A 57,671-nucleotide genomic window follows, 5' to 3' on the forward strand; every position below is an offset into this window, starting at 1 on the left:
CATGTACAGGATCATGGCAGCCTTGCTGGCTGCAACGTCGTGCGCCGTCGTCGCGCAGGCGCAAGAGATTGCAGCGCCGGCTGCGGCTCAGCCCGCTGCACTATTTACGCTGGAGGATGCGGTTGCAGCGGCCGGGGGCAGCGCGCCTGCCCTGGATGCCGCGCATGCCGGCATCGACGCTGCCGCTGCGGCGCGCAAGGTTGCGGGGCTACGCCCCAACCCGACCATGCAGACGCAGGTCGAGAACGTGGTCGGCACCGGGCCTTATTCCGGTTTCGATCAGGCAGAGACAACGGTCGGCCTCAGCCTTCCCATCGAACTGGGTGGCAAGCGTGGGGCCCGGGTCGCGGTCGCCAAGGCGCAACTGGATCGGGCCGCGCTGGAAGCCGCGATCGCACAAGTCGATGTGCGGTTGCAGGTCACGCAGCTCTATGTCGAGGCCGTTGCCGCTGAGCGACGGGTGGCAACCCAGCGCAATCAGGTGCAGATCGCCCGCGATGCCTTGAAAGCCGCGCAAGTGCGGGTCCTGGCCGGACGGGCATCGCCCATAGAGGAACAACGCGCCGACGTTGCCCGGGTCAATGCCGAGGCCGGCCTGGAGCGTGCATCGCGCCTCGCTGACGCAGCGCGGGTCAATTTGGCCAGACGGATAGGCGGGCCGATTGCCAGATCGTTGGACAGGGGCCTGCTCGATCGTCTTCCTGCCGCTGGCGACTATGGCCCTCGCGAAGCTGCGAGTGCGGGAACGCTGGCGCTCGCCGCCGCCGACGCGAATCTGGCGGTTGCCGATGCCGATATCCGGCTCGCCCGCTCGCAGCGCGTGCCCGACCTTCAGGTGGGGCCGGGCCTGCGCCGATTGGAAGCCACCAATGACTTCGCGGCGGTCTTCTCGATCTCGATACCGATCCCGGTGTTCAATTCCGGGAAGGCTGCCGTTGCGCAGGCTGTGGCGGAGCGATCGCGGGTCGAGGCGCAGCGCCGGGTGACGGCGCTCGATGTCGAGCAGGCGATTACAGACGCGCAAGTCCAGGTCGACAATGCCGCCACGACCGCGCGTGCCGCCAATGGGCCGGCGCTCGCTGCCGCGCAGGAAGCCGCCAGGATCGCCCGCATCGGCTACCGCGAAGGCAAGTTCGGGCAGCTCGACCTGCTCGATGCCGAACGCACGCTTGCCGAGACCCGCATGGCCGCCATCGATGCACTCGCAGCTTACCAGAATGCCCGCGCACAGCTGGAGCGCCTGACCGCGCCCGTCGTCGCGCCTCAGGGGGAAAACTGATCCATGAATCGCAATACGTTCATTTACGCCGTCCTCCCGCTGTCGCTCGCGCTTGCCGCCTGCGGCAACTCGCAGGATGGGGCGTCCAAGGAAGAAAAGGCGGCGGGCGAAGCCGCTCACGCCGATGAAGGCAAGATCACGCTGTCGCAGGAGCAGATTGCTTCAGCCGGTATCCAGATCGGACGGCCGACCATGGGCGGCTCCGGCACTCTCGAACTCCCGGCCACCATCGAAGGCGATCCGCAGGGCACGCAGGTCGTCTCCGCGGCAATCGGCGGGCGCGTGGTGGCGCTTCCCTATAACCTTGGCCAATCGGTCGGACGCGGGCAGACGCTGGCAGTGATCGAGAGCCGGGAAGCAGCGATGCTGAAGGGCGAAGTCGAAGCGAGCCGCGCGCGTCTGGCACTTGCGAACTCGAACCTGGTGCGCGAGCAGCGCCTGTTCGCCCAGCGGGTCTCGCCCGAACAGGACCTGATCGCCGCCCGCACGGCTGCGACGGAAGCGCGCATCGCCTACAACCAGGCGCAGGGACAAGTCTCGGCAGCTGGCGTTGGCGGCGGCGGCCTCAACCGCCTCGGCATCACCGCGCCGATCTCCGGGCAAGTCATCGCGCGCAGTGTCGTGTTGGGCCAGACTGTCGATGCCAATGCCGAACTCTATCGGGTCGCCGACCTGTCGAGCGTGTCGCTCGCGCTGAATCTGCAGCCGGCTGATGCCGGGCGCGTACGTGCGGGCAATACCGTGACCGTTACCGCGCCGGGGCGTACCGCCACCGCCACGGTGACGTTCGTATCGCCCGCGCTCGATGCGCAGACCCGCCTCGTGCCCGTTATTGCCTCGCTCGACAATCGCGCCGGTCAATGGCGCGTGGGAGAGCCGGTGACGGCTTCCGTCCAGCTTTCGGGCGAAGGCGAAGACGGCGTAGTGCGTGTGCCGAGCACCGCGGTTCAGACCGTGGAAGGCAAGAGCGTCGTCTTCGTGCGCACCAAGGCGGGCTTCCAGGTCGTTCCCGTAACGCTTGGCGACAATGTCGGGGATTCCGGGGCCGGCGGCTCCGTGATCGTTCGCTCGGGTCTCACGGGCACCGAGCAGATCGCCACTTCCAACAGCTTCACGCTCAAGGCCGAACTCGGCAAGGGCGAAGCGGCGCACGAGGACTGAGCCGATGATCGCCCCTATCGTCAACTGGGCGGTCCACAAGCGCTGGCTCGTCCTGCTGCTGACTGCCATTGTCGCCGTAATCGGCGGCGCTGCCTTATCTCGCCTGCCGATCGACGCGGTGCCGGACATCACCAACAATCAGGTCCAGATCAACGTCCGCGCGCCCGCGCTTTCGCCCGAACTGGTCGAGAAGCAGGTCTCGTTCCCGATCGAGACCGCGCTCGCCGGCATCCCGGGCCTGGAATACACCCGCTCGCTCAGCCGGAACGGTTTCTCGCAGATCACTGCGGTGTTCGACGAGAGCACGGATATCTACTTCGCGCGCCAGCAGGTGGGTGAGCGCTTGATTGGTGTGAAGGAAAGCCTGCCCCAAGGCGTCAATCCCGAGATGGGTCCGATCGCCACGGGACTGGGTGAGGTCTACATGTGGACCGTCCGCCTTGAGCATCGCAAGGACGACAAGCACGTCCCCGGTGAGCCCGGCATGCAGCCGGACGGGAGCTACATCACCCCCGAGGGCGAACGCCTGACCAACGACACCGACAAGGCGACGTACCTGCGTACCGCGCAGGACTGGATCGTCGCCCCGCTGCTCAAGAATACCAAGGGGCTTGCGGGCGTCGATTCCATCGGCGGCTATACCAAGCAGTTCCTTGTCGTGCCCGACGTTCAGCGCCTCGCCGCGATGAACCTGACCCTGACCGACCTTGCCACTGCGCTGGAGCGCAACAACACCAGCGTTGGCGGCGGGTTCGTCAACCGCAACGGCGAAGGCCTTGCCGTGCGCTCCGATGCGTTGGTGCGCAACGCGAACGAGCTGGAGAAGATCGTCGTTGCTGCGCGCGTGGGCGTGCCGATCACGCTGGGGCAAGTCGCCACGGTCAAGACCGGACAGGCAATACGCATGGGTTCGGCTTCCGAAAACGGCACAGAAGTCGTCGTCGGCACCGCAGTGATGCGCATTGGCGAGAATAGCCGCACGGTCGCGACGGCCGTGTCCGATCGTCTGCAGGAGATCAACGCCTCGCTACCGCCGGATGTCGTGGTGCAGCCGGTGCTGGATCGCACGGACCTCGTCAACTCGACGATCAAGACCGTCGCCAGGAACTTGGGCGAAGGTGCGTTGCTCGTCATTATCGTGTTGTTCGCGTTGTTGGGGAACTTCCGCGCGGCCCTGATTGCGGCGATGGTGATCCCCGTCACCATGCTGCTTACCAGCTTCGGCATGCTGAAGACCGGCGTTTCGGCCAATCTCATGAGTCTTGGCGCGTTGGACTTCGGCCTCATCGTCGACGGCGCTGTCATCATTGTCGAGAACGCCTTGCGACGTATCGCCGAGGAACAGCACTACAATCGCCGCCTGCTTTCCGTGCAGGAGCGGCTCGCCACCGTTGCTGCCGCCGCGCGCGAGATGATCCGACCTTCGGTCTATGGCCAGGCGATCATCATCCTCGTCTACGTGCCGCTGCTGACGCTCACCGGTGTCGAGGGCAAGACTTTCGTGCCGATGGCGCTGACGGTTATCATGGCGCTCGCTTTCGCCTTTGTGCTTTCGCTGACGGCGGTGCCGGCGGCGATCGCGATCTGGCTCTCCAACCGCGTGGAGGAGAAGGAGGGCCGTATCATGACCTGGCTCAAGGCGCGCTACGAGCCAGGTCTCGACAAGGCGATGGAGCGGCCGGCAATCACGGTCGGCGCGGGCGTCGTCGGTTTCCTGGTTGCCATCGCTGCGTTTCTCTCGCTGGGACAGGTGTTCCTGCCCCAACTCGACGAAGGAAACGTGCTGATCCAGGCGCTGCGCATTCCGGCCACTTCGGTCCAACAGAGCCAGGCGATGCAAGTACCGCTTGAACGGATGATGTCCAAGCAGCCGGAAGTGCAGTTCGTTTTCTCGAAGACGGGCACCGCCGAACTCGCGGCCGATCCGATGCCCCCAAACGCCACCGACATGTTCGTGATCCTGAAGCCCCGCGACCAATGGCCGAACAGCAGTCTGACCAAGGACGAACTCGTCGAGCGTTTCGAAAAGGATCTGAACAACTTCCCGGGCAACGCCTACGAGATCACGCAGCCCATCCAGATGCGCTTCAACGAACTGATCGCGGGCGTGCGCGGCGACATTGCGGTGAAGGTCTTCGGTGACGACTTCAACGCCATGAATGCCACGGCCGAAAAGATCGCCGGAGTGCTGCGCCGCACCGAAGGCGCGACGGACGTGAAGGTGGAACAGACCACGGGCCTGCCCATGCTCGACATTCGCGTCAACCGCGATGCCATGTCGCGTCTGGGCGTGACTGCGCAGGACGTGCAGGACGTCGTCACCGCCACGCTGGGCGGGCGCGAGGCCGGCACGATCTACGAGGGCGATCGCCGTTTCCCGGTGGTGATCCGCCTGTCCGAAGCACAGCGCGCCGACATCGGCCTGCTCCGGCAAGTGCAGGTGCCGATCGCCGGAGGCGGGTTCGTCCCGCTCGCGGGCGTCGCGGATATCAGCATCGTCGATGGTCCCAACCAGATCAGCCGCGAGAACGGCAAGCGCCGCGTGGTGGTCCAGGCCAATGTGCGCGGCCGCGATGTCGGCAGCGTGGTCGAGGACGCTCAGGCGGCTATTGCCAGCGAAGTCCGTCTGCCGCCGGGCAGCTACCTGGAATGGGGCGGGCAGTTCGAGAACCTCGCTTCGGCGCGGGACCGCCTTCAACTGGTGATCCCGGCCTGTTTCGTGCTGATCCTGCTGCTGCTCTATGGCGCACTGGGATCGGTCAAGGAGGCTGCGATCGTCTTTACAGGCGTGCCCCTGGCACTGGTTGGCGGCGTCCTGGCGTTGTTCCTGCGCGGCATGGACTTCTCGATCTCCGCCGCCGTCGGCTTCATCGCGCTCTCTGGGATCGCGGTGCTCAACGGGCTGGTCATGGTGTCCTCGATCCAGGACCTCATGCGCAAGGGCATGGAACGGGCCGAGGCTGCTCGTACCGGCGCCATCCAGCGCCTGCGCCCGGTGGTGATGACGGCGCTGGTCGCAAGCCTTGGCTTCGTGCCGATGGCGCTGGGCACTGGCGCAGGTGCGGAAGTGCAGAAGCCGCTGGCGACTGTGGTAATCGGCGGCCTGATCTCGGCCACGCTGCTGACGCTGTTCGTCTTGCCGACGCTCTATGCCCGCTATGGGCGGGAGCAACTGCCGGGCCAGGAAAACCTCGACGAGCCGCAGCATCCGATCGACAGTGACGGTGAGCCTAAAACACAGCACTGAAGTACCGGGGAAGGCTGTGCCACAGCCTTCCCCCATCGGACGTACGTGGGAAATGACGGATGATATGGTAAGTGAAGTACTTCCACAGATAACAGCAATCACTGCATTCAGTGCGCGTCCTGCAGCGCTTCTCGGCCCCGTCCTATGGCTTGCGAACTGTTCTGGTCCGACCGGACCGCTGCTTGACTTTGATTTTCCGGCCGAGGGGCCACGCTTCAACTGTCTCAAGTCCCCGGCGGCTCTATAGAGCGTAGCACATTCTCTTCAGAAACCAGCAGATCGTGAGTTTTGGGCGAGATAGTCCGGGATATGGAAAGTCACTAATTGATGACTATCGATGTCTCGTGCGTCATTTCGCGAATGCTATGTGCCGCAAAGGCAAATCGAAACTGAACGAGAGCCGGGAAATGTGCCGGCCTAGTTCCAGAAAAGTGACTTCCTGCCTGATCTTGCCCGTTTTTTCCAAAGTTCGAGATACATCCACAATCCCGAAACGGACAGGAAGATGAGCGACAGTCCTGCCAAGAGGTCGAGCAAACGCGCGGGCAGGCCGAACAATTCGCCGGAATGGAAATGCTTCATCCACTCGTGGACATCGGTTCCGAACGGAAAGGCGGATTTGGGATAGAGCGGGGAGCTTAGGCCTTGTTCCTGCCCAGTCGCGGCATTGTAGACGCGCTGGCGGGTCGGCACGGTCGCGGCGACGACGGCACCTTCGGCTTGTCCATACCACACACGGGCCCGAATTGCGCGGATCTGCGTTCCCGGTTCGTCCGCCCTGAAGGCTCGTATTGTGCTTCGGGCCACGCCGAGTGCCTGGGCATCCGTGATCGCCAGTGTTTCACGCGGCGGCTTATGGCGATTGAAGGTGGCGTACGTGCTTTCGAAGCCGATCCATGTACCGCTGAAGGCGACCAGAATGAGCAGCACTGAAGCTGCGACGGAGACGCCGCGATGCAATGATCGCCAAGTGTCGGAATTCATCCAGAACAGGTTTGGTCGCTTGATCTTGCGACGCTGCTTGAGAAGACGAAAGTACATCGTCAGCCCGGTGACGATAAGAACCCACATTGCGATGCCGGAGAGAAGTTCAAGGTAGACGCCCGGGATATCGCGCAGGCCAAAGAAACCCGGACCCCAGAAGCGGTGCCACTGTTTCAGAGTCTGGCGCAGCGACTGGGCGGGATAGGCCCCGCGCACATCGCTGCCCTCGATCTGCTGCCCGTTACTGATATCGAACGCCAACGCCGAGAGCGGCGTACCCTGCCGACGCGGGTCAGCCGGCGCATTCGGATCGGCATAGGCGACCTGACCGGCAACTTTGCCCCCGATCACGCGCAATTCCACGAACGCGGCTGTCGCTTCCGGCCGAACTTTATGAAACCGGGCCAGGGCGACCGAAAAGCCCTTCGTCACGTCAACATTGTCGGGCAGCGCGGCAGCGTTCCAGTCCGCGACCGTGACGGCCGAATAGAAGCCGTTCCCAAACCTCCCTTCGTTCACGGACTGCATTGTCGGGTCGCTTTCCGCCTTGCCAGTCAGGATCGCGGTCATGTCGAGCGTCTGGATCAGAGTACCCGTTACGCCGATGTAAAGCAGGAACAGGCAGGCGATGAGTGAGAGCACGCGGTGAACGGTCCGCATTTCGAGCGGTCGGCTCTTGCGCTTGGCTGCGGCGGCTGGGCGATTCTGGCTGGGTACTTCGGAACCAGCGTGGTTTACGTCAGGCACAGGCCTTACTCCCCTTTCACGATGCGCGGCGCCGCGAGAAGGCTGCGCCGCGCAAAGCTGGTTTGTCGTGCTATTGATGGGTGGTTGTGCAGTCGATGGACGTGGCCGTTGCGGTGCACCACCTCATATAGCCCGGCTTGTAGAACTTGGCGCCGGGCCAGTTTTCAAGCGCGGCAGGGGCGGGGTGGGCCGCGCCCTTTACGTAATTGGCGTCGCTTCTGATGTCGCCTTTGCCGGTATAGCGGGCAAGATAGGGGTACGGGTAAATGGGGCGGGTCAGATCAGGCGTCCTGGCAGCGGCTTCGGCTGGATCGGCGCCCTGCGCCATGCCGGACCCGCGAGAAACATGCGCACCCGCCAGTGCCCCCGGTGCAATACCACGTTCCACCCAAAGCATTAACGGTTCCAGCAGGTTGCTGATGACGGGGCCGTCACCGCCACCGCAATGATAGACCCCCGGAAGGACGTAGAAACGCGCGAAGCCCTCAACCGCCTTGGGACCCATCTGACGCTGGAGCGCCTCGTAATAGAGTACCGATTGGTGGACCATAACATTGGTATCGGCCAGTGCCATCCAGAGGATCAGCTTGTGGCCGGACTTTGCAAAGCCGGAAAGGTCGGGGTTGGTCCCGTCATGTAGATAGCTGTATTTTGTGGTTGCCTCGAAAGTTGCGTGATCGAATGTCAGATCCTTCAGCTTCCAAGATACCGGTAGAGCGGGGAGGCTGTAGTGCGAGCGAATTGCCTTTTCCGTGCCTTTACGGGCCTCCTCCTGTCCATTGAAGCGACCGCCGCCGGGAACGATCGTGGCGGTCCACGCAAGCTCCGATCCCGGCAGAACACCGCCGGGCGTCAGCTTGTTACCCTCCTTATCGTGCGCTCCGCGATAGATTTCCTCGACAACGTGGATCTGAGGTGGGGTCAAGCATGTCGTCGGATCCTGTCCGGGATTGCATTTCAGGGCGGTGACGTCGGGATGGCAGGCATAGGGGAGCGAGACTATATCGTCCTTCACGCCGTCAGCCGCGTCGCACTGATCCAGCACTGCCTTGTGCAGGATCGGCAGTTTGTCGGCAGTCAGGATTGCTTGCCCATCGGCTCCCGTGTTGGCCATGACGTTCCAGGCCGTGAACAGTCCGTTGTTGACCGTCGTGTTGATGGGCGGGCAGCCAGCGCCGATGCCGTCGAAGTCCTGCGGGAAGCGCTCGGCCTCGATCATGCCCTCTCGGCCAGGGTTCGAGCAGGCATTATAGTACGAAAAGCGTGCCGCCTGGCCGTAGAACCGGCCAATCAATGCCTTGGCTGCCAGGACCTGAAGGTGCATGCCGCGGTACCCGGCATTGACCTGACCGCGATAGTCATTCGCCAGCAGGTCTTCGTTTTCCCGGCGTCCCAGATCCTCCCACGACACAGTGGCGAAGCGATCCAGCTTCATTCCGGTCGCGGTTTGCGCGCCGGGGCCACCGCCGAATAGAAGCCGCTGGTTCCATGCTGTCGTGGGGAGGTGAAGCTCGAAATGCGCATAGTTGTCGATGGACACTTTGACCGCGCAATAAGGGCTCGCGGCATGATCGTCGACGACCTCCGCCGAAACGACATGCGTGGGCGCCCCGGCTGCGCGCGAGACGTCTGCCGACAGAAGCGAGCCGCATTCAGACCTGGGCGCGATCGTTTGAAGGTTCAACGGCTGAACCATCGACGCCGCCTTACCGGAGGGCGCGGCCTGATCCGCATATGTGACCTGAGTGGAAAGCAGTATCAGAGGCACGACCCCCAGCACCGCGCCAAGACTGAAAGCCTGGCGAAACTTCATCATCTTTCTCCCATCGATGGTTTATCGTGCGGCGCTTGCCGGGGTGAATGTGTATTGCCAGGACCAGCGCTGCTCAGCGCCTGGAGCGACATGGATGGCGGTAAATGGCTCCACTGCGACAGCGCGGCGGATGGACCACAGGACTGTCCGAACGAGCGGCGTATCCGTTTGCATGGTGATGGTTGCGCCGTTGGCGCCGGTTATTCGAAACGGGCCCGGAATTTTGTCCGCCGCGCCTTGCTGGGCCGGGAGTTGGAGGCGATCGCCGGGTGCCAAAATTGCGCCATAGCGAAGTGTATCTCCATCGATGCGTGCAAGGTCGGGAGCGGATACGGCCCCGGTTATGGAGAACGGGAAACGCACGCTTACACCTGGACCGATGTCGGCATCGTCGAACCGGGCGAGATTGTGGTTGTAGATTTGCGTATCGATCGGTCGGCGGCCGATATTGCGCAAGCGGTGCGCAATCGTCATGATGCCGCCGGGCGAGAGAGCTATGGTCTTTTCGTATTCGTAGCCGAATCCTGTCGCATCGGCCCGAAGACGATGGATGAAGGTGATCCGGTTCTTAGAGTGCTGGACGCTCCAGTGCCCACCGTCCACGATCGTATAGGCCCGGAAATGATCGTACGGCTCGAGATCGTCCTTTCGCAGGCGTCCCACCCCAATCTTGATGAAGGTTCCGCCGACAGGGGCAGCATTGTAGCCGGGAACGGTTTCGCCATCGCGGTTTGCGAACTCCTCGGCAGGGCCCGTCGCAGCGTTGGACGGATTGACCACAACGCCGCCCGGTAAGTCGATGAAATCATGGATCGTAGGTGATACAGCGTTGTACCAGGGACCGTAGAAACGGGATCCGCTCATCGTGACGCTTGTGATCATCCCGGACCAATCAAATCGAGTTCCACGATAGAAGCCGTTCTTGGCATCGGGCAGGGCGATCCGAGCCCGCAATTCACCACTTTCAATGGTAACGCCGGGAGCCGCCTCGGGACGCGAAGCGATCGCCATGTCTGCAGGCAGTACCGGATGAGTATCCTGAGCATCGGCCGCCGAGGCGAGGAGCAACGTGACGGCGAAGGGGCCGCACAATCGCAGCGTGCGCCATTGGCGTCGTGATTTTGGCTGTGACAGGAAGATACCCATCATTTTCCTCTATTCCCTACGGACTCTCTGACGCTGCCCTTCTTCAGGTCGAGTTGGGGAGCGTACCGGGGCTGCGTTTGAGAAGCTGGGTAGGCGGGTTGCCCAAACCGAAAATGAACCGCACATCGTGAAAGGGCTGGGGCAGCAGCTCGAAACCTGCCGGCTTTTGCACGGAGCCTGAATTTTGCCCTGATCTTTTTCCTGCTGGCCGAGCATGATTGAGCGATGCCGAAACACTCGCCGGCTAGGGGCAGGAACCTTTCTCGGTGGCTAAGAGAGGGGATGTGTTTTCGATGGAGGTGTTGGGGGATTGGCAGAAATGTCCTGCAAAGCCAGTTTACCGAGCGCTGTGCCAAGCCTTGCTAGTGACACTCTTCCGATCACATCGCACGCACATCGAAGCTTGTGCGCGGCGAAAATGTTCAGGCAAACTGGACCAATAAAACATGTCGAATCGGGAGAGACGAATGCGTGTCCTGTTGGCCGAGGATGATCATGTTCTGTCGGGCAAGCTCGCTGACGTCCTGCGCTCCGAGAAATTTGCGGTCGATTTGGCGGTCAATGGTGAAGATGCCGCTCACTTGGGGGACACGGAGAGCTATGATGCCGCCGTGCTGGACCTTGGCCTGCCGGGGATCGACGGGTTGCGTGTGCTGGAGGAATGGCGCGCCGCGGGGCGTGGTTTTCCGGTGCTGATCCTGACGGCGCGCGATACCTGGACGGACAAAGTGGCGGGGTTCAAGGCCGGCGCCGATGACTATCTCACCAAGCCGTTCATCGCACACGAAGTGGTGCTGCGCCTGCGTGCCCTGATTCGCCGCTCGGCCGGGCACGCAACCACCGTGGTGCGCTGCGGACCGCTGACGCACGACACTCAATCCGGCAGCTTCGCTCTCGATAATGAGCCGCTCAAGCTGACCGCTTTCGAATGGCGCATTCTTTCCGCGCTTATCCTGCGCAAAGGCGTGGTCGTTCCTCGAGCCTCATTGTTCGAGCATGTCTACGAATATCACAACGATGTGGAATCGAACTCCGTGGAGGTCATCATTGGCCGGCTGCGACGGAAGATCGGGGCGTCGATGATTGAGACGGTGCGCGGGCATGGATATCGGCTGGTAGCAACCACGCAATGATGGGGCGCCTGTCGCTCCATGCCAGGATCGGCGTGATCGCGATGCTTTCGGCCCTGCTCACGCTGGCCGCCTGCGGCTATCTGCTGAAGTTCTGGGTCAGCCATGTCGTCAGCGAAAACGTCAACGATATGTTGGACGCGCAGGTCATGATGCTGCGCCGGGCGATCGGTCCGGACGGCACGCTCAGGCACGAAAAACTGCACTTCGTTCCCGAACTCTACAAGCCGCATACGCAATGGGGATGGTCGTTTTCCACGCCCGGCCATAGCGAAGGCGGGGGCACGCCGATCCGCGAGGTCACGCGGTTTCCCGGCTTGAACCAGTATGAGGACGGTATCTACAGCGCTCATGCGCAAAGTCCGTCCGGCCATCGACTGCACGCACGCCTGATGCCGCTCGACCTGGAACGCAACGGGCAGCGGGTTCCGGCCACGATCATGATCGCCGCGCCGGACGAACTTATCCAGGATCCGGAAAGCGAGGGTTTGCGCCTCGTCATCGGTTCGCTGGCGATCCTGGCGCTGTTCCTTGCCGGATCGAGCTTGCTGCTGGTTCATTTCGGCCTTCGTCCCGTGCGAACGCTTGGGCGCGATGTCGCCCGCGTGCGTGATGGTGATCTCGACCGCTTGCCGGAGGACGGTCAGCCGCGCGAGCTGTTGCCGCTGGTCAGCGAAGTGAACGCCCTGGTCGCCCAGAATGGTGAGCAATTGCGTCAGACCCGCCTGCATGTCGCCAATCTGGCCCACGGTTTGAAGGCACCGCTGGCGACGCTGGCCTTGGAATTGGAGACGGAAGGCGCGGGGATGACCAGCCGTGCCCTTGTCGCCCAGTTGGACAAGCGCATCGTTCATCACTTGCGCCGTGCGCGGGTTGCCGCCGCGGGCGTGGGCGACCGTGCGCGGGCGGACCTTGTGCCGGTTGGCCGCGACCTGGCCTTCACCATGGGGCGGCTTCACGGTGCGCGCGGCCTTGAGGTTGCGGTGGAGGCGCCGGACAGTTGCGAGGTGCCAATCGACCCAGAGGATTTGGACGAGATGCTTGGCAACCTGCTCGACAATGCCTGCCGTCTGGCTGGATCGATCGTACGCCTTTCCATCGCGGCGGAGGGTGCGATGGCGCGCGTTGCTGTAGAGGACGATGGGCCGGGCATCGCCCCACGCGACGTACCGGTGGCGCTCACCCCCGGCGTGCGGCTCGACGAGACCGGACAGGGCTTCGGCTTCGGGCTCGCCATCGTGCGCGAACTGGTGGAGCTTTATGGCGGAAGCCTGCAGCTTGGGCACTCCACCGAACTTGGCGGGCTTTGTGCGGTTTTACTGCTCCCACGGCGGGTATGAGAGGTGATGATTCAGGTTCGGTTTGGGTTGGCCTCGTAATCACCGCAATGAGGATCGGATCAGAGGGAAAATCTTTCGGTCCGGGCCAAAGAAAGAGCACAACGGGAGAGGCTCACATGACAGAGGAATGTACCGTAGGCGCCCGCTAGGCACCGTCGCCACGAAATCAGAAAACTGAGAGGGGCTACGAACACGTCGGTCATGGCCGGGCGTGCGCGGATACCTGCGCGTGGCAACCGAAAATCGACTGATTTGCGTACGCCTCGGCACGACCGGGGCCAGGCGGCGCCCACGATCGGGAGGCGCCGTCGCATTGGCGCATCCGATCGACACGCCCAAGAAAACCGGGCAAGCGATACAGGAGGGGAAATGAAGAACAGGCTATTCCATTCGGCAGCCGGCGGTGCATTGGCAATTGCACTGGCGCTGCCTGGTGCCGCCCACGCGCAGGACGCGGCGGCCAGCGATCAGGCGATCCAAGAGATCATCGTCACCGCCACCAAGACCGCGACCTCTGCCAACGATACGCCTATTGCGTTGAGCGTGATCGGCGCCAATCAGCTTGCAGAGCAGGGTGTCCACGGCGCAGCGGATCTTCAGAACATTGCGCCTTCGCTGAATGTCGGTAGCGCGGCGCACGGCGCCAGCATCACCATTCGCGGCGTCGGATCCACGGATACGACCAGCAAGGGCACGCAAGGCGTCAGCTTCAATATCGACGGCGTGCCTATCGGCCGCCCGCAGTTGATGAGCCTGGCGTTCCTCGACCTCGAACGCGTCGAAGTGCTGCGCGGTCCGCAAGGCACGCTCTACGGCAAAAGCAGCACCGGCGGCGCGATCAACCTGATCACCGCCAAGCCGAAGGACGAACTGGAAGCATCGGCCAGCTTCGAACTGGGCAACTACAACACCCGCCGCGGCGAGGCGATGATCAACGTGCCGGTCACGGATTTCTTCGCGATCCGCGCAGCGGCGGCCTTCAACAGCCGCGATGGCTTCATCAAGCCGGTGCTGGGCAACCCCGGAACGCTGAAGCCCGCGCGCGATCTGGACGATGAAGACAACTGGACCGCTCGCATCACCGGAAAGGTGGATTTCGGCGGCGGGTCCGATTTCATCCTGGCGGGCACCTTCGGCCATATTGGCGGTAACAACGCCACTAGCAGTGCGCTGTGGTTCCGGGTGAAGAACATGAGCACCAAGGACGCGCTCAAAGTCTTCTACAATCCCTACATCGGCAGTTCGGACGACAACTTTTACAATATTACCGGCATCCTCCATGTCGACGTCGGCCCGGTGCTGATGACCTACGAAGGATCGCACATCAAGTTCGATGCGCAGGACGTCTACAACCCCTCCGTCATCGATCCTTACGGCTCTACCGGCAACCCGTCGTACCTGTGGACCGACTATCGCGCCAATATCCGCAGCGATTCCCACGAGATCCGCTTCTCGAACTCCGCGCCAGGCCGCCTGACCTGGGTGGCGGGGATCAATTACTATGCCGAAAACATTCCCGAAAAGGACATGAACTGGCAGGTGCTGATCAAGGACGGCTGCCCGCAGCCCACGCTCGATCCGGCCTGCTACGTGCCCAATCCCGGCATCGTCGGCACCACCAAGCATGAAAGCATGGGCGTGTTCGGCCAGGCGAGCTTCGACCTGACCGACCAGATCCGTCTTACCGCTGGCGGCCGCTTTTCGGACGATTCCGTTTCGCGCACTTACACCATTGCGGCGGGCGATGCCCCTCCCGGCGGCTGGCTGGACCAGAACGGCAACCTCTGCGGCCCGCCGAACTACTGCGTCAACGGCACGGACAATTACGGCAAGCAATCCAGCAGCAAGTTCACCTGGCGGCTGGGCGTCGATTTCCGCCCCGCCCCGGACCAGTTGATCTACGCTTCGATCGCGACAGGCTACAAGCAAGGCGGCTTCAACGATGTCGATCCCGTGAACGGCGGCGTCGGCAAGTACGGGCCGGAATCGCTGACTGCCTATGAAATCGGCTACAAGGGCCGCATCGCGTCGAACCTGCAATACAACACGGCGGTCTATTATTACGATTACGCCAAGTATCAGCTCACCGGATCGACCTTCCTGACGCCCAGCGTCACTGGCGGCGCCCCGGTCGTGCTGATCTACACCACCAATCCGCCCGCCAAGTTCTACGGTTGGGAAAACGAGATCGAATGGCGGCCAACGCGCAACGACGATTTGAACCTGACTTTCGCTCTGGCGAATGGTGAGTTCGGCAAGGGCGCCAATGTCGGCTTCATCTATTCGAACCGGATCGACTGGTCGGGTAAACGACCGGACAGTCTGGCGACTTTCTCCGGCACCGCGTCCTGGGAGCACCGCTTCCCGCTGGCCAGTGGCGGCAATATCAAGGCCCGTGTAGGCACCAAGTTCTCCAACGGATACTACCTTTCCGACTTGGGCGGGCAGGGTAATCCGTTCACCGGCGAATACACCACTCTGCCCCAGCAGTACCGGCAAGGCGGCTTCACCCGCACGGACCTGACGCTGGGTTACACCTCCGAAAACGGGAAGCTGGATGTCACCGCCTTCGTGCGCAACGTGGAGAACAAGCTCCAGCTTGTCGGCGCGCCCAATGGCATGGGCACCGGTAACGACGATCAGGTCTTTGCCCGCATCGCCGATCCCCGCACGTACGGCGTGCGCCTCGGCGTGCGTTTCTAAACGCTCCGCACCTTCCCAGTTGGAGCGAACTCCCCGCCGGCCAGCACCTCTCTTGCCGGCGGGGCTTCTTATTCAAGGTCTGTCGGCCTTTCGAGCCTTAATGAGCAAGGGGGAGTTTTTATGTCTCATCGATTTTCGCGCAGCATTCGGCCGATGACTGCGGCGATACTGGGCATCTCTTTCGTGCTCGTCGCCAGCGGCGCGCAGGGGCAGGATGCTCCGATCAGGCGCAATACCACGCCGCCCAGCCCCCAGTCGATGCCGGGCGACTATTTCGATATTCCTCAAAGTGCGCAGCTCAAGGTTCCGCTTGGTCCACCCCCGGGCCCTAACCCGCAGGAACATCATGAGCCCGCCCGGCCGATATCAGGCATCGGCTTTAAGCTGGCCGCGATCGCTGCGCAGGCCGCCGAACAATCCTGCGCGCGCGACGGTTATGCGATTACAGTCGCGGTTGCCGACGCATCGGGCAATTTGAAGGCGGCACTTGCTGCCGATGGCACGCGCGACAACGGCATCTACATGGCGATGCACAAGACGGCGACGGTAGTTGCCTTCAAAATCCCTACCCTGGAACTTCGCGAGAGAATCGCAAAGGATCCTCGGCTGATCGAGCAGGTGACGCCCGCCATGTCCTTGCTTCCAGGTGGCGTGCCGATCATCAAGGATGGCCGATTTCTGGGCGCGATCGCTACCAGTGGCGCAAGCGCGCACGAAGAGGAAAAATGCGCGCGCGACGGAATCGCTGCGATCTTTGGCCAGTTGTGAGAGCGGGCCGCAGCGGTATCGGAGAAGGATGGAGACTGTGATGACTTTCCAAACGCCCAGACTGCCTTGTCGTCTGCCCACGACCGCACTGCTTCCGTGGGCCATGTGGGGTCTGTGACCCGCGCATGGCCGGGTCCTGCAGCTGGCGGCCGGGCGTGCAATACGCCGGACTTCCTGTGCCGTTGCCGGTCCATGACTGCCGCCGCCCATCCCAGCAAGAGCCGCCTGACATGAACCATTCTTCCACCCCACCGCCAATCGCCAGCGAAAGCCAGGCGGCGCCTGCACCTGCCCGAAAGAAGGGTAAGCGCATCGATATGCGCACCGTGCATCGAGCCGTCTCGCTCGTGGCAGTGCTGGTGATGCTGTATTTGGGCGTGACGGGCACATTGATCCAGGGACTGGATCTTGCCAGCATTCTGGCTGGCGCGCCCGAAACCAATCCGACGATGCAGTCGATCAATGAGGGGAAGTTCGGGAACGGCGATTTTTCGGCAGTGCTCCAAAGCGATTGGGGTGCCGGAGCGATGCCGGACAACATTGATGTTCAAGGCGCGCTGGGTAGGGCTCTGGCCTCGTTCCACCGCACTGTTCCGGGGCAGAAGCCGGCCTACGTGGAACTGCGTGTTGCGGGTCGACGGGCTATCGCACAAGTCGGTTACGTCGCCCCCTCAGAGGCGCCCGATCCGCACCAGATGGGGCCGCAGATCTTGGTTGCGGCCTTCGATCCCGTTACGGGCGCCTCGATGCCGAGCCTGTCGCCCAGGAGCGCAATACCCGGGCCATCGGCCCGGCAGTCGCTGAAGGAATGGCACCGATTATGGACGCGCCACGATGTGCCTGGCGTATATGTCGAATTCGCGGCGGGCTTGGCCATGTGCGTGCTCATCTACACCGGGCTGGTGATGTATTTCCGCCTGCTGCGGCAGCGCCGGAAGATGGGCCGGAACCAGCTCTTCTGGATGGCGGGCGAGACGATGCGGTCGCTGCATCGGGTTGTCTCTGTCGCTGCCGCGGTGCTGCTGATCCTTGTAGCGGCGAGCGGCACCTGGCTGGGGTTTGAGAGCAGCTGGCACACTTTCGTTACCCGTGCGGCACCCGTGGCACCCACGCCTCTTGTCGATTCCCAGGCTGAGCGCATAGCGCTGGCAGGTCTCGCCAGTTTCCGCGCAAGCGAACCTTCGACGCCGATCCGTGCCATCCGCGCCCGCATCTATGCCGGGCATGAGCAGGGCGTCATCGTCACTGCCGGTCCGGTTACGCGTCAGCGCGTGTTCGATACGGCTACGGGCAACGAAGTGGGCCTGAGTGAGAGCTATTATCCGGCCAGCGGCTTCCCGCTTGGGATGGACGTGCATGAATGGGTGAAGCACTTCCACTCGGGCTACCTCTTCGGCTTGCCTGCCCGGCTGCTGGATTTCGTTGCCGGCCTCGCCCTGGTGTTTCTGAGTGTCTCGGGACTGCTCATGTACATTGAGATGTACGGCCGTCGTGCTCGCTCGGGCCGCAAGGGAGTGTTCTGGAAATGAGCGGCGCCATGAAGCAACGGCTTCTTGCCGCTTGTGCAGGTCTTGCCGCTTTGGCTCTGCCGATGGCCGGCGCGCTGGCTCAGGATCGGATTGTCGCGGCGTCGCCCAATGGATCTGCGGCTGAACCGTCTTGTCCGCAAAACGACTGTCTTGCCCCGCAACTGGTCTATGTCGGAAAAGAAGGCGCCGGCGGGATCGACGCGGCGCGCTTCGACCCGAGGAGCGGCACGATTTCGGCGCTCGGCAGTGTAGCGGACATAGGGCGCCCAACCTGGCTGATGCCCAGTCCGCACCGGCAGGTGCTTTACGCGGCAAACGAAAGCGCAAACGGCGGCGACGGGCAAGGCGAAGTGCTCAGCTTTACTGCCGATCCAGCAGATGGGCATCTTTCGCTGCTCAGCCGCGTCGGTTCAGGAGGCGGATCGCCCCGGCATCTCGCGCTTGCCGGTATGCCGCCTACGATCTTCGTCGCCAATTTCGCCGCCGCGCAGGTGGCCGCGATCCCACTGCAAAAAGGCGGCGCGTTGCTTCCGCCAACCTCCGTCGTGACGGATAGCGGATCGGGCTCGCGTCTGTCTGAGCCTCATGCTCAGGCCGTTCTGGCCGATCGAGAGGGAAAGCATCTCTTCGTCGCAGACTTCGGCGCCGACCGGATATTCGTCTACCATATCGATGCCGACAGCCATTCGCTTAGCCCCTCCGCCCATCCCTTTGCCGCACTGCCGACGGGCTCGGGACCGCGCCGGCTCGCTTTCTCGGCAGATGGGCGCTTCGTCTATGTACTGACCGAGAAAGCCGCGCAGCTGGTGACCTTGGCCTGGGATGCGGTTCGGGAGGAACTGCGCGTGATCGGCTCTATCCCGATTGTGCACAGTGGCAAGCAAGCAGGTATCCACGCCGCCGAACTGGTGCTCGATCGAGACGGGCGCTTTGCCTATGTAACCAATCGCGGTGACGGCACCCTCGTCGTCTATGCGTTGGACCGGGGGACGGGAACGCCCCGCGAGATCCAACGGCTTGGATCCGCAGGGCGCGAACCCACCGCGTTGGCCATCGATACCACCGGTCGCTGGCTGCTGGTGGCAAGTGCTGCACCGGGATCGGTTTCTGTCTTCGCGCGCAATTCCGACACGGGATTGATCGAGCCCACTCCATCGCGGATCGCCGCGCCCCGTGCCGCCAGTCTGGCGATGCTGGTGCCGTGACCCACCCTGCCAAAGAGGGGAATTTCGCCATGAATTCGCGTTTCTTGCGCGTCGCGACGGGTCTTTCATCACGCTACCATCATGACGCCTTCGTCTATCCGGCTACCACTGCACGGGTGGGTGGTGACCTGATGGTCGCCTGCAGCCAGTTCAACCGTCGCGATGCAGGACAGGCCACCACGGCCTTCGAACTTTTGCGCATCCCCTTCGCGGCCATTGCGCGCGGCAACTGAACCGCGACGCGTCGCCATTCCCGCCTTTGCACAGGATCCGACCGACACCATGATTCCCTCTCGCATTTCCCGCCCGCTGGGCGCTCTCGCTCTCGCGCTGGCCCTCACCGGGACCTTGTCATTCACCAATTCAGCAGGCGCCCAAGGCATGTTCGACGGTCCTGTCGGCCAAGTGCAGATCGAGGGCGTGAAGACCAGCTATGTCAAATTGAGCGGCGGTTCGCCTGGCGTGCTCTACGAGCCGCTCAACCCAGGCCCTAAGGCGGCGATCGCTTTGTTCGTTATGCATGCCAGCGGTGACTATTTGACTTTCTCCGCATGCGGAGAACTGTCGAAACGTGGTTACAGGGTGCTCTGCGCCAACAATTCGTCGAGCAAGTCCGGCACGTTCGACGATGGCATCATGGACCGGGTGCTGCTGGAGATGAAGGCGGGCGTCGGGTTCCTCAAAAGCTATCCGGGTGTCAGCAAGGTCGTCCTGTTCGGTCATAGCGGCGGCGCCACGTTGATGACGGCTTATCAGATGATTGCTGAAGGCGGGGTGACTGCGTGCCAGGGGGGGCAGATGATCCACAAGTGTCCCTCCACACTGGCCGGCTTGCCCAAAGCTGATGGGGTGGTGTTGGCAGACGCCAATTGGGGGCAAGCCGAAATGACGCTGCTCAGCGTCGATCCGGCCGTGGTTTCGGACGACGACGGGATGAAACTCAATCCCGCGCTGGATATGTACAATCCGGCCAATGGCTACGACCCCAAAGGCTCACACTATTCCGAGGCGTTTCGCCGCAAGTTCCTTGCTGCCGAAGGCGCGCGCAACAATGCCCTGATCGACAGGGCGCAGGCACGTCTGGCGTTAATAGAGGCGGGCAAGGGGCACTACACCGATGACGAACCCTTTATCGTCGCCGGTGCGAGTTTCATCGGCAACCGATTGTTTTCCGAAGATAATGCGTTACTCGCTCGTTCACGGAAGGCTTGGCCGCTGGTTCATGCCGATGGGGCGATAACGACCGAAATTATCCATTCGGAGCGTGTTCCGGAAGGCCGCGGCGATCCCACCCGTACGATGGGGATGGGCGCGCTCAAGACGACGGTGAGGAACTTCTTGTCGAGCTATGCCGTCCGCGCGGGACAGGATTTCGACTATGATGCATCGGGCATACGCGGCGTCGAATGGCGCTCGACTTATGCAAGCCCCCCGGGGAACGTGGAAGGGATTTCGGTGCCGCTGCTGGCGCTTGGCATGACGGGCCACTGGGAAGGATTGGCCGCCGAAACGATCTATGAACACGCTGCCAGCAAGGACAAGGCCATCGCTTTCATCGAAGGCGCGACACATGTCTACACGCCTTGCGACAAGTGCATCAAACCGGCCGGCGCTTACGGTGATACTGTCAAGCTGACGTACGACTACGTGGACAACTGGATTTCCAAAGCGGGCAGGTTTGCAAACACCAATTGAGATCGCGCATGCCGTGCTGAGGTGTTTGGGCTCACAATGCGCAGCACCTTTAGGTCGTCTCTCGCTCGATCAGCTATTCGCCAGCGGCCGGAAGAGCTTCACATAAGCCAACCCGCCTTGAGCCGAAGCACGGCGACGATCGAGCGCGTCGTCGACTTCGCGATATCCAAGCGGCTTGGGCACGGAGCCGTGTCGACCGGAGCCGGGCCACAGATGATCGCTGCGGCTCGGTCCCCGTCTCTTCACTTGGTAGGCGTCCGAGGCTCGCCAGCGCGCCCAGGATCACCGACATCGCCGACGAAAAGGGCGGCCCTTGCAAAGACCGGATTTAATGATACGTTATATCATAACAAATCTCATCAAGGACCTCGCGTGAGCCAGATCGACGCCGCAACCGCTTCCTCAAAGCGTCTTCCCGTCACCGTCCTGTCGGGCTTCCTCGGCGCGGGCAAGACGACGCTGCTCAATCATGTCCTGTCCAACCGCGCGGGTATGCGCGTGGCGGTGATCGTCAACGACATGTCCGAAGTGAACATCGATGCCGATCTCGTGCGCGGCGGGGATGCGGCGCTTTCGCGCAGCGAGGAGAGCCTGGTGGAAATGACCAATGGCTGCATCTGCTGCACGCTACGGGACGATCTTCTGATCGAAGTGCGAAAACTGGCGGAGGAGGGCCGCTTCGACTATCTGCTGATCGAGAGCACCGGCATTTCCGAACCGCTTCCTGTGGCCAGCACTTTCACGTTTCGCGACGAAGCGGGCGTCTCGCTGTCCGATGTGGCCCGATTGGATACGATGGTGACCGTGGTGGACGCGGTGAACCTGTTGAAGGACTATTCCAGCCAGGATTTCCTGGCTGACCGGGGCGAGACGCTGGGCGACGACGACAGGCGCAGCCTGGTCGGCCTGCTCGTGGAGCAGGTCGAATTTGCCGATGTCGTGGTCGTCAACAAGGCCTCTTCGGTTGGCGCCGATCAGTTGGCCGTGGTAAAGAAGCTGATCGCCAGCCTGAACGCCGATGCCCGCATCATTGCCTGCGATCGGGGGCAGGTGCCGCTGGAGGCGATACTGGGCACGGGCCTCTATGACGAGGAGAAGTCCGCCCGCCATCCGCTCTGGGCCAAGGAACTCTACGGTTATGCCGATCACCGCCCGGAAAGCGAGGAATACGGGATCGAGAGCTTCGTCTATCGCGCCCGCGCGCCCTTCGAGCCGGCGCGGCTGCATCGTCTGCTGACGGGAGACGGGCTGGACCGCGTCGTTCGCGCCAAGGGGCATTTCTGGCTGGCGACAAGGCCAGATTGGGTCGGCGAACTGGCGGTTGCGGGCAGCGAAACGCAGACGGCGCGGATGGGCCGCTGGTGGGCCAGCGTGCCCAAGCATCTGTGGCCGGATGATGAACGCTTCGAGAATTTCGTGATGCAGCACTGGGACGAGACCTGGGGAGACCGGCGACAGGAACTGGTCTTCATCGGCATCGGCATGAACGAGGCGCGCATTCGCTCTGCGCTGGACGCGTGCCTGCTGCCGGCGCGCGAATTCGTGCCGGCAACATGGTCGCACCTTGCCGACCCCTTTCCGCACTGGGGCGAGCCGGCGCTGGCAGAGGCGGCGCAGTGACCGTTCCGCCAACGCTGACGCATGGCGTCGCCATGGCCCGCGGACCCGATGTGCTTGCGGAAATCCTCGACGCGCCGATACATCTGGCGCTCTGGCAAACGCGGCGCCCTCCTGAACTTGCCTGGTTGGATGCCCTCGATTGGGATTCGCTGGACGACGTTGCCGTCGCGATGGATTGTGATGCGCCGCGGGACGGCTGGCTCGAAGCGTTGACCGAGGCCGGCTATCCGGCCGGTGTTCGCACAGCCATCCTCGCGGGAGAGATCGCCGCACTCGCCATTCGCTTCGCAGCCATCATGGCTTGCAGGCAAGTTCGGATCCGGTTGGAAGTCGTCGAAACCGATGCCTGCCGCAAGTTCCACGCCGATCATGTGACCGCGCGCCTGCTGACGACGCTGCACGGGCAGGGCACGCAGTGGATCGAGACTATCTGCCCGGATCGGATCAGGCAGATGGAAGTGGGCGAGGTCGCCATCTTCAAGGGCCGCATCTGGGCGGAGGAGCCGGCCGTGCTCCATCGTTCACCGCCGATCGGGCAGACGGGCGAGACGCGCTTGCTGCTGGTGATCGATCCGCATCCGAACGATGGAGGCGGGGCATGAGCGCTGTGTTGAGCGGGGCGGCAGGGCTGATCCCGGTCTCGGTGCTCACCGGATTTCTCGGCAGCGGCAAGACGACGGTGGTGAACCGGCTAGTCCGCGCGCCCGAAATGCGCCGTGCGCTGGTGATCATCAACGAATTCGGCGCAGTTGGCCTCGATCACGACCTCATCGCGCGCTCCAGCGAGGATCTGGTGGTGGAGATGATGGGCGGCTGCCTGTGCTGCACGATCCGGGGCGATCTTTTGGCCACGCTGCGTGACGCGCCGTGGCGCTTCGCGCGTGAGGGCACCTGCTGGTTCGACCGCGTGGTGATCGAGACGACCGGGCTGGCCGATCCGGCGCCGATCCTGCACACGCTGATGACCGATCCGATGCTCGCCACCGTCTATCGGCTGGACAGCGTGATCGCGACGGTTGACGCCGCCAATGGCATGGCGACGCTCGACCGGCAGGAGGAAGCAGTGAAGCAGGCAGCGGTCGCGGACCAAATCCTGCTGACCAAGATCGATCTGGTTGGCGACGGCGAGCGCTCCGCCATTGAGGCGCGACTGCGCGCGCTGAACCCGGCCGCGACGATCGTGCCGACGCGCGACGGGGCCGTGGACCCCGGCGACCTTTTCGGCGCAGGGCTGTTCGATCCGGCCGCCAAGAGCGCGGACGTACGCCGCTGGCTCAATGCCGAAGCCTACGATAGTCATGGTCATAGTCACGGGCACGGGCATCATCATGACGTGAACCGCCACGACGACCGCATCCGCGCGACTTGCCTGACAATCGACGCGCCGTTGCCAGCCGCTGCTTTCGAACGCTGGATCGACATCCTGACGATGTTCAAGGGCCCCGACATCTTGCGGGTCAAAGGGATCCTGCATGTCGAAGGAGAACCGCATCCGGTGGCGATCCACGGCGTGCAGCACATCTTCCATCCGCCGGTGGTGCTGGCCGAATGGCCCGGACATGACCGGCGCACGCGGCTGGTCTTCATTACCCGCGATATCGATGCCGATGAACTGCGCTCCACGTTGGCCCTGATGACCGATGGGTTCGATCGTTTCGTGCTCGACGGCGCGGAGCAGGATGGCCCCTTCGGCAATTCGCTGGCTCAGGGCGGAAGCCTGCTTTCGGCGATCTGAAGTCTTCGGACCATGAGGCCCGGCATCATTACTGAACGGACATTTCCCCGTGAATTTTCTCTTTCCCCTCGCCCTTGCTGTCGCTGCCGGATTGGCCACCGGCTTCGGGGGCTTGCTGACATTGCGCATCGGCGCGCGGCGCGATCTGGTGTTCGGCCTGACCGGGGGGCTGGTGATCGGGCTTGCCCTGCTCGATCTCGTTCCCGCCGCGCTTGAAAGCGGCAGTGGCCATCGTCATGCCGGCCTCGTCTTCGCGATGGTCGCGTCCGGTTTTGCCGGTTACCTGCTGCTGCACCGCTTGCCTGGCGCCGCCAGTCTTGGGCGCATAACCTTGCTGGTGCACAGCATGATGGACGGGTTGATCATCGGTCTTGCCTTCGCGGTGTCCAGCGCGACCGGGTGGTTGGTGGCGCTGGCGGTGCTGGCGCACGACATGGCGGATGGGGCGAACATGGTGGGGCTCAGCCTGTCGGCAGCGCCCCTGCAAAACCCATGGCGCTGGCTGCTCGCCAACGCGCTTGCGCCTGTGGCGGGGTTGATGCTTGGCTACCTTGTCCCTGTCGAGCCCGGCGCGTTTTCATTGGTTCTGGCGGTCTTTGCGGGCGGGTTCCTCTATATCGGCACGGTGGAATTGCTGCCGCGCAGCGCGGGAGCCGAACGCGGGCTGCATGGCGCGTTAGCCTGCATGGCCGGGCTGGGAGCGATGGCGCTGGTCACTCATCTCGCCCATTGACCGCCTTCATCCCCGTCCAACCGATCCATCGTCGATCAGTCGCCTCTCAAACCCGACGAACCGTTGGTCGACCGTCTTTTCAAATGCGATGTTATTACATTACCAATCATCGCGGGTCGCAAGGGAGGTTTTGTGACGAATGCGGGGGTTGCGTCGGTTTCCGGCACAGGGGAAGTATTTGCCAAATCATCACGCCTTATCAGCCGATTGGCGCTACATCGGGCATTTGCGCGAAAGGCGCTATGGGCAGCGATAGGCTTGATGCTGGCCACTGGCCTGGCCGGGCAGGTCATGGCCGCGCCGCTGCAATGCGTGCCCTATGCGCGCGATCGATCGGGCATTCAGATCCACGGTAATGCCTGGACCTGGTGGGGCCAGGCCGCCGGTGTCTACGCGCGGGGCACCGAGCCGCGCGTGGGTGCGGTGGTTGCGATGGCGCCTTCGCGCGCGATGCCGCTGGGTCATGTCGCGGTGGTCGAAAAGATCGTCGATGACCGGCACATCCTGCTCGATCACGCCAACTGGTCTTCGCCCGGACAGGTCGAAATCGGCGCGCTGGCGGAGGATGTTTCGGCCAAGGGGGACTGGAGCGAAGTGCGTGTGTGGTACGCGCCAAGCGGCGCGCTGGGTATGCGCACGAACCCCGTCTTCGGTTTCATCTATGCGGAGGGCGTTGGGAATCCGGTCGAACTTGCCGTAGCCAATCCCAATAGTGACAGAGATCGTGAGTTGTAAGGGAGTAACATAACATTTCATTCGGTAATAGGATGGCGCCGGCCAAAACTGGTGATCGAAACGCTGGGATTGCGCTTCATTGGACGCCTGATCCCTTCCGAATTAGATCCCTAGGAAATCTACTTATCCCAGGTTAAGCGGCGTGAAATTAAGCGCCGATATTCTTTGCAGATTACGGATATCGATCTCGAAGGCGCGTACGATGGACGCCACCCCATTCCGGACCACATCCTGGTATGTATCGGCGATGGAAGGACTTGTCGCCGCCGTGCAGGAACTTTCCCACGCGCGCGACCTCAACGCGGTAACCGCAGTCATTCGAGATGCCGCGCGAAACCTGACCGGGGCGGATGGCGCCACTTTCGTCCTGCGGGACGGCGACCAGTGCTACTACGCCGAGGAGAATGCGATTGCCCCCTTGTGGAAGGGCAAACGCTTTCCGATGAGTGCCTGCGTCAGCGGTTGGGTCATGCTGAACGCCCAGAGCGCGGTGATCGAAGATATCTATAACGATCCGCGCGTGCCCGTCGAAGCCTATCGTCCCACTTTCGTAAAGAGTCTGGCAATGGTGCCGATCCGGCGTGCGTCGCCGATCGGCGCTATCGGCAATTACTGGTCCAGCCAGCGCGTGCCTTCGGCAGAGGAATTGGCGATACTTCAGGCGCTGGCCGACACCACCTCGGTCGCGCTGGAGAATGCAGACCTCTATATGCGACTGCACGCCATGGTGGTTGCCTTGCAGGAACAGCAGGCGCGCATCAGCAAGCAGCACGCCAGTCTCAGCGTGTTCACACGGGCATTGGCGCACGATCTTCGCGAGCCGGTGCGAACCCTAATGTCTTTCTCGGAATTGCTGCGCGATGGAGTGGGGGATGGGGCCAAGCAGGATACCTATTTGCGCTTCATCGGCGAATCCGCGTCACGCATGGGCAAGCTGATCGATTCCGTTTCGCAGTATACCCGGTTGGATGCCCCCGAAGTTATCGAACGAACGTCGTGCAATCTGGCGGAGATCATTGATGAAGTGCGCCAGAACCTGGCCTTCATCATTGAGGACCGCCGCGCGACGGTGATGCACGGACCTTTGCCTGATCTGATCGCGCATCCGGTCCATTTACGGCAATTGTTCCAGAACCTGGTCGCCAATGCGATCTCCCACAATGCGCCGGGGATCACGGTGACGATCGGCCACTCGGTCGCTGACGGGCACGGCATCTTCACGGTGGCGGACGACGGGATCGGTATCCCGCAGGACGAATTGGAGCACGTGTTCCGGCCGTTCCATCGGCTGGTGCACAACAACGAATCCAGCGGGCTGGGCCTTGCCATCTGCCAGCGCATCGTCGCGACATACGGGGGCGAAATCGGCTGTGTCCCCAGCAAGGGCGCGACCTTTCGCTTCACCCTGCCGGAAGCGGAGCAGCCGACTTTGCCCGGCGGCGATGATGAAGGCACATCGTCGCCCATCGCCAATGTGCTGATTGTGGACGATCGCGAGGCCGACCTGGAACTGACCGAACTCGCCCTGTTCACGCGGCCCAAGCTGCGCTGCAACCTGCTCAGCGTGCGCGATGGACGCGAAGCCTATCGCCTGCTCACCGCGCCGGAAAGCGTGGTCGACCTGATCCTTTTGGATATCAACATGCCCGATGTGGACGGGTTCCGCCTGCTTGAGCAAATCCGGGGTGATGATGACTTGCACGACATGAATGTCATCATGTGCAGCGGTTCGGACTATGAGCCGGACCAGAAGCGGTCCTTCGAACTTGGCGCCGTTGGATATCTGCTGAAACCACCCCGGCTCGCGAACTTCAGGGATATCCTATCAGGGTTACCGGGCCTGCGGCTCGTCGATGAAGAGGCTGGCATGGCGCTGGTCCGGGGAAATCCTAGGCAGGGCTAACCGGGGCGAAGCCTTACTGGATGCCCCAGTGGCCGACGATGAACGAGCATCACCACTGGCCGCGTCAGGACCAGTCCTGAGCTTCAATCGGAACTGAGCGTTAGTAGATTCGGAGAAGGTACGGGGTTAACAATATAATCGTAGGCAGTTTTATTATTGGTATTGCACACAAGCAGGTGTCTGCGCGGTTCAATAGATGGCCGAATTATTTGCAATCGGCTATTCGCAGTATTGGGCGCGGCTGCTGGCAAATTCTTACGATCCGTCGTTCAAGCCCGCCGTTGGATTGATGAATGTATGGCGGGTTTGGAGGGACTAAAACGAACGCGAGAATGTCAGCTATGTCGGCGAATCCTGCATAAGGGCAGAGTGTTATCGGCAAGTCGCGCCGAAGGGGCGATCAATGACCTACCGGGAAGGTCTGGCCAGTTTCGATTCCTTCGATCGAGCGAAGGTAGGCGCCTGCGACATGCGATGCCGGCACGGGTTGATGACCAGGCAGCAGGTTGGTGCCGATCTTGTCCACGGACTCCTGCAGGATGGTGGGGCTTATTGCATTGATCCTTCGGTCGCGCCCGATTTCGGCGGCGGCGCCGATCACGAAGGCTTCTATGCCGCCATCGACGATGCTGGCGCCGATACCGCCGAGCCACGGCATGCGGGACATGATGCCCGAAATCAGCGTAAACGACCCGCCTTCCCGCACATGGGGCAAGCCCTGGAGAACGATGTCGATCTGTGAGGAGAGCTTGCCCCTGATCGCTTCGTCGATATGCGCCAGCGTGGTATCATGCAGTGGAAGCAGCGGTACCACGCCGACGGTGCAAGCCACTGCATCGACCGCACCGACTGCGGCATAGGCGGCAGCGATGGAGGCGGTGTCGGTTATGTCTATGCGCAGTTCGCCCTTTTCAGGATCGGCATCGAAATCGGCAGTGGCCACCTCATGTCCGCGTTCGCGCAACATGTGGAGCACGGCGCTGCCCACGGTGCCGGACGTACCGATGAGAAAGACGCGCTTCGTTGCGATGGTCATGCAGTGGCTCCGGTAATGTCGAACCAGCGGGTGGCTGCGGCATGTTCGATGGCGGCGATGAGGAGCGGATCATATTCACCCTCGTCGATTTCGACATTCTTCTGCGCGATGTCGCGCCGCGCGATACGCCAGCCGTCTGCGGTGCGGACCGCACGGTCGGAATAGAGCGCATTGCCGCGAATGCGGCGTACCCGGCCCGGCGTATCGGTGGGGTGAAGGGTGATGTAGATCACCTCGCTTACCACATGGGCGCTCTCGCCATCCGCGTCGAAGCGGTAGAGCGTATTGCCGATAAGGTGCTGGCCGGAGATGCGCGTCTTGTTGAATTCCTGCAAGAAACGCCCGAATTCGTCGGCGCTGCGGTTTTCCATGGGCATGCCGGGAAAGTGGATCGTCGCGTCTTGGGTGAAGATACCTTCGTACAGGCGCCATTCGTCCTGGTCCTGGGCCTGTCCGTAGCGGACCAGCAGGTCGGAGATCTCGGCGCGGGCGAGCAGTTCGTCGTCGGTGATCTTGGGCATTAGGAATGTCCTGGATGGAGAGTGGCGCCCGGTAGCCAGGCGGTGGCAAGTGTGGTGCGCACGGCCTCGGCGATGGGCGACACGAAGGGCAGCACCGTGCCGTTCGCTGCCTTACGGACGATGACGTGGCGCACGATGCGCCATTCGCCGCCTTCGCGCCGAAATTCGTCGATATAGAGGCCCGGCGTCACTTCGCGCGAAGCGCCGCCGGCTGCCTGTTCGAGCGTGGTGGCGAGAAATTCGGTGACGGTGCGGGCACTGTCGCCATCGACTTCGGCGTGCAGATTGCCGAGCAGGTGCTGGCCGGACAGCCGCAGAGGGTCGAACGTAGCGGCCAGCATCTCGCGGAAGGCGACAAAGCCGAGTGCGCCGTCCATGTAGCCGGGAACCTCGACCTGGCCATCCAAGTGGAAGGCACTGTCGTAGAGCGGCCATGACCGTTGATCCACGCCATGCGCATAGCGGGTCATACAGTCCTGTAATTCGGCACGGTCACGCAGTGCCTGCCACGTGAGGCTCATGCAGCAACTTCCGGTGCGATCTCGGCAGCCTCTATCAGCGCGCGATTTTCCAGCGGCTCGGTGATCGTCAGGAACTGTCCGACATGGCGGGGTGCCACCACTTCGGATAGCGCGAATGCGGCAAGGTCCTGGTAGGTCACGCAAGAGGAACGGTCGAGTTCGATGCGGGTGTAGACCTGGTGGGGGCGGCCCAGTTCGCCCTCGTAAATCGCAGGGTTGCGGATCACGGTCCAGTCCACCGGCGCATCGCTGGCGGCAATGAACTCCTCCGTATAGTCCTTGTCGAGCACCCGGTTCTTCACCAGATCGCGCAGCCAGGTGACATAAGCCGAACCATCGTTGCTGCCGCCGGCACCATGGGTACTCATCAGCACGATGCGGCGCTTGCCGTGGCGCGGGAGGGCATCGAACAGCAGGCGGGTGGAGACGAGGCAGACGTCGACCGAGGCGGAATCGTCGATCTCCGCGCGGCTCCTGCCTGCGGCGGGAATGCCCAGGCTGCAGATGACGGCGTCGTTCTCCGAAACCAGTTTCTCGATGATGGCCGGGTCGCGGGCGTCGCCGATCACGACTTCGAGGTTGTCGCCCCGGATCGGCAGACCCTCAGGCCGACGCACCAGGGCGGAGACCTTGTGCCCGGCGGCGAGCGCCTGCTCGACGATAACCTGGCCGGTACGTCCGGTGGCGCCGAGAACAGCGATTTTCATGTTGTGCTCCTATCGGTGGAAACGAGGAAAGGGGTGAGCGCTGCGGCGAGTGCGGCCGGGGATTTGTCCGGAAGCTGGCGCGCTTCCTCACCATCGAGGCCGGCTAGGGCTGCGTTCGCGGCATATTTCCGGCCGATCGCGGCGGTCGAGAGCGCATTGCGGAGGCTTCCCGGCGCGTCGTCAATGCGCAGGCGCTGTGATCGGCCGGCCGCATGGACCGTCACGGCGGCGGGATAGCTGCGATCCGGGGCAAGCGGGGTGATTTCGGGCGAGGCGATCAGCGTGACCCTGGCTCCAGCGGCGAGGACGGCCGGATCGGTCAGGCGAATACCCAGCAAGTGCTCCGGCAGGACGGCACCGTTTGCCAGCAGACAGCCGATGGCGAAGGGAAAGCTGAATTGGGCATGGTCGGCGGATTGTGGCGGCAGAAAGGCTAGCGCTTCTAGGCCAGGCATGACCTCGACTTCGATGCGCTCGATCATCCCGGCATTCCATTCCTGCCCCCAATTCCCCTCCTGTTCGTGGAGGATGGTCTCGATCGCGGCGAGGGCGGGGTGGATGGCGCGGCAACAGGGCCAGGGCTTCGTGTAGGTGGCGAGAATGTGCCAGGCTTCACCGATGCTGGATACGAACGGGTTTGCTGCCTGTGCGGTGTCGAATGGGCTGGGCGCGATGCCGAGGGAGGGCTTCGCCGGCGCGCCGCCGAAACCGGCTTCGGCCAGAAGCGCGGCGGTGACGGCCGCAGCGGCGGCCGGGCCGATCAATTCCTTGACCATCGGCAGTTGCAGGCTGGCCAATGGACCATGGGCGGCGGCGATGTGGATGGCGCTCAGAATAGTGTCGGCTGTGGCGCCTCGGTAGCTGGCGACCGCCGCTGCAGCGCCGATGGCGCTTGCCGCACCGGTGCAGTGATAGGGGCCGCCGCTGATCTCCGGTTTGAGCAGATAGCCGGCGCGGATCGCGACTTCGTAGCCGACGACCAGCGCAGCGAGCAGATCCTCGCGGGTTTCGTGGCCCCGGGTTGTGGCGAGAAGTGCAGGCAGGATGGTCGAGCCCGGATGGATGCCACCGCCTTCGTAATGGCCATCGTCATGGTCGAAGGCGGATGCGGCAATGGCCCAGGCGAGGGCGCGCATCGCGGCGGATACGTCGGAGCCTGCCGAATCCAGAGCAATTGCGCGCCGCGCCGCCGCGAACGCAGTGCTGCGGGTGCCCGCGAGAAGGCAGCCCAGCGTGTCCCTCAATGCAGTTTCCGCGCGCCCTTGAACGGCGACGGGCAGATCGCGCCAATCCAGGGATGCGGCGAAATGGGCCATGACCAGGGCGTTCATCCGGCAGCATCCCAGCGTTTCGCGTGCCGGCGCATGGCGGCTGCCATTCGCGCCAGGCAATAGATGGCCATGGCGATGAGCGCGGCCAGCATGGTGATGGCGGCGGGAAGCGGAGTGATCGCGGCCTTCAGGTCTTCCCAGAGGCGCAGCGCCAGCGGCATCGCGTCGGATGAACTGAGGAACAGGCCTGCGCTGATATCGTCCACCGCCAACAGGAACGCGAACACGAAGGCGCTGGCAAAGGCGGTGGCAAGCAGCGGCATGGTAACCGTGCGCGCGCTTGTCAGCGGCCCGGCGCCGAGGGTGGCTGCGGCGCGGGCAAGGTGGGGATCCAGGCGGCGGGCGGCGGCTCCGACCAGCAGGAAGCCGTAGGGCAAGCCAGTCACCGCGTAGATTGCCACGAACAGCACCGACGATTCGATGCCGCTCCAGCGCAGCGCCACAAGGTAGAGCGCGGCCGTCACCGTGATGGGCGAAACGACCAGCGGCGCGGCGACCGCCAGCGTTACCAGTCGCGCCCGGCGAGCAGGCAGGCGCAGCGACGCGAGTGCGGCCATGGCGCCGGTGAGGCTGGCGATCGCGGCGGCGCTTATGGCAATGCGCAGCGTGAATGCGGCCGACCCGAGCAGGTCAGGATCGCCCAGAAAGGTCTCGATCCAACGCAGCGAGTAGGCGCGCGGCGGGAAGCGCAAGTAGAAGTCGTCGCTGAGCGAAAGCGGCGCGAGGATCACCAGCGGCACCAGCAGCAGTGCCAACACGAAAACGAAGATCATACCGACCGGAACCCAGCGCCACGGTGCCACCACGCGCGCCAGCGGTTCAAGGCTGCGCAGCAGACGGGCGGAAAGGCGCCCCGCCCCGGCCCTCTGCGCATAGCTGCGCAGGATTGTGGCCAGGCCGCAGGAGAGCAGTACCAGCGCGAACATGACGACGATCCGGGCGGATGCTCCGGCATCGTCGCCCAGCGTGTTGATCCGTACTTCCAATTCCTGCGAGAGCAGATAGCTGTCGGGCGCGCCGAGCAGCGTCGGGATGGCGTAGAAGCCAAGGCAGGTGAGAAAGACCAGCGCGCAGCTGACACCGATGCCGGGCAGGGCCAGCGGCAGGACGGCGGTGAGCCAAGCTGTTACCGGATCCGCGCCCAGGCTGCGTGCGGCGCGCGACATGCGCAAGTCGATGCCCTGCATCACCCCGTAGAGCGGCAGGATGAACAGCGGCAGTGTAACCTGCACGCTGGCCAGCAGCATCGCGCCGTCGGTAAAGGCCAGCTTCACCGGATGTGCCCAGCCCAGCACGTGCAGTGCGGAGTTGACGAGCCCGCGCGATCCCAGGATCGCGAGCCAGGCATAGCTGCGGATCAGCGTGCCGATGGTGAATGACACGCCCATCGCCACCAACATCACCCGGCGTGCCCATCCGGAGTAGCGCACCAGCGCATAGGCGGTGGGCGTGCCCAGAAGCAGGCAGGCGAGCGTCACCAGCGCCGCAAAGCGCAGGGTGTCGCTCAGCACGGCGCGGAAGGAACTGTCGAGGATGCTGGCGTAGGCCGAAAGGTCGAACGCGCCGCCCGGAAACACCGACCGCCATAGCGAAAGCCCGAAAGGCGCGAACAGCAGGCCGAGGCTGATCGCCAGCGCCGGAAGACACGCCAGCCAGATGAGTGCGCTGGTGCGCGGAGATGCCGCGGCGCTCATTTGCCCACCACCTCGGTCTCCCACAGCTTGACGCTGAGCGCGACGTTGCTGAGGCCGGGTCGGTCTTCTCTCGCCCACCAGTCGTCGTCCTGCATGATCTGCCTTGGCAGGTTCTGCGGCGCAGTGGGAAGGTGCGCCGCCCTGCCCGGTGGCAGAAGGGAAAAGGCCCGCTGGTTGGCGGGACTGTAGCCGATCAGCTGGGCGAAATGCGCCTGCCGGTCGGGCCGCAGCGCAAAGGCCATGAAGCGCAGCGCATTGGCATGGTTGGGCGCGCCGCGCGGGATGGCCCAATAGCCGCCCTGAAGTATGCCTTGATTCCACGTGAACAGGGATCCGGCGTCCCGAGCCTCCGGCGTGTCCACCGGGCCGTTCCAGATATTGCCGATGACGACGTTCTGCTCGTTCAGCATCTGCAAGGCATCGCCGCTCGACAGCCAGTAACGCGCAATGGATGGGCGGATGCGGCGCAGGGCGCGGATCGCACGGTCCCAATCGAGGGGGTAGAGGCGGTCTGCGGGGACGCCGTCGGCCAGCAGGGCGATCTCGAAAGTCGCGGCCATTTGCCCCATCAGGCCAGAGCCGAGCATGCGTTCGCCCGGATGGCGCCCGGTGTCCCACATGTCCGCCCAGCCCGCGGGCTCACGATCGGGGAAGAGTTCCTGGCGATAGGCCAGCACGGTCGAGGCGTAGAACGAGGGCAGCGCATGCTTGCGCGGCTTGCGGGGGCCGAGTGCGGCGATGTCCTGCGGATCGAAACCGCGCAGGTCTATTGGCGTGAGCAGTCCGTCACGCTCGAAGCGGGGAAGGTCGGCACCGGACATGTCGGCCACGTCGATCACCGGGCGGCCCTGTTCGATGCTGGTGCGCAGCTTGCCCGCCATGACGAAGGGTACGGTGCGCACGCGGATGCCCGTCTCCTGCTCGAACGGTTTGTAGAAAGCCCGGCGTTGGGCGCGGCCCCAGAAACTGCCGCCGTCGCAGAGAATGACCTCGGCGCCCTTGCGCGATGGCGCGCAGGCAGTTGTGGCCGCTGCCAGCCCGAAAGCAAGCGCGCCGCGCCGATCGAAGTGGCGGCTCATCGTGCGCCCACCGGATAGGCGCAGGCCGCGCCGGGGTAGATCGTCACGCCAACTGCCGTCCCGGGTGTCGGTGCGAGGTCGGAGATCGGCTGGACTGCGTTGAGCTGTTCGCCCGAGGGCAGTTCCAATTGCACGATGCGATGGGTGCCGGCAAACAGCGCGGTGAGCACCGTGGCTGCCAGCGCACCATCGCGACGTTCGTGAAACGATACATCCTCGGGACGGACCACGAGGGCGGCCGGCGAACCGGTGACCGGCGGCAGTCCGGGCCAGCGCGCGTCGAGGGGCACGCCGCACAGGTGAACCTTCCCGCCTTGACCCGTCATGGCGCCGAGGCGGTTGGCCCCGGCCCAAAGGAACTCTGCGGCAAAGGCGCTGGCGGGATTGCCGTAGATGTCTTCCACGGCGCCCACCTGCTCGAGGCGCCCCTCATTCATGATCGCGATCCGGTCGGCCAGAGCCAATGCCTCGCGCTGATCGTGGGTCACGTAGATGACGGTGGAGCGGGTTTGCTGTAGCAGCAGCTTGAGTTCGATCTGCAATTGCTCACGCAACGCGCGGTCGAGCGCCCCCATGGGCTCGTCCATCAGCAGGACGGCGGGTTCGGCGGCCAGTGCCCGGGCGATCGCCACGCGCTGCTGCTGGCCGCCCGACAGGGTGTGAATGCGCCGATCCGCAAAACCCTGAAGGCGGACCGACGCTAGCAAGCGATCCACCCGATCGCGGGTTTCCGCACGGGAAGCGCGCCGGCGGACCAGCGGGTATGCGATGTTCTCAGCCACGCTCAGATGCGGAAAAAGCGCATAGTGCTGAAACACCATGCCGATCTGGCGGGCATGGACGGGCAGCGCGACGATGCTGCGCCCATCGATGCAGATATCGCCCTGGTCCGGTTGCTCGAACCCGGCGACCAGATTGAGGAGCGTAGACTTGCCGGAGCCGCTGGGGCCGAGCAGGGCGATGCGCTCGCCCGGCTCGATCGCCAGCGACACGCCGTCCAGCACTGCGGGGCCGGCGAAGCCTTTGCTTACCGCGCGTATATCGAGCGGCGCGGGAGTAGAGGCCGTGTCGGGGCGGGCCTGCCTGGAAAGGATCACGTCAGGTCGTCCTTGTGCATGATGGAAAGTCCGCCCCCGGATTGCACGATCAGAAGTTGACCGAAGCGCCGACCTGGAATTGCAGCTTGGGCTTGGGGGCCACGTAGATGCGGTCGCTGAGTGCGAAGCCGAACTCGTTGTAGACCGAGCCCGGATACCAGATGCCGCCTGCCCACAGGTTCAGGTTGTTCTTCTCGGGCAGAACCCAGCGGATCTTGCCGGACAGGCGGTTGTAGGTGCCGGCAGTGTAAGTGCCGAGCGAATCCAGCTTCTGCGGTCCGAAGAACTCGTGATCGAGATCGAAGCGCAGGCTTTCGCCGTCGCTGCCGGGCAGGCGGTAGTCTACCCGTGCGCCATAGGCGGCGAGCCACTTGGCGACGTATGGTACATAGCCGCCATCGGCGAGACGGGCCTTCACCACCGAGTAGTTGCCGGTCAGCTTGAGGTCGACCGTTTCGCTCTTCACCAGTTCCAGCGAGGTTTCGAGATCGAGGCCCTTGCGGCGTGATGTGCCGAGGTTGACGTAAGTATAGCCGACCTGACCGACCTCGTTCGAGTTTACCGTCTTGTAGAAGTTCGCCTGGAAGTGCAGGCGACGGCCCCATGGATCGTAAGCGATGCCCGCTTCCTTGCTCGACAGGTGCGAGACATTGAGGTCGGGGTTTGTGGTCAGTTCCGAGAACGCGCTGGGTGAGCGTGGGCTCTCGCCGTAGTTGGCGTAGATCGTCACGTCCGGCACTGGGTTGATGGCGGCGCCGATTTTGGGGCTGAAGCGTCCGGTCTTGGTCTTGAACGACTGCTCGTAATAGGCGTTCGCCGCCGCGTCGTAATCCTGGTTGTCGACGTCGATGGTGAAGTGGTCGTAGCGGCCGCCGGCGGTGATCTTCAGCCAGCTTGCAGGCTTCAGCTGAAGCGAGGCGTAGACCGAGCTGGTCGTCTCGTTCACCTGTTCGCGCTGGTAGAAGTAGGCGTCCAGCGGGTCGAGGCCGGTGATCTTGTCACCATCCTCGGAGGGAAGCTCGGTGAGGGCGATGTCGGCGCGCTGGACGCTGACCCCGCCCAGGAGCAGGGCATCGATACCGACCACTTCGAAGCGGCGATGTGCCTCCAGGCTGCCTGCATAGTTCCAGCGTGCGTCACGGCGATAGTATTGCGGATAGGGATAAGTGGTCGAGGTGCGATTGAGCGCGCTATGGCCCACGCTGGCGCTTGCCTCCAGGCCCTGGTCGTAATCGCCCAGCAGGTAGTTGCCGATTAGCGTGTAGGTCTGGGCAGAGCCGTGATCGCTGTCGCTGATCGCGGACTTGGCGCTGATCGTGCCGTCCTTGATGAGGCCGAGATCGATGTAACCGGGCTGCTGGAACTTGTTGTTGTAGGTTTCGAAGCCGAGCGTGAAACGCCCGGCACCAAGCGGGGTGGCGAACTTGGTGAACGTCTTGACCAGCTTGCCGCCGCTACGATCGCGGTAGCCGTCCTGCCGCTGGCCGTCGACGATCGTGTAGAAGCTGCTCCGGCCCTCGTTCCACTGCGTGCCGAACGAGGCGACGGCGCGCACGAACCCGTAAGAACCGCCGGTCAGCGCGAAGCCCGAATGAATGTAGTCGCGCGTGGTGGCGATGACCGAGCCGGCCTGTGCGAAGTTGCCGCCGTAGCGCGTGTCGAAGGGCCCGCGCACGATGGTGAACTGGTTGATCGTCTCGGGGATCAGCGGGTTCAGGTCGACATAACCGTTGACGCTGATGTGCGAGGGGGCGTTGCGCTGGATGCCGTCCTGATAATAGGCGAGATAGGCGGAATCGTAGCCGTTCGACCAGCCGCGCATGGTGATACCCTGCGTTTCGCCGACTTGCCCATAGTCAGATACCTGCACGCCGTTGCTGCCGCGCAGCAGGTCGCCTGCCGTCGTCGTCAGCTTGTTGGCAATATCATCCTGGGTGATGACGGTGACCGAGGCGGGGTTCGCTGCGGGGCTGTTTGATAGCACCATTGGCGCGCCGTGGCCGCGCTTGGCGGCGGTGACGATGATGGAATTGTCTTCGGGACGTGCGTCCTTGTTGGTCTGGGTGTAGTCCTGACTGCTCTCCTGCGCGGCGACGGGCACTGCGATAAAGGAGGTCACCGCGCTGGCAGACAGGAGCAGCGCGGCGGCGGACCGGCGCGAGCGATGGACATGGGAGGGCGATTGCCCACCACGGATGGTGATCATCAGGTTTCCTTTCGGGAATGACGGCCGCATGAGTTGGTTCGCTCTCCGGGGGGGAGGAGCGGCTGCGGCGTTATTGTTGAGGAAAGCCTGTCACCTCGAGGTGTCCAGCGCTTGATTTCGTTGATGGACGAACTTTTGTTGAGCGCTTTCCGATCAGGCAGACCTACTGGTCGACCGGGAAAGCGCGGAAAACCGTAACGCGGGTCGGGCTATTCCGGTCGCCCGTGCTCCATGTCGGCGACGTAGTCTCCAATGATATCGGGATCGATCAGCGCATGGCGGCGCATCAGCGCACGTGCGCCTTCCGCATCGCGGTTTTCGAAGGCTTCGATAAGTTTCCAGTGATCGTCGAGATCGGCGCGCATCTGCCCCGGGTATGTCAGGCAGTAGCGGAAATAACGGGCGAGATGGACGACCGAGCGTTCCAGGGCTTCGATCAGATAGCTATTGCGCGAGGCGGCGATGATGATCGAGTGGAACGACGATGCGGTAGAGGCATAGTTCGCCACATCATTGGCGGAGATGTAATCTTCCAGTCGCTGGCAATGGTCGCGCAGCGCGGCGATTTCGTCAGCACGCAGGCGGCGTGCCGCGAAGCGCGCTGCCGACGCGGCCAGTTCCGCCGAATAGTCCATCAGGTCCAGCGTCTGGCGCAGATCGAAGCGCGGCACGACCGCGCCAAGGCGCGGCGTCTTGTGCAGCAGTCCGGCAGCGACGAGTTGGGAGACCGCTTCGCGGACCGGCGTGCGCGAGGTGCCGAACAGTTCGGCGATTTCCACTTCCTCGATCCGCTGGCCAGGGGCGAGCAGCCCTTGCGAGATGCGCGCCTCGATCCCCGATCGGACGAGGTCTGCCTGGGATATCCTGGAATCGCGGTCGGTCACGGATCGGCCTTCTGCTGTTGCGAGATCCTGATACTCAACCGATTTGGTTGAGTAAAGGCCGTGTATGCAAAAACGCCTTTCATGCATGCAAGATTCGCTTTTTTGCCTTCCCTGAGGCTGGGTCGCGCGCTGCCGGCGCCGACGTTTCGCCCGGCGCTTTCCCGGGGATTGGGCGCCACGACAGCGATAATCCGCCGTGGAGAAGTTTCTCTACTATTTTAGTTGAGAAATCTTTTTAGGCCGCCGCGCCACACGCGATTACGTCTGCCGCCTCATACATAGCTAAGAACGGAACCGACGTGACCCGAAAGGCCGCCTTGATCGCCGCAGCTCTCGTGAGCACCTTGATGTCTCCCATCGCTAGGGCGCAAGCGAGCCCGGCGGAACCGGTGGATCAGGCGCCCTTGGGCAGTCCTTCGGCCGAGCGTGAGGCTTCCCGGCCTAATTTCCTGGTGATCGTGGCAGATGATCTCGGATGGTCGGATCTAGGCGCCTTTGGTGGTGAAATCGCAACTCCGAACCTTGATGCGCTGGCCACCGGCGGTGTTCGCTTCACGGGATTCCATACCGCGCCGACGTGTTCGCCCACCCGCTCCATGCTGCTGAGCGGGGTGGACAATCATGAAGCGGGGATCGGCACGATGGCGGAATCCCTATCGCCGTCGCTTGCAGGCCGGCCAGGCTACGAAGGGTATCTGAACGACCGCGTGGCTTCGATTGCCGAGCTTTTGCAGCAGGGCGGGTACCGCACGTTGATGTCTGGCAAATGGCACCTTGGTTTGACTGAGGATCGTGGCCCGGCGGCGCGCGGATTCGAGCATTCCTTTGCCTTGCTGCAGGGGCTGGGCAATCATTTCGGCGCCGATCAGGACGGCGCGTGGAAGAAGGCCAAGGCGAACACGCTGTACCGGCAGGATGGAAAGTTGGTCCGATTTCCGGTTGGACGTTACTCTGCTGACTACTTCGCCGATCAGTTGATCTCGTTCCTGGATGGCGGAGCGAAAGATGCGCGCCCCTTCTTCGCTTATCTTACTTTCACCACGCCGCATTGGCCCATGCAGGCCCCAGCCGAAACGATCGCGAAGTACAAGGGGTGCTACGATGCCGGTTATGAAGTGCTTCGTGCCGAACGTCTTGATCGGCAAAAGAAGCTCGGCCTGGTCGCATTGGATCAACAGCCCCACCCCCTTGACGGTGTGAAGCCATGGGCCAGCCTGACGAGCGACGAAAAGGCGCTCGAGGCGCGAAAGATGGAAGTCTATGCGGCCATGGTCGATCGCATGGACCAGAATGTGGGCCGCGTGATTGCGGAGCTGAAGCGCACCGGCCAGTACGAGAATACTGTCATCGTTTTCCTATCGGACAACGGCCCGGAAGGCAGTGAGATCGACGCGCCTTTTCAGGTTCGCGGAGTTCTCGGCGGGGCCAAAAAGCTGGGTATCGACAATCGTCTTGAGAATATCGGGAATGCCACTTCATACGTGGGATACGGCGCCGGATGGGCACAGGCGAACAGCACGCCTTCCTGGCTGGTCAAAGGCTATCCGACCGAGGGTGGTACCCGGGTCAGCGCCTTTGCCGCTGGCAAGGGCGTCGTCGGCAATCGTATCGCCCGTGGGAATCTGAGCGTTACCGATATCGCGCCAACGCTGCTCGACCTCGCCGGGCTGGCGCAGCCGACAACGTTCAAGGGCCGCCCGATCCTGCCGTTCGAGGGGCATAGTCTGGTGCCGGTGTTCGCGGAAAAAACTGCCGAGGTTCGCTCCCCCGACGAGCCTGTCGGCACCGAACTCTTCTATCGACGGGCGCTTCGGAAGGGAGACTGGAAAGCCGTCTACCTGCCGACGTCCGGTTCGACCTATCCTCGTGACGGCGTGGGCGAGGGCAAATGGAAGTTGTTCAACCTTGCGACCGATCCGGCAGAAAGCACGGATCTGGCCGTCAGATATCCGGACAAGTTGGAAGAGCTTGTTGCGGACTGGGGCCGTTATGCCGCGCAGAAAGGCGTGGCACTTCCTGAGGCGGCCCCGGGTCAATCGTCCAGGCCCTGATCCGGGGGCAAATTCTACCAACATGCGGAGTGTGGGAGAGGCGGGCCTGATTGCACGGCTCGCCTCGCCTTATCTTGAGATCGCCGCCATCAACCGGTCTTCCGTCCTTGCTTGAAAATTCGAGAGGATATCATGCGTAATCGCAGTGTTTGTGCCGTTTCAACCGCCGTTCTTGCTCTGTTGGCAATGCCTGCCATGTCTCAGGAAGCCGCGCCCGGTGCCGCCGCCGAAGTTGGGGCTACGGCGAACGCCGGAAAACCGGCCAGCGCCGTGACGCGTGAGCGTCTCAGCACCTTCGCGCAGACGCTGCCGACGAGCGATCGCGAAGACTATGATCTGGTCCAGCGCGGCTTCATTGCGACCGTGGCGGATGGCAAGCTGCGCAATCCGGATGGTCAAGTCGTCGGGGATCTGGATAGCGACGCCTTTTTCAGTCAAGCGTCGCCCGATACGGTGAACCCCAGCCTTTGGCGCAACGCGCAATTGCTGCAGAAGCATGGTCTCTTCAAAGTGGCTGAACGGATCTATCAGATCCGCGGATTCAGCATCTCCAATATGACCGTGATTGTCGGCGATACGGGCTATATCGTCGTGGATCCGGGATACGACGCTGAAGCTTACACGGGGATGAAGCTCGTTTACGAGCATCTCGGCAAGAAGCCGGTCACGGGCGTCATTTACACCCACAGCCATACCGATCACTACAGCGGCGTGCGTGCGGTGATATCCGATGAGGACGTCGCGGCCCGGCACGTGCCGGTCATTGCACCCGAAGGCTTCATCAAGGAGATTTTGGGAGAGGCGGTCATCGCAGGTCCGGCGATGATCCGTCGGGCAGCCTTCCAGTTCGGTTTTGGACTTCCCGTTACGGCTACCGGCAACGTCAACCTGGGTCTCGGTCCGCAGATCAAGCCGGTGGAGGCGCAGCCGGGGCAGGTTCCTGCCACACCACGCGCCCGCCTGCCGATCATTCCCAACCACGATATCAAGCAGACCGGCGAGACGCTGACGATCGACGGGTTGCGCTTTGAGTTCCAGATGGCTGCGAATACCGAGGCTCCGGCGGAGATGTTCTTCTATCTACCCGATCTCAAAGCCTTGTGCCTGGCCGAGGATGCCAACGGCACGCTGCACAACGCCTTGCCTGCGCGCGGCGCCCTGGTGCGCGACACCAAGAGCTGGTCAAATGCACTGACAGAGGCGATTAGCCGCTACGGTGGTCGCACCGAGGTTCTGTTCACCTCGCACTTCTGGCCCCGTTGGGGGCAGGAGAAGATCGTTGATTACCTGGGCAACCAGCGCGACGCTTACGAATACCTGCACGACCAGAGCGTTCGCTTGATGAACGACGGCCTCACCGGGCCCGAGATCGCGCGCACCCTCCAGTATCCCGATAGCCTTGCGGCCAAATGGTACAATCACGAATACTACGGCACGCTCAGCCACAATTCCCGCGCCGTCTACCAGCGCTACATGGGCTATTATGACGGGAATCCGGCCAACCTCGATCCCATGACGCTGACCGAAGGCGCCAACCACTATATCGATGCACTCGGCGGCGATGCGCGCGTTCTGGCACTGGCCAAGGCAGCGATCGACAAGGGCGACAATCGCTGGGCAGTCGAACTGCTCAACAAACTGGTATTCGCGGATCCGAAGAACCGTAATGCCCAGCTCGTGCTGGCCGATTTGTACGCGCAACTTGCCTATCAGGCGGAGAGTGCGACTTGGCGCAACGGCTATCTCGAGGCCGCAGTCGAACTGCGGCGCGGTCCCCTTGAGCCGAAAAGAGCCGCGCCCTTCGCCGGGTTGCTAGGCCTGCCGACCGATCTGTTGCTCGATACCATCGCGGTGCGGCTGGTGCCCGAGCGGGCAAAAGGCGTGAAGCTTGCTTTCACGATCGTCGACCCGGTGACCGGAAAGAAGCAGATCGTGCGGGTCCGCAATTCGGTGCTTGTCCATGAGGATGCCGAAGCACCGCTGGTCGGTGCGCCAATCCTGAAGCTGTCAGCCGCTCAGTTCTACGCGGAATTGACCGGCGATGGCCCTTCTGCGCTTGCGACAGGCGATCACGCCTTGCTGGGCCGCTTCGCTGGACTGTTTGATGGGCCCTTGGGCAATTTTCCCATTGTCACGCCGTGAACAGCATGCGCCAACTTCCGCTCTCCACAGCGGTTCCGCACTTTCGGGCTTATGGAAGTGAGGGCATCGGCATGGGGTGTTACAGCCGCGTGAACAGCGGGGCGGCGGAAAACATCATGGAAATCAGTCCGCCCAGGCTGAGGGCCACCAGAACCGCGCCGGTCAGTTCCATGAGTCGACGCGAGGGCAGCCTGCGGGTCAAGAGCGCGCCGAAGGGTGTTGCAACGACGCCTCCGATCAGAAGGCCCGTGGCTGCAATGGTGAACGATTGCAGACCCAACTTGCCTATGAACGCGGACAGGACCGTCACCGTCACGAAGAACTCCGCCGCGTTTGCAGTGCCGACCGCCATCCGCGGGGTCATGCCTTGCGCCATGAGATTGCCCGTCACCATCGGGCCCCAGCCGCCGCCGGAGGCATCGAGAAAACCGGCAATCAGCCCGAGCGGGCCGACGAGCTTCATCCGGCGATAGGCTTGCGGCCGGCGCGGTCCGCGCCAGATCAAGTAGAGTCCGACGGCCGCAAGGTAGACCAGTACCGCCGGACGCAGAATGCTGGCGCCAAGACTGGTCATCACCCAGACGCCAAGCAATCCGCCGACGACGCCGGGGATCACCAGTCTGGCGAATAGCGGCCAATCGACATTGCGCTGAAGGGCATGGGCAATACCCGAAGCACCGCTGGTGAAGCCTTCCACCCGGTGGGTGACGGCCGACGCTGCGCCGGGCGGAAGCCCCAGCAATACCAACAGGGAATTCGATAACACCCCGAAGCCCATTCCCAACGCGCTGTCGACAAACTGCGTGAGGAACCCGGCGATGAGGAAAGGCCCGAGTTCGGCCCACGGAAGTCCGGAGATATCGATCATACGCCGGATCTCCTGCGCAGATGCGAGGCGGAGCGGCCGATCCGCCCGGAAGGCGCGGTCAGCAGGAACAGCACGGGAAAGCAGAGTGCAATCACCGAGAGCAGCGCGCTGGGAAGCGAATCCGCGCCCGCCAGCCAGGGCAGCACGGCACCCCAGATCGCCGCCACCAGCACGATCAGCAACGTGCGTTCCTGTTCGTTGTCGTTCAATGCCGAAAGATCGGCATCCACCCGGCCTTCGAAAAGGGTGTGAAGCCCGATGGAAACGCGGCTGCGCCGATCGACAAGGAAAGGTGGCAGCGTGGCATGGGCAAGGCAGCTTGCGCCGGCGCCCACCATCCGCAGCCCGATGGCGCTGGCGAAGCGGCGATAATCGGGGTTTCGGTCGCTGATCGCGCGCAGGCCAGCGCGGCCGCCGAACGCCAGATCGGCCAGGGCATTGGTCTCGGCGGCGGGGGCAGCGGTTGGATCGGGTGCTTCCTGCGTGGCAACCACCCAGTCGAGGATGGCGGAAGGCACGTCGAACCCGGTCGCCCGTTCCAGCCCTTGGAACCCGGGTGCTGAATTGGCCTCGCAGATGCGGTATCCATCCTCATCGAACAGGATGTCGATGCCTGTGACGTCGAGGCCGAGCACGTCGGCGGCCTGCACGGCCAGTTCAGCCATTTCCGGCGGTGGATTATAGGCGATGCCAACCCCACCGAGCGAGACGTTCGACTTGAAGCCGCCGGTCAGAGAGCGCCGCTCCATTGCCGCGATCACCCGCCCGCCCACGACCAGTACGCGCACATCGCGACCATGGCTGGCGCGCACATAATGCTGGAGGATGAAATCCGCCTTCGCATCCGCGCTTTCCAGCAATCCGGCCAGATCTTCGAACTGATCGCGGTTTTCGCATTTCAGCACACCGGCGCCGCGCGTGCCCTTGAGTGTCTTGACGATCACCGGAAAGCCCAGTTCTCGTTCCACCACGTCCACGTCGATGGGAAAGTTGCCCAGGATCGTGCGCGGGATAGGCAACCCGGCCCGGTTGAGACTCTGCAGCGTGTGCAGCTTGTCGGCCACTTGCTCGATGGTGGTGGGCCCGTTCACCAGTCGCACTCCCCGCCTCTCAAGGTGTCGTAGCAAGGCGAGCGTGAAGTAGTCGGTTTCGGCGCCGGTCCGGCAGATCACGAAGTCCGGCCGGTCCACCGGTCGGCCTTGGTATGACGTGGACCAGCCGTCCTCTGCGCCGACGATCAGATCGAACTTGTGAGGATGGAAAACGGACAATTCGATGCCCATGGCGTTTGCCGCCTCCTGGAAACGCAGGATTTCCGGCACTTCGGAGTTCGCGGGATCGAGGTCACGATGAAAAAGTATCCAGCCACGCACGGCTTCATGTCCCCCAGGATAGCTGGCGGCGGACAATTCCGCCGCGATGGCTGCGGCACCTCAATGCACTAAGAACAAAGCACATTGAGTGACAAAACGCTCGAAGGGCGCCTCGGTGCCATGCGAAGAGGCACCCTCTAACGATCACTTGCCGGCTGTCTTGTACCGCCAGGTCTCCGCGCCAGGCGCGATCGGAAAAGATGTTGCGATCTCAACATCCTATCTCCTTTTTCGCAGATGTCGCTGCCAAATGCGCCTTCTAGCACGAAGTAAGCATATGATTATGATGAAAAAATTTCTCTGACATGGTTCTTGATACGCGATCCACCGAATAACCATCGGGGGTGTCATGTCCGAAGTTCCGAATGCCGCAGCCAGCGGCGCCTCGATGTCGGGTGACGGCAAGCGCCCGGACGAACTGACCGGCATCGGTGTACCCCTGACTTGGTGCTTGCGGCGCAATTGGGATCGACCGTCAGCCTGTCTTCCCGGCACGTGAAAAAGCTTTGCTTCGTGGCCGAGGATTCATTTTGTCTAGAAAAATGCTTGGGAATGTTGGAGGAGGGGGCTTTCCCACAGACGCTACCCCGCCGATCATCAAGCCTTCCGCTATCACAGCGCAGCATGAGTTCGAAGTGTGCGTTTGGACATGACGCAACGCCCGGTTCGGGCGAAGAAGGTATTGAATATGATCCGCCTTGAAGGCGTGCATAAGGCGTTTGGCGGCACCCATGCGGCGCTGGCAGGGGTCGATCTTGAAATCGCCCGCGGCGAAGTGTTTGGCATTATCGGCCGATCCGGCGCCGGCAAGTCCACGTTGGTTCGACTGCTGAACGGTTTGGAGCGGCCGAGCGCGGGGCGCGTGCTTGTCGATGGCACCGATGTCGCCAGCCTGTCTGCCGAGGGCCTGCGCTCGTTGCGCTCTCGCGTGGGGATGATCTTCCAGAATTTCGGCCTGCTCTGGTCGCGCACGGTGTATGACAACGTGGCGTTGCCGCTGCGGATCGGCGGTGCTTCGCGCAGCGAGATCGCGGCAAAGGTGCCCGCCCTGCTGGACCGCGTGGGGCTGTCCGATCACGGAGCCAAGTATCCGGCCCAGCTATCCGGCGGCCAGAAGCAGCGCGTCGGCATTGCCCGCGCGCTTGCCACCGATCCCGAAATCCTGCTCTGCGACGAAGCAACCAGCGCGCTCGATCCCGAGACTACGCGCAACATCCTTGATCTGATCGCGGACCTGAACCGCGAACTGGGCCTCACCATCGTTCTGATCACCCATGAGATGGAAGTGGTACGCCAGGTTTGCGACCGGGTTCTGGTGCTGCATGCGGGCCGCGTGGTCGAGACCGGAAGCGTTGCCGAGGTCTTCCTGAACCCAAGGACCAGCGAGACGCGTGCCCTGATCGATGAGACGGACGAACACGCAGAGCCGCTTGGCTTCGATGGCCCTGTCGTCAGGCTCACGCTCCATGGCTCGGCCGTGCTCGATCCGGTTCTCACGCGCATCGCGCGTGACACCGGGACCGATTTCATCATCCTTGATGGACGGATCGGCCGGTTGAAGGACACCAGTTTCGGCAGGCTCACCCTGGGCCTTGTCGGAGGCGATACGGAACGTGCCATCGCGGCGCTGCGCCAGGAGGGCGAAGTCGAATGAGCGACTTTTTCAGCAATGTCGACTGGAGCGAAATCGCCCAGGCCTGCCTCGATACGCTCACCATGCTCGGCGGTTCGCTGGTGTTGACCATAGCGCTGGGCCTGCCGCTCGGCGTTCTGCTGTTCCTGACCGGGCCGGGGCAGCCCTGGGCCAGTCGCTGGGGGAACGGCGTTCTGGCGCTTCTGGTCAATCTCGTGCGCTCGGTTCCGTTCATCATCCTGCTAATCGTGATGATACCGTTGACGGTGCTGCTGGTCGGGACGTCGCTGGGCGTCGCCGGTGCTATTCCGCCGCTGGTCATAGGCGCTGCGCCGTTCTTCGCGCGCCTCGTCGAAACCGCGCTGCGCGAAGTGGATCGCAATACCGTGGAAGCGGTTCAGGCAATGGGGGCGACGACGCGCGACCTGGTTTTCCGGGCGCTATTGCCCGAAGCGCTGCCCGGCATCATCGCCGCCATTACGGTGACGGCCATTACCCTGATCTCGTTTACCGCGATGGCCGGTGCCGTCGGGGCCGGCGGCCTGGGCGATCTGGCGATCCGTTTCGGCTATCAGCGCTTCCAGACGGACGTGATGCTGGTGACCGTGCTGTTGCTTCTCGCCCTCGTTCAGCTTCTTCAGATAGCCGGTGACCGTTTGGTCCGGCACTTTACCCGCAAATAGGAATTCCGATGCAACGACGCTTGCTTCTTGCTGCCCTCGCCACGCTGGCCATTGCCGGTTGCGGCAAGTCCGACCGCGCTGCCGATCCGCATGTCCTGACGGTTGCGGCCACTGCGGTGCCTCACGCGGAAATCCTCGACTTCGTGAAGCCCACTCTCGCCAAGGAAGGCCTGAAGCTGGATGTGCGCGTGTTCAACGATTACGTGCAGCCCAACGTTCAGGTGTCAGAGGGCAGGATCGACGTAAACTACTTCGAGACGGGCCCTTATCTGGAGGAATTCAACAAGGCCAAGGGCACGCATCTGGTGCCGCTTGCCGGAATTCACATCGAACCGTTTGGCGCCTACTCGCGCAAGTGGAAGAAGATCGGGGATCTCCCGAATGGCGCCACGGTCGCCATTCCGAATGAGCCCAGCAACAGCGGACGCGCGCTGCAACTTCTGGCGCATGCAGGGCTGATTTCGCTGAAGGATCCCAAGAGCATGACGGCGACGCCGAAAGACGTGGTGCAGAACGCCAAGAACCTGAAGTTCCGCGAGATCGAGGCTGCCACGCTGCCGCGCGTGCTGGGCGAGGTCGACATGGCGATGATCAACACGAACTACGCGCTCGACGCCGGGCTCAATCCCACGCACGACGCCTTGCTGATTGAGGGCAAGGATAGCCCCTACGTAAACTTCGTGGTGGGAACCGAGAAGGCCCGCACGGACCCGCGCGTTGCAAAGCTGATTGCCGCGTTGCGCAGTCCGGAGGTCAAGGCATTCATCGAGCGCAAGTATTCGGGCGCCGTCGTTCCGGCTTTCTGAACATGGCTTCTGACGCTCCCCGCCGGCCCATGCCAGCGGGAGCGTAGGGCCACTTATCGCAGCGTGTAGCCGCCGTCGCAGAAAAGCGTGCTGCCGGTCATGTTGCCGTTGTCCAGCAGGAACAGGGCTGCCTCGGCCTGCTCCTCGACCCTGGCGGGCCGTTCGACCAGACATAGCCGGCGCCAGAGTTCATAGGCGCTTTCGCGCTGCTCCGCCGGGCGTTCGCGCCACAGCTCGCTGTCGGTCGTGCCCGGCGAGAGGCAATTGACGCGGATAGGCGAGAGTTCGATCGCCAACCCGCGGGCAAGGCCTTCGACAGCCGCGTTGCAGGCGGCATAGGCCGGGGCGCCGATCGGGCGTGCCGATGCCGCGCCGGACATCAGCACGATCGCTGCCTGCTCACGCAAGTGGGGCAGGGCGGCATGAACCGTCCAGTACTGGCTCCAGAACTTGGCGGCGAAGAGCGCTTCGCTTGTATCCGTATCACCGTCCCGGAACGCACCGGTGCGATAGCTGGCGGCTGGCGTGAACAGCCCGTCGAAAGGACCGGTCTGTGAGAAGAAGCCGGCAAGCGCGGTGCGATCGGTCGAATCGAGGGAGCGGCCGGTCGCCGCCTTTCCCAGAAACTCCAGCGCGTCGGCCAGCTTGCGCGGGTTGCGTCCAGCGATCACTGCCTGGTCGCCGCGCGCGATGAGTTTGGAGGCAAGGGCTAGCCCGATTCCCGATGTGCCACCGATAATGGCGTAAGTACGTTTGCTCATGGACAGCAGGGTATTCCCGCCAGTAAATTCGGTGAAATGAAGAAAATTCGCCTCATTCCCGAACTTGATTCCTGAAATGACGGGGCGCCCGCGCTTTGGCCGCGACGATGTGAGCGTATTCCTCGCGGTTTGCGATGCCGGCAGTTTCGCGGCGGCGGCGCCGCGCCTGGCGCTGACCGCGTCGGCCGTTGCCAAGGCAATCGGCAGACTGGAAGCGCGGCTGAACGTTCGCCTTTTTCACAGGACCACGCGCCGCCTGGCATTGACCGCCGAAGCGGCGGTCTATCGCGAGGCATGCCGGGCGGCGCGCAACCGGATCGACATCGTGGAGGCCGAACTGGCGTTGCTGGCGTCGGAGCCGGCGGGGACGGTGCGGGTCAGCCTGCCACCTCTGCTGGGAGCGCAGATTCTGGCGCCCGCGCTCTACGCGCTCTGCGACAGATGGTCTCATCTGCGCTTTGACATCTCCACGTCCACCGCCTTGTCCGACCTGGTGGGCGAGGGCATCGACATTGCCGTCCGGGTGGGCGATTTGACCGACCTTCCGGGGGTGACCGCACGGCGGCTCGGTATCCAACGGGTCGTCCTGTGCGGTTCGCGTGATTACTTCGCCGGGCGCGGGTTGCCTCGGGATGTTGACGACCTCTCGGAGCATGACCTGATTGCAGCCGTCCGACACGGCCGGGCTGCTGCCTGGCAATTCCTGACGCGCGATGGAGACCGCCAGACTTTCGATCCCGAACCCCGGCTATTGCTTGACGGCAGTATGCTGACGCTTGCGGCCATCCGGGCGGGGCGTGGCCTGGGTTTGGTACCCCATTGGCTGGTGCGCGATCAGCTGGCCATTGGTGAACTCGTATCGGTTCTCGACGATCTGGTTGCAGATCACCTGCCGGTGCACGCGATATGGATTACATCTCCCGTGATGCTTCCGCGGCTACGGGTGACGATCGATGCGATTGTCCGAGCATCCCGGGCGGCTATCGCGGAAAGGCTGCTTGTCTGAACGCGCTTTACGCCTTTGGCTAGCCACGCATCGATCATCGAAACTTGGCGTTTCAACGGCGCGCGGCTTACTGATCAACTCCTGGGCATTCTTGCCATCGACCAGTTGTCCCGCCCAATAGCGTTCCGGCCGGTCGCACGCTCGATTGGAGCTATACACAGGTTGGAAGCGTACGAGACTGATCAGATTTGCTGGAAGCACTGTGGGGCGGCTGCCGGCCCAAGATCAAACACTCTGTGGCCGATTTCTGCGCTATTTCAGTTGGTTGCCTCGCTTCTTTTTGAAGGCACCGCACAGTGTTTCCATTTTTATTCGATAATTATCTCGTTTCCTTTTTGTGACACCTGCGAGTGAGTCAGTTTCGCCAGCGCCAGCGCGAATTCCTGCGATTGGCTGGTCTGGAAATAGCCGACCAGCCGGTATTGCGCGGCGCGGGGATTGACCACGCGGATCGGGCGGGTGCTGTACCGGTTGAACTCCGCCGCCGCTTCCGCGCCGCTCTGTCCGTCCAAGCCGATCTCGCCACGGCGCCAGGCGAGCGCCTGATCGACGTCCACCGTCACCGCAGCATGTTGCACGGCAAGATCGGGCCGCAGCACCGCCTCGTCCCCGCGCGAAATGGCGATGGGCGGCTGCGGCGATCCCTCCACCCAGGCCAGTACGCGCCCTTCGCTGACCACCACGCGCACGCCCCGGTCGATCCTGCGCACGGAAAAGGCGGTGCCGGTCGCCCGCACATGGACCTTGCCCACGCGCACCTCGAACGGCCGCGCGCGGTTGTGGGCGACCTTGAACCAGGCCTCGCCCCCACGCAGCGTCAGGTCGCGGCGGGCATCCGAATAGGCGACGTCCAGCTGGCTGTCGGTATTGAGCGCGGCGATCGATCCATCGTCCAACGTGACCTGGCGCTGCTCGCCGATCTCGGTCGCATAGTCCGGGGCGGAGGGCACCAGCAGGAACAGCGCGAGCGAGGCGGCCATGGCGGTCAGCGTGCCCAGCCCGGCCATGCGCATCCAGCGTCGGCGCGGCCGCGCATGTTGTTCCATCGGATCCGCCACTTCGGGCGCGGGCTGGGTATTGGACACGGCCTGGGTATTGGGCGCCGCGTCCAACCAGTTCAGCACCGCTTGTGCGCGCACAAAGGCGCCGCGATGGCGCCTGTCGGCATCCAGCCAGGAATCGAGTTCGGTCTGCTCCGCCACGTCAAGCGCCCCCGCATCGCAACGCAAGGCCCAGGCACTGGCGATGTCGTCAATGGAGGGCATGGGGCAGGACATGAATGGCAGGCTCGTCTCGGGAATCGTTTGGCGTTTCGGAAAAGCGGGTGTCGTCCAGTCTAGCCCCGGCGTCGTCGCCGGCCATCATTTTCATCAGAAGGCGCAGGCCCCGCAAGGCGTTATTTTCTACCACCTTCTCCGTAACACCAAGATATCGGGCAGTCTCCTTCTGCGAAAATCCATGGAGCCGCCGCATTTCCAGCGCATGGCGGTAGGCGGGCGGCAAGGCGGCGATCAGGTCCATGACGCGGCGCAGTTGCAGCCGCGCGCCCACGTCTCGCTCTGGCGAGGGTGCCTCGTCCGGCAGGGCGGCGATCTCGGCATCCTCCACCGCCTCGATCCGGGCGATGCGGGCGCGCCGCGCGCCATGGATCACGATCGAACGCACAGTGGCAAAGAAATAGGCGCGCCCGTTCTGGATATGGGCGTGATCGGGAAGCTCGGACAGCCGGCAATAGGCTTCCTGGACGACATCGTCCACGTCGCCTACGCCGCGCAGGGCGCCGCGCAGCCACGCACGGACATCAGCCTCGTGCGGCAATATCTGCGAGGCGATCCATCGGACCCTCTCCTCGCGGCAATCCTTTCCGGACACCGTTCGACCCATCTAGCTTCGCCCCGGATGGGGCCGGCACCCCAAGCCAGACGGTGAAGACAAATGTATGACACTTTACGGAAAATTCCGGGAAGCCCGGCGCGATCCGGACGCGATCCGGGCGCGCGGCGCGTGCCAGCAGACCGGGCGGGTTTACGCCAAGCGCACCGAAGGCTAGTCATGGCTGCAAACGGACAGGGGCCGATGGCGGAAGTAAAATTTGCAGCAGAACGGCGCATGGGCCCGCCCGGATCCGACAATTGGCTGGCGATGCTGGACGGCGCGGAAGCCATTCTGCGCGAGGAAGGGCATGCGGCACTGACCTCGCGCCGGGTGGCGGAACAGGTCGGCGTCAAGCAGCGGCTGGTCTATTACTATTTCCGCACGATGGACGATTTGATCGTCGAGACTTTCCGGCGCCTTTCCCAACGCGAATTGGCACGGCTGGAAACCGCCCGCGCTTCTGACCTGCCGCTGCGCGAAATCTGGGACATGTGCATTCACACCGCCGATGCGCGGCTGGTTGCGGAGTTCATGGCCCTGGCCGCCCGGATCGAGGGGCTGGGCAAGGAAGTGATCCACTTCATAGAGACGTCACGCCGGATCCAGACCGAGGCGATCAAGAAGGCCATGGCCGCGCATCCGGCAGGGCTTTCGATTGCGCCGGACACGTTGGTGCTAATGGCGACCAGCCTTGCGCTAACCCTTACGCGCGAGGCGGAACTGGGCGTGGAGATGGGACATGGCGGCGCGCTGGCGGTGGTGGCGCGGATGCTGGACGCGCTTGAACCCAGCTAGGGTCAGGACCTATTAATCACGCCTGCGAGGCATTGGAATGGCGAACAGATCGGACTGAAGTGGCTGCCGGGCGGGCTGGTTGCCCGTCCAAAGTCGCTTCGGTTCGAGATGGAAGCCATTCCAATGTCCCGAAGGGATTTGATCAAAATGGCCCATCGCCGCGTCAGGAAGTCTTGAAATATGGACATATTCCTGCGCCTTCCTTCCTCGCGCTGAGCCATTTTGATTCAAACCTCGCAGGCGTGATTAATGGGTCCTGACCCTAAGCGGTGACCGTGGAGTAGAACGCTTCGAAGTCCTGACTTCAGCCGCCGCGCGGTATAGGCGCCGCTCCGCGCGCGGCGCGGGCGCGCAAGTCGCTGGGGCTGGCGTCCAGCATGTGGCGCGCGAAGTGGGAAAGCGCGGACTGTTCGGAAAATCCCAGCTTGTGCGAGATCGCGCCCAATTCGAGTTCGGTCCGCTCAAGATAATAGAGCATGTGGTCGCATCGCACTTCGTCCTTGATGCGCTGGAAGCTGGAGCCTTCGTCGCGCAGCCGGCGGTGCAGGGTGCGGGGATGCATGGCCAGCAGGCGGGCGACATCCTCGCTGCCGCACTTGCTGGTCCATAGTCGCTGCATCACCATGCCGCGCACCAGCGTGCTGACCGTGGGGCGCTGGCGCGTCGAGCTCTTGCGGATTTGCGCGATGACCGCGGCAAGCGTTTCGGCATCGGGATCGAGAATAGGGCAGGCCATGTCCTCGGCCCGGAAGGCGACGCCGTCCTCGGTGCAGCAGAAGCGCACGTCGCACCCGAAATAGCGGCGATAGGCGCGGGCAGGGGCCAGATTGCGGTGACGGAAATGCACCTCGCGCGCGCGGACCCTGCCACCGGTGATGGCCATGGCACCCAGGTGACCCAGCAGCAGAAGCTGCTCCACCGCCTGGCAGCGATTGGGCATCGCCTCCACCAGTACGTCGTGGCCCAGGAACACGTGGCGGCCGGAGGCGGTGGCCTCCTTCCACACCCGCGCCGCCAGCGAATGGGCGGAATTGTGGATCACCGCATGCGTGGTCGCTTCACCGAACGTGCGGGAATTGCGCATGGCGGTGCCCAGCTTGCCGTAAACCCCGTCGCCCTGCTGGCGAACGGCAAGGCGCATGCCGAAATCGATCGTGGCAAGGTCCCGCGCTGCGCGTTCCATCAGCCAGATCCACTGCTCGTAGCTGGCCGTGCCTTCGCGGTCGCAATCGGCGGCAACAAGGCCGACGTCGTCCAGCATCGCCTCTGGGCATCCGCCCAGTTCGCGAACGAGCGCGGGAAAATGCCGCAGGAGCCGCGCGCGCAGGACGTGGGAGGCATGGGCATGGTCCATGTCTAAGCGGGGCGTTAACGGCACTGCCGGGTGCGTGTCTCCCATTGCGTCCTCGTCCAGCCGTCACGCGGCCGTTTTCGTTTCCGCCTATCATGGAAGGCGGTCTCGCGCCGATCAAGGGGGCGGCGCGCGGGAAGGGAAAACATCGCGGGAACGCGGTAGCGAGGTGCACCGTCCTGGCCGCCGACCTCGCCCTGCGGTTCTTGCAATTATCCCGATATTCGGTACCAAGTTCCAGAAAATGGATCGGAGAAAGTGATGCGGAAAGTCCTGCCGGCCTTGGCGATACTGGGATCGGCGATTGCGGCAACGGCTTCGGCCGCACCGCCTAATCCTGTGACTGCGGAGCACCCCCCCCGGGAATGGATCGATCCCGCCACCGGCCATCGGATCGTCCGAGTGGACGACCGGCCCGGTGTCTACGGCCTCTACTTCAACTACAACGCCTTCACACCGGATGGCGGCCGCATGATCTACCTGACGTCGGAAGGCATCCGCACCGCATCGACGCAGGACTGGTCGACCAAGCTGGTGTTCCGGGGAAATGTCGACCGGCTGCTGTTTGCCGGCCACACAGGCGCCACCGCCTATTACACCACGCGCCCGGCCGGTTCGGGAGATGGCGAGGGGCCGACCACGGTCTGGGTGCTGGATCTCGATACCGGCAAGTCGCGCAAGATTGCCGACATGTCCGGCGGTCGCATCGAATCCATCAGTGCGGACGATAGGCTGCTGGCCGGTCACCAGGAACTGGCACCTCCGCCGCCCGCCATTGCTGCGCAGGGCCGCCGCGATCCGAAGACCGGTTCGCCGACGTATTCGGGGGTGGACGATCAGGGCCGTCCGCTGACCTTCGCCCAGGCCAAGGAGCGCTGGATGGACGCGCGGCTGGCGGCGAAAGTGCCGATGGAAATCTTCACCATCGATACCGCGACCGGTGCCCGCCGCAGCATACATCGCGCCACGGACTGGCTCAACCACGTGCAGTTCTCCCCCACCGATCCGGGGCTGATGATGTTTTGCCACGAAGGCCCGTGGCACAAGGTGGATCGGATCTGGACCATCCGCACCGATGGCAGCGGGCTTGCCAGGATACACCAGCGCACGATGCAGGGTGAAATCGCCGGGCACGAGTACTGGTCCCCCGACGGCAAGGCGATCTGGTACGACCTGCAGATGCCCAAGGGCGGGATGCTCTGGCTGGCGCGCCGGGAAGTGGCCACCGGCAAGAGCACCTGGTACAAGGTGGCCGCCGATCAGGGCTCCTATCACTATCTGACGTCGCCCGATGGAACCGTGGTCGCCGGGGACGGCAATGGCGCGGGCAAGTTCATCAGCCTGTTCCATCCGATGGCTGATCCTTCGCCCGAAGCGGCCGATACGCTGGACGGCGACCGCCTGATCGCGACCGGATCATTGCGGAGCGAGCGGATCGTCGACCTTGGCCGGCACGACTATACGCTGGAGCCGAACGAGCACTTCACGCCGGACGGGAAATGGCTGGTCTATCGCGCCAATGTGGAAGGGCGCCCGGTGCTCTATGCTGCGGAGCTGGCCGGCTCGCGGCCTTAAGCGTCACAGCACCCGCTCGACTGCAACGCGAAACGGAAAGCGCCGTACGACCCGCGCCTTGGCCGGATCCAGCCCCGCGCGCGCCAGCACGCCGGGCCATTCGCCCGGCCGGATCGACCGCGCGATCGATAGCTGGCCGTCCTCGCGCACGATGCGGTGCACGCCCATGAAGCGGGCCAGCAACGGGAAGCCGTGGTAGGAAAAGCGGTTCCGGTTCAGGTCGCAGATCAGCCAGCCGCGCCGCGCGTCGTGCTCCATGAACCGCAAGAAGCGATCGAGCTGCGCGTCGCTCATGTGATGGGCGACCTGGCTGCTCACGATGAAATCGAACCGCTCGGGCTGGGTGGCATAGTCGCCGGTCCGGTATTCGATGGGAAGGCTGGACGGCGTTGCCGCCCTGGCTAGCGCCCGGCTGCCGGGATTGAGGTCCACCCCCACCAGCCGGACATCCAGCTTCCGCCGCGCCGCCCATGCCGCCACCGTGCGCAGCAGGTCGCCATAGCCGAAACCTACGTCCAGCAAAGTGAAGCCGGGCGCATCGCCGACCGCGCGCGACAAGTAGGCCAGCGCCGCGTGTGCGGTGAAGGTCCAGCGATTGACGCGTCCCAGATCGCGGAGCACTTCCCCATAGATGTGCGGATCGAGATCCGGCGCATCCATCTGCTCTTCCTGGCGGGACCGGATGGCGAGGGAGGTCATGGCAGCAATCTCCATGCCGGAAGAGGGGGAGGATTCGACCCTCGAAAACCGACCAACTATGACATGAACGCAACCCCGCGTCGAAGCGTTCTCATCCTTCAGGCTCCCTTGCGGCGGGCAGCGAAATGGCGCACTCTTCGCTAATAAAATCAAGCCGGGATGCCGCGATGAATGGCATTTTCATGGGAACCGGAATCACCCTGGCATGCGTGGCGGCAACGCTGGCGCTGCTCCCCTCGGCGCAGGCGCAACCGGTCCGACAGGCGGCCCCGAACGCAAAGCCGAACGCAACAGATGTACAGGGCCGCTGGCTGACGGACGACAAGGCCGGCGTGGTGGAGATTGCGCCCTGCGGCAATGCCCTGTGCGGAACGTTGGCGGCGGTGCTCAACCCCAAGGCGCCTGCACAGGATGTAAACAACCCCGATCCCGCCCGGCGCGGCCGCGCGCTGGTCGGCATTGCGATCCTGACCGGATTGATGCGCGAAGCGAACGGCTGGGGCGGGGGCGAGGCTTACGATCCGAAGACCGGGCACACTTACCGCGCCAGCATCCGCCTTGGCCAGGGCGGCCGGCTGGATGTCACGGGGTGCGTCCTGCTCATCTGCCGCACCCGGCACTGGACCCGCAGCATGGAGGAGAACAGCCGATGACCTATGAAGATGCCATCGCCCTGATCGCCAGGGAAACCGGCCTTCCTCCCGATCGGCTGCAACCCGAAGCCACGTTCGCCACGCTGGACATTTCCTCGATCGATATCGTCAGCATGCTGTTCGAACTGGAAGACAAGTTCGGCGTGGAGCTTCAGCCCGAAGAGCTGACGCGTGAGATGACGATGCGCCAGTTGCTGGAACGCATCGGCGTGCCGGCGCCGCAGTGAGCGGGCGCGTCCTCATCACCGGCATGGGCTGCGTTAGCGGTCTGGGCCACGGCGTCGCCGCGAACTGGCGCCGCGCGCGCGATGGCGAAGGCGCGATCCGCCCGCTTCCCGATCCTTTGGGGGATACGGTGGCGGCGTGGGTGGAAGGCGAAGGAGGGACCGGGGCGGACACCGCCTTCGCGAACGTGGATCCGGAGCGGCTTCGCCGCCTCGGCAAGCTCGATCCGCTTTCCACCTTCGCCATAGAGGCAGCGCTGGAGGCGGTGACGGCCGCGAACCTCATGGACTATCCCACGCTCGCGCATCGCACGGCGATCGTTCTGGGCTGCGGCAGCGGCGGAAACCAGACGCGGGAAGTGGCTTACGAACGCTTGTTCGCCAAGGGCCAGCCGCGCGCCCATCCGCAAACGATCCCCAGTTCGATGATGACTGCGCCCGCCGCGCAGATCGCGATCCTGCTGGGAGTGCACGGGCCGGCCTTCACGATTTCCAGCGCCTGCGCTTCGTCCGCCCATGCGCTGGGAGAGGCGATGCACATGATCCGTTCGGGCCGGGTGGACGTGGTTCTGGCCGGCGGGGCGGAAGCCTGCCTTACGCGTGGATCGCTGGCGGGCTGGCAATCGC

Annotated in this window: 49 protein-coding genes (1 of these 49 cut by a window edge); 29 read left to right on the forward strand and 20 right to left on the reverse strand. The window is 63.4% G+C overall.

The window, feature by feature from the left end; translation table 11 throughout:
* The first annotated feature begins 1 nt into the window (after window position 1).
* Genes WBP07_RS29415 through WBP07_RS29425 form a run of 3 tightly spaced genes read left to right on the forward strand, consistent with a single transcriptional unit; the run spans window position 2 to window position 5,687 of the window.
* Window positions 2-1,279: a TolC family protein gene (locus WBP07_RS29415; protein WP_395396774.1), complete on the forward strand. Its 1,278-nt coding sequence runs from the start codon at window positions 2-4 to the stop codon at window positions 1,277-1,279.
* 3 nt (window positions 1,280-1,282) lie between these two features.
* Window positions 1,283-2,440: an efflux RND transporter periplasmic adaptor subunit gene (locus tag WBP07_RS29420; RefSeq protein ID WP_395396775.1), complete on the forward strand. Its 1,158-nt coding sequence runs from the start codon at window positions 1,283-1,285 to the stop codon at window positions 2,438-2,440.
* A 4-nt stretch (window positions 2,441-2,444) separates the two neighbouring features.
* Complete coding sequence (locus WBP07_RS29425; RefSeq protein ID WP_395396776.1) at window positions 2,445-5,687, forward strand: efflux RND transporter permease subunit; 3,243 nt, start codon at window positions 2,445-2,447, stop codon at window positions 5,685-5,687.
* 417 nt (window positions 5,688-6,104) lie between these two features.
* Here the strand turns inward: WBP07_RS29425 and WBP07_RS29430 are convergent, their stop codons facing one another.
* The 3 genes from WBP07_RS29430 to WBP07_RS29440 all read right to left on the reverse strand — a co-directional run bounded on the left by WBP07_RS29430 (window position 6,105) and on the right by WBP07_RS29440 (window position 10,380).
* Window positions 6,105-7,331, reverse strand: a complete 1,227-nt coding sequence (locus tag WBP07_RS29430; RefSeq protein ID WP_395398274.1) for a PepSY domain-containing protein — start codon at window positions 7,329-7,331, stop codon at window positions 6,105-6,107.
* 157 nt (window positions 7,332-7,488) lie between these two features.
* A complete protein-coding gene (locus WBP07_RS29435) occupies window positions 7,489-9,234 on the reverse strand; it encodes a tannase/feruloyl esterase family alpha/beta hydrolase (protein WP_395396777.1) in 1,746 nt (581 codons plus the stop codon).
* Between the two features lie 18 nt (window positions 9,235-9,252).
* Complete coding sequence (locus WBP07_RS29440; protein ID WP_395396778.1) at window positions 9,253-10,380, reverse strand: hypothetical protein; 1,128 nt, start codon at window positions 10,378-10,380, stop codon at window positions 9,253-9,255.
* Between the two features lie 464 nt (window positions 10,381-10,844).
* Between WBP07_RS29440 and WBP07_RS29445 the strand changes: the two genes are divergently transcribed.
* The 14 genes from WBP07_RS29445 (at window position 10,845) to WBP07_RS29510 (ending at window position 27,473) form a co-directional block, all read left to right on the forward strand.
* Window positions 10,845-11,510: a response regulator gene (locus WBP07_RS29445; protein WP_395396779.1), complete on the forward strand. Its 666-nt coding sequence runs from the start codon at window positions 10,845-10,847 to the stop codon at window positions 11,508-11,510.
* Window positions 11,507-12,847: a sensor histidine kinase gene (locus WBP07_RS29450; RefSeq protein ID WP_395396780.1), complete on the forward strand. Its 1,341-nt coding sequence runs from the start codon at window positions 11,507-11,509 to the stop codon at window positions 12,845-12,847. Before WBP07_RS29445 ends, WBP07_RS29450 begins: the two co-directional genes overlap by 4 nt.
* A 369-nt stretch (window positions 12,848-13,216) precedes the next feature.
* The gene (locus WBP07_RS29455; protein WP_395396781.1) at window positions 13,217-15,550 is read left to right on the forward strand and encodes a TonB-dependent receptor; all 2,334 of its coding nucleotides are present in this window, start codon (window positions 13,217-13,219) and stop codon (window positions 15,548-15,550) included.
* Between the two features lie 258 nt (window positions 15,551-15,808).
* On the forward strand, window positions 15,809-16,318 hold the full coding sequence (locus WBP07_RS29460; protein ID WP_395396782.1) for a heme-binding protein: 510 nt from the start codon (window positions 15,809-15,811) through the stop codon (window positions 16,316-16,318).
* A 230-nt stretch (window positions 16,319-16,548) separates the two neighbouring features.
* Complete coding sequence (locus tag WBP07_RS29465; RefSeq protein ID WP_395396783.1) at window positions 16,549-17,847, forward strand: PepSY-associated TM helix domain-containing protein; 1,299 nt, start codon at window positions 16,549-16,551, stop codon at window positions 17,845-17,847.
* Between the two features lie 8 nt (window positions 17,848-17,855).
* Window positions 17,856-19,052 carry a lactonase family protein gene (locus WBP07_RS29470; RefSeq protein WP_395396784.1) on the forward strand — a complete coding sequence of 399 codons (1,197 nt, stop codon included), beginning with the start codon at window positions 17,856-17,858 and terminating at the stop codon, window positions 19,050-19,052.
* A gap of 29 nt (window positions 19,053-19,081) precedes the next feature.
* Window positions 19,082-19,285 (forward strand): hypothetical protein, encoded by a 204-nt coding sequence (locus WBP07_RS29475; protein ID WP_395396785.1) that lies wholly within the window; start codon window positions 19,082-19,084, stop codon window positions 19,283-19,285.
* Between the two features lie 148 nt (window positions 19,286-19,433).
* Entirely contained in the window at window positions 19,434-20,747 is a 1,314-nt protein-coding gene (locus tag WBP07_RS29480) for an alpha/beta hydrolase (RefSeq protein ID WP_395396786.1), read from the forward strand.
* Between the two features lie 372 nt (window positions 20,748-21,119).
* Complete coding sequence (locus tag WBP07_RS29485; protein ID WP_395396787.1) at window positions 21,120-22,367, forward strand: GTP-binding protein; 1,248 nt, start codon at window positions 21,120-21,122, stop codon at window positions 22,365-22,367.
* Window positions 22,364-22,969 carry a DUF1826 domain-containing protein gene (locus tag WBP07_RS29490; protein ID WP_395396788.1) on the forward strand — a complete coding sequence of 202 codons (606 nt, stop codon included), beginning with the start codon at window positions 22,364-22,366 and terminating at the stop codon, window positions 22,967-22,969. Before WBP07_RS29485 ends, WBP07_RS29490 begins: the two co-directional genes overlap by 4 nt.
* Entirely contained in the window at window positions 22,966-24,102 is a 1,137-nt protein-coding gene (locus tag WBP07_RS29495; protein ID WP_395396789.1) for a CobW family GTP-binding protein, read from the forward strand. The genes WBP07_RS29490 and WBP07_RS29495 overlap by 4 nt, the downstream gene beginning before the upstream one ends.
* Window positions 24,103-24,151: 49 nt before the next feature.
* Window positions 24,152-24,835 (forward strand): ZIP family metal transporter, encoded by a 684-nt coding sequence (locus WBP07_RS29500; protein ID WP_395396790.1) that lies wholly within the window; start codon window positions 24,152-24,154, stop codon window positions 24,833-24,835.
* A gap of 261 nt (window positions 24,836-25,096) precedes the next feature.
* Window positions 25,097-25,570, forward strand: coding sequence for a CHAP domain-containing protein (locus WBP07_RS29505; RefSeq protein WP_395396791.1), 474 nt, complete (start codon window positions 25,097-25,099; stop codon window positions 25,568-25,570).
* 202 nt (window positions 25,571-25,772) lie between these two features.
* Window positions 25,773-27,473, forward strand: coding sequence for an ATP-binding protein (locus WBP07_RS29510; protein ID WP_395396792.1), 1,701 nt, complete (start codon window positions 25,773-25,775; stop codon window positions 27,471-27,473).
* A 400-nt stretch (window positions 27,474-27,873) separates the two neighbouring features.
* Here the strand turns inward: WBP07_RS29510 and WBP07_RS29515 are convergent, their stop codons facing one another.
* From WBP07_RS29515 to WBP07_RS29560, 10 genes are all read right to left on the reverse strand, one after another.
* Window positions 27,874-28,509, reverse strand: coding sequence for a short chain dehydrogenase (locus tag WBP07_RS29515; RefSeq protein ID WP_395396793.1), 636 nt, complete (start codon window positions 28,507-28,509; stop codon window positions 27,874-27,876).
* Complete coding sequence (locus WBP07_RS29520; RefSeq protein ID WP_395396794.1) at window positions 28,506-29,030, reverse strand: nuclear transport factor 2 family protein; 525 nt, start codon at window positions 29,028-29,030, stop codon at window positions 28,506-28,508. Before WBP07_RS29520 ends, WBP07_RS29515 begins: the two co-directional genes overlap by 4 nt.
* On the reverse strand, window positions 29,030-29,551 hold the full coding sequence (locus WBP07_RS29525; RefSeq protein WP_395396795.1) for a nuclear transport factor 2 family protein: 522 nt from the start codon (window positions 29,549-29,551) through the stop codon (window positions 29,030-29,032). The genes WBP07_RS29520 and WBP07_RS29525 overlap by 1 nt, the downstream gene beginning before the upstream one ends.
* Entirely contained in the window at window positions 29,548-30,258 is a 711-nt protein-coding gene (locus WBP07_RS29530; protein ID WP_395396796.1) for an NAD(P)-dependent oxidoreductase, read from the reverse strand. The genes WBP07_RS29525 and WBP07_RS29530 overlap by 4 nt, the downstream gene beginning before the upstream one ends.
* Entirely contained in the window at window positions 30,255-31,589 is a 1,335-nt protein-coding gene (locus WBP07_RS29535; RefSeq protein WP_395396797.1) for an MmgE/PrpD family protein, read from the reverse strand. Before WBP07_RS29535 ends, WBP07_RS29530 begins: the two co-directional genes overlap by 4 nt.
* Window positions 31,586-33,283 carry an ABC transporter permease subunit gene (locus tag WBP07_RS29540; RefSeq protein ID WP_395396798.1) on the reverse strand — a complete coding sequence of 566 codons (1,698 nt, stop codon included), beginning with the start codon at window positions 33,281-33,283 and terminating at the stop codon, window positions 31,586-31,588. The genes WBP07_RS29535 and WBP07_RS29540 overlap by 4 nt, the downstream gene beginning before the upstream one ends.
* Window positions 33,280-34,362, reverse strand: coding sequence for an extracellular solute-binding protein (locus tag WBP07_RS29545; RefSeq protein ID WP_395396799.1), 1,083 nt, complete (start codon window positions 34,360-34,362; stop codon window positions 33,280-33,282). The genes WBP07_RS29540 and WBP07_RS29545 overlap by 4 nt, the downstream gene beginning before the upstream one ends.
* Window positions 34,359-35,459 (reverse strand): ABC transporter ATP-binding protein, encoded by a 1,101-nt coding sequence (locus tag WBP07_RS29550; RefSeq protein ID WP_395396800.1) that lies wholly within the window; start codon window positions 35,457-35,459, stop codon window positions 34,359-34,361. Before WBP07_RS29550 ends, WBP07_RS29545 begins: the two co-directional genes overlap by 4 nt.
* A gap of 49 nt (window positions 35,460-35,508) precedes the next feature.
* Entirely contained in the window at window positions 35,509-37,665 is a 2,157-nt protein-coding gene (locus tag WBP07_RS29555) for a TonB-dependent receptor (protein ID WP_395396801.1), read from the reverse strand.
* Between the two features lie 209 nt (window positions 37,666-37,874).
* Window positions 37,875-38,549, reverse strand: a complete 675-nt coding sequence (locus WBP07_RS29560; protein ID WP_395396802.1) for a GntR family transcriptional regulator — start codon at window positions 38,547-38,549, stop codon at window positions 37,875-37,877.
* 347 nt (window positions 38,550-38,896) lie between these two features.
* Between WBP07_RS29560 and WBP07_RS29565 the strand changes: the two genes are divergently transcribed.
* Together WBP07_RS29565 and WBP07_RS29570 are read left to right on the forward strand one after the other, a co-directional pair.
* Complete coding sequence (locus WBP07_RS29565) at window positions 38,897-40,600, forward strand: arylsulfatase (RefSeq protein WP_395398275.1); 1,704 nt, start codon at window positions 38,897-38,899, stop codon at window positions 40,598-40,600.
* 363 nt (window positions 40,601-40,963) lie between these two features.
* The gene (locus tag WBP07_RS29570; protein WP_395396803.1) at window positions 40,964-42,742 is read left to right on the forward strand and encodes an alkyl/aryl-sulfatase; all 1,779 of its coding nucleotides are present in this window, start codon (window positions 40,964-40,966) and stop codon (window positions 42,740-42,742) included.
* A gap of 79 nt (window positions 42,743-42,821) precedes the next feature.
* On the opposite strand, the gene WBP07_RS29575 is transcribed toward WBP07_RS29570, so the two are convergent.
* Window positions 42,822-43,610 carry a sulfite exporter TauE/SafE family protein gene (locus tag WBP07_RS29575; RefSeq protein ID WP_395396804.1) on the reverse strand — a complete coding sequence of 263 codons (789 nt, stop codon included), beginning with the start codon at window positions 43,608-43,610 and terminating at the stop codon, window positions 42,822-42,824.
* Entirely contained in the window at window positions 43,607-45,019 is a 1,413-nt protein-coding gene (locus WBP07_RS29580) for a RimK family alpha-L-glutamate ligase (protein WP_395396805.1), read from the reverse strand. The genes WBP07_RS29575 and WBP07_RS29580 overlap by 4 nt, the downstream gene beginning before the upstream one ends.
* Before the next feature lie 313 nt (window positions 45,020-45,332).
* Between WBP07_RS29580 and WBP07_RS29585 the strand changes: the two genes are divergently transcribed.
* The 4 genes from WBP07_RS29585 to WBP07_RS29600 all read left to right on the forward strand — a co-directional run bounded on the left by WBP07_RS29585 (window position 45,333) and on the right by WBP07_RS29600 (window position 48,105).
* The gene (locus WBP07_RS29585; protein WP_395396806.1) at window positions 45,333-45,482 is read left to right on the forward strand and encodes a hypothetical protein; all 150 of its coding nucleotides are present in this window, start codon (window positions 45,333-45,335) and stop codon (window positions 45,480-45,482) included.
* A gap of 189 nt (window positions 45,483-45,671) precedes the next feature.
* Complete coding sequence (locus WBP07_RS29590) at window positions 45,672-46,637, forward strand: methionine ABC transporter ATP-binding protein (protein ID WP_395396807.1); 966 nt, start codon at window positions 45,672-45,674, stop codon at window positions 46,635-46,637.
* Window positions 46,634-47,299: a methionine ABC transporter permease gene (locus tag WBP07_RS29595; RefSeq protein ID WP_395396808.1), complete on the forward strand. Its 666-nt coding sequence runs from the start codon at window positions 46,634-46,636 to the stop codon at window positions 47,297-47,299. The genes WBP07_RS29590 and WBP07_RS29595 overlap by 4 nt, the downstream gene beginning before the upstream one ends.
* Window positions 47,300-47,319: 20 nt before the next feature.
* A complete protein-coding gene (locus WBP07_RS29600) occupies window positions 47,320-48,105 on the forward strand; it encodes a MetQ/NlpA family ABC transporter substrate-binding protein (RefSeq protein WP_395396809.1) in 786 nt (261 codons plus the stop codon).
* 53 nt (window positions 48,106-48,158) lie between these two features.
* Here WBP07_RS29600 and WBP07_RS29605 read toward each other — a convergent pair whose 3' ends face one another.
* Window positions 48,159-48,866, reverse strand: a complete 708-nt coding sequence (locus WBP07_RS29605; protein ID WP_395396810.1) for an SDR family oxidoreductase — start codon at window positions 48,864-48,866, stop codon at window positions 48,159-48,161.
* Window positions 48,867-48,930: 64 nt separating this feature from the next.
* Here WBP07_RS29605 and WBP07_RS29610 point away from each other — a divergent pair, with 64 nt between their 5' ends.
* Complete coding sequence (locus tag WBP07_RS29610; RefSeq protein ID WP_395396811.1) at window positions 48,931-49,872, forward strand: LysR family transcriptional regulator; 942 nt, start codon at window positions 48,931-48,933, stop codon at window positions 49,870-49,872.
* A gap of 308 nt (window positions 49,873-50,180) precedes the next feature.
* On the opposite strand, the gene WBP07_RS29615 is transcribed toward WBP07_RS29610, so the two are convergent.
* Window positions 50,181-51,137 carry a FecR family protein gene (locus WBP07_RS29615; protein ID WP_395396812.1) on the reverse strand — a complete coding sequence of 319 codons (957 nt, stop codon included), beginning with the start codon at window positions 51,135-51,137 and terminating at the stop codon, window positions 50,181-50,183.
* Window positions 51,124-51,690 carry an RNA polymerase sigma factor gene (locus tag WBP07_RS29620; protein WP_395396813.1) on the reverse strand — a complete coding sequence of 189 codons (567 nt, stop codon included), beginning with the start codon at window positions 51,688-51,690 and terminating at the stop codon, window positions 51,124-51,126. The genes WBP07_RS29615 and WBP07_RS29620 overlap by 14 nt, the downstream gene beginning before the upstream one ends.
* 258 nt (window positions 51,691-51,948) lie before the next feature.
* Between WBP07_RS29620 and WBP07_RS29625 the strand changes: the two genes are divergently transcribed.
* Window positions 51,949-52,542, forward strand: a complete 594-nt coding sequence (locus WBP07_RS29625) for a TetR/AcrR family transcriptional regulator (protein WP_395396814.1) — start codon at window positions 51,949-51,951, stop codon at window positions 52,540-52,542.
* 304 nt (window positions 52,543-52,846) lie between these two features.
* Here WBP07_RS29625 and WBP07_RS29630 read toward each other — a convergent pair whose 3' ends face one another.
* Window positions 52,847-53,896 carry an AraC family transcriptional regulator ligand-binding domain-containing protein gene (locus tag WBP07_RS29630; protein ID WP_395396815.1) on the reverse strand — a complete coding sequence of 350 codons (1,050 nt, stop codon included), beginning with the start codon at window positions 53,894-53,896 and terminating at the stop codon, window positions 52,847-52,849.
* Window positions 53,897-54,232: 336 nt separating this feature from the next.
* Between WBP07_RS29630 and WBP07_RS29635 the strand changes: the two genes are divergently transcribed.
* Complete coding sequence (locus tag WBP07_RS29635; protein WP_395396816.1) at window positions 54,233-55,468, forward strand: oligogalacturonate lyase family protein; 1,236 nt, start codon at window positions 54,233-54,235, stop codon at window positions 55,466-55,468.
* Between the two features lie 3 nt (window positions 55,469-55,471).
* Here the strand turns inward: WBP07_RS29635 and WBP07_RS29640 are convergent, their stop codons facing one another.
* Complete coding sequence (locus tag WBP07_RS29640; RefSeq protein WP_395396817.1) at window positions 55,472-56,167, reverse strand: methyltransferase domain-containing protein; 696 nt, start codon at window positions 56,165-56,167, stop codon at window positions 55,472-55,474.
* Between the two features lie 167 nt (window positions 56,168-56,334).
* Here WBP07_RS29640 and WBP07_RS29645 point away from each other — a divergent pair, with 167 nt between their 5' ends.
* The 3 genes in view from WBP07_RS29645 to WBP07_RS29655 are tightly spaced (each overlapping or abutting the next) and all read left to right on the forward strand, a layout consistent with a single transcriptional unit that may run on beyond the window.
* Window positions 56,335-56,820: a DUF2147 domain-containing protein gene (locus WBP07_RS29645; protein ID WP_395396818.1), complete on the forward strand. Its 486-nt coding sequence runs from the start codon at window positions 56,335-56,337 to the stop codon at window positions 56,818-56,820.
* Window positions 56,817-57,047, forward strand: a complete 231-nt coding sequence (locus tag WBP07_RS29650; protein WP_395396819.1) for an acyl carrier protein — start codon at window positions 56,817-56,819, stop codon at window positions 57,045-57,047. Before WBP07_RS29645 ends, WBP07_RS29650 begins: the two co-directional genes overlap by 4 nt.
* On the forward strand, window positions 57,044-57,671 hold the 5' portion of the coding sequence (locus WBP07_RS29655) for a beta-ketoacyl-[acyl-carrier-protein] synthase family protein (RefSeq protein ID WP_395396820.1). Its footprint extends 596 nt past the window's final position; 628 of the gene's 1,224 nt are visible here — the first part of the coding sequence; it begins with the start codon at window positions 57,044-57,046; its stop codon lies off the right edge, out of view. The genes WBP07_RS29650 and WBP07_RS29655 overlap by 4 nt, the downstream gene beginning before the upstream one ends.

It is taken from the genome of Novosphingobium oxfordense (genome assembly GCF_044029435.1).
Classification (GTDB): Bacteria; Pseudomonadota; Alphaproteobacteria; order Sphingomonadales; family Sphingomonadaceae; genus Novosphingobium.

Coding starts and splice junctions, on each gene's coding strand:
- WBP07_RS29615 (WP_395396812.1), bottom strand. CDS start 51,137: ATGCCCTCCATTGACGACATCGCCAGTGCCTGGGCCTTGCGTTGCGAT.
- WBP07_RS29545 (WP_395396799.1), bottom strand. CDS start 34,362: ATGAGCCGCCACTTCGATCGGCGCGGCGCGCTTGCTTTCGGGCTGGCA.
- WBP07_RS29435 (WP_395396777.1), bottom strand. CDS start 9,234: ATGATGAAGTTTCGCCAGGCTTTCAGTCTTGGCGCGGTGCTGGGGGTC.
- WBP07_RS29530 (WP_395396796.1), bottom strand. CDS start 30,258: ATGAAAATCGCTGTTCTCGGCGCCACCGGACGTACCGGCCAGGTTATC.
- WBP07_RS29520 (WP_395396794.1), bottom strand. CDS start 29,030: ATGCCCAAGATCACCGACGACGAACTGCTCGCCCGCGCCGAGATCTCC.
- WBP07_RS29420 (WP_395396775.1), top strand. CDS start 1,283: ATGAATCGCAATACGTTCATTTACGCCGTCCTCCCGCTGTCGCTCGCG.
- WBP07_RS29495 (WP_395396789.1), top strand. CDS start 22,966: ATGAGCGCTGTGTTGAGCGGGGCGGCAGGGCTGATCCCGGTCTCGGTG.
- WBP07_RS29430 (WP_395398274.1), bottom strand. CDS start 7,331: ATGCGGACCGTTCACCGCGTGCTCTCACTCATCGCCTGCCTGTTCCTG.
- WBP07_RS29605 (WP_395396810.1), bottom strand. CDS start 48,866: ATGAGCAAACGTACTTACGCCATTATCGGTGGCACATCGGGAATCGGG.
- WBP07_RS29515 (WP_395396793.1), bottom strand. CDS start 28,509: ATGACCATCGCAACGAAGCGCGTCTTTCTCATCGGTACGTCCGGCACC.
- WBP07_RS29465 (WP_395396783.1), top strand. CDS start 16,549: ATGAACCATTCTTCCACCCCACCGCCAATCGCCAGCGAAAGCCAGGCG.
- WBP07_RS29535 (WP_395396797.1), bottom strand. CDS start 31,589: ATGAACGCCCTGGTCATGGCCCATTTCGCCGCATCCCTGGATTGGCGC.
- WBP07_RS29445 (WP_395396779.1), top strand. CDS start 10,845: ATGCGTGTCCTGTTGGCCGAGGATGATCATGTTCTGTCGGGCAAGCTC.
- WBP07_RS29510 (WP_395396792.1), top strand. CDS start 25,773: ATGGACGCCACCCCATTCCGGACCACATCCTGGTATGTATCGGCGATG.
- WBP07_RS29595 (WP_395396808.1), top strand. CDS start 46,634: ATGAGCGACTTTTTCAGCAATGTCGACTGGAGCGAAATCGCCCAGGCC.
- WBP07_RS29645 (WP_395396818.1), top strand. CDS start 56,335: ATGAATGGCATTTTCATGGGAACCGGAATCACCCTGGCATGCGTGGCG.
- WBP07_RS29555 (WP_395396801.1), bottom strand. CDS start 37,665: ATGATCACCATCCGTGGTGGGCAATCGCCCTCCCATGTCCATCGCTCG.
- WBP07_RS29640 (WP_395396817.1), bottom strand. CDS start 56,167: ATGACCTCCCTCGCCATCCGGTCCCGCCAGGAAGAGCAGATGGATGCG.
- WBP07_RS29425 (WP_395396776.1), top strand. CDS start 2,445: ATGATCGCCCCTATCGTCAACTGGGCGGTCCACAAGCGCTGGCTCGTC.
- WBP07_RS29565 (WP_395398275.1), top strand. CDS start 38,897: ATGTCTCCCATCGCTAGGGCGCAAGCGAGCCCGGCGGAACCGGTGGAT.
- WBP07_RS29505 (WP_395396791.1), top strand. CDS start 25,097: ATGCTGGCCACTGGCCTGGCCGGGCAGGTCATGGCCGCGCCGCTGCAA.
- WBP07_RS29540 (WP_395396798.1), bottom strand. CDS start 33,283: ATGAGCGCCGCGGCATCTCCGCGCACCAGCGCACTCATCTGGCTGGCG.
- WBP07_RS29455 (WP_395396781.1), top strand. CDS start 13,217: ATGAAGAACAGGCTATTCCATTCGGCAGCCGGCGGTGCATTGGCAATT.
- WBP07_RS29525 (WP_395396795.1), bottom strand. CDS start 29,551: ATGAGCCTCACGTGGCAGGCACTGCGTGACCGTGCCGAATTACAGGAC.
- WBP07_RS29575 (WP_395396804.1), bottom strand. CDS start 43,610: ATGATCGATATCTCCGGACTTCCGTGGGCCGAACTCGGGCCTTTCCTC.
- WBP07_RS29585 (WP_395396806.1), top strand. CDS start 45,333: ATGTCCGAAGTTCCGAATGCCGCAGCCAGCGGCGCCTCGATGTCGGGT.
- WBP07_RS29460 (WP_395396782.1), top strand. CDS start 15,809: ATGCCGGGCGACTATTTCGATATTCCTCAAAGTGCGCAGCTCAAGGTT.
- WBP07_RS29470 (WP_395396784.1), top strand. CDS start 17,856: ATGAAGCAACGGCTTCTTGCCGCTTGTGCAGGTCTTGCCGCTTTGGCT.
- WBP07_RS29480 (WP_395396786.1), top strand. CDS start 19,434: ATGTTCGACGGTCCTGTCGGCCAAGTGCAGATCGAGGGCGTGAAGACC.
- WBP07_RS29590 (WP_395396807.1), top strand. CDS start 45,672: ATGATCCGCCTTGAAGGCGTGCATAAGGCGTTTGGCGGCACCCATGCG.
- WBP07_RS29475 (WP_395396785.1), top strand. CDS start 19,082: ATGAATTCGCGTTTCTTGCGCGTCGCGACGGGTCTTTCATCACGCTAC.
- WBP07_RS29450 (WP_395396780.1), top strand. CDS start 11,507: ATGATGGGGCGCCTGTCGCTCCATGCCAGGATCGGCGTGATCGCGATG.
- WBP07_RS29650 (WP_395396819.1), top strand. CDS start 56,817: ATGACCTATGAAGATGCCATCGCCCTGATCGCCAGGGAAACCGGCCTT.
- WBP07_RS29415 (WP_395396774.1), top strand. CDS start 2: ATGTACAGGATCATGGCAGCCTTGCTGGCTGCAACGTCGTGCGCCGTC.
- WBP07_RS29625 (WP_395396814.1), top strand. CDS start 51,949: ATGGCGGAAGTAAAATTTGCAGCAGAACGGCGCATGGGCCCGCCCGGA.
- WBP07_RS29630 (WP_395396815.1), bottom strand. CDS start 53,896: ATGGACCATGCCCATGCCTCCCACGTCCTGCGCGCGCGGCTCCTGCGG.
- WBP07_RS29440 (WP_395396778.1), bottom strand. CDS start 10,380: ATGATGGGTATCTTCCTGTCACAGCCAAAATCACGACGCCAATGGCGC.